A 57,671-nucleotide genomic window follows, 5' to 3' on the forward strand; every position below is an offset into this window, starting at 1 on the left:
ATGCCGAACTCAGAAGTGAAACGCCGTAGCGCCGATGGTAGTGTGGGGTCTCCCCATGCGAGAGTAGGGAACTGCCAGGCATCAAATAAAGCCAAAAGCCCCGTACGAAAGTGCGGGGCTTTTGGCTTTATTGCTATCAGGTGGTGATTACAATCACCTTTTACTGCGCTTCACTTCACAAAAGGCACCGCAACTCCAGGTAATATTCAAATTCATCTCCCCAACTCGCCGATTCGTTGCTTAACTCAATATTTCCTATCGATAAAAAATAGCCATAACCTCGTTTTTAACAGGAACTATTGGGGATATTAATACAATGGATACTCTGGGATCTCAGTCTGGGAATCACGATCAGCAGGATAAGAAGAAACGTATTTTCGCTATTGTGGGGGCTTCTTCGGGAAATCTGGTCGAATGGTTCGATTTTTATGTCTATTCCTTTTGTTCGCTCTACTTCGCTTCTTCATTTTTCCCGAGCGGAAACAGCACAACTCAGTTATTACAAACTGCAGGTGTGTTTGCCGCCGGATTCTTTATGCGTCCGATTGGTGGATGGTTATTTGGCTACATTGCCGATAAACATGGGCGTAAAAACTCTATGATGATCTCAGTCTGTATGATGTGCTGTGGTTCGCTGGTGATTGCCTGTTTGCCAACTTACGCAACTATAGGCGGCTGGGCCCCGATATTATTGCTGGTCGCCCGCCTGTTCCAGGGGCTTTCCGTTGGTGGTGAATATGGAACCAGCGCCACTTATATGAGTGAAGTGGCGATTAAAGGCCGTCGCGGTTTTTATGCTTCATTCCAATATGTGACCCTTATCGGAGGGCAATTACTGGCACTTCTGGTACTGGTTATATTGCAACAGATATTCTCAAATGATGAGCTGAAATCCTGGGCATGGCGCATCCCCTTTGCATTGGGCGCGATACTTGCTGTTGTGGCGCTGTTTCTGCGTCGTTCATTGAATGAAACATCAGATAAACAAACCCGTGAGCATAAAGATGCCGGTACACTCTCGGGGTTATGGAAGCATAAAAAAGCATTCCTCATGGTATTAGGATTTACTGCGGCAGGTTCCCTGACTTTCTATACCTTCACGACTTATATGCAAAAATACCTGGTGAATACGGCCGGTATGGAAACCAAAACAGCGAGCGCCTTAATGACTATCGCTCTTTTTGTCTTCATGTGCCTGCAACCTATTATTGGCGGGCTGTCAGATAAAATAGGTCGGCGCAGTTCTATGCTGATATTTAGCGGTCTGGCGACTGTTTTAACCCTACCGATTTTGTATATTCTACAAACCGTTACCAGTCCTTATATTGCCTTCGGGCTTATTGTTTTGGCACTGCTGATTGTCAGTTTTTACACATCCATCAGCGGATTATTAAAAGCAGAAATGTTTCCACCTGAAGTCAGGGCATTAGGTGTGGGATTATCTTATGCGGTTGCTAATGCTGTGTTTGGCGGTTCGGCAGAATATGTCGCGCTGACCTTTAAATCATGGAATATTGAAGAAGTGTTTTTCTGGTATGTCTGCGTAATGTGTTTCGTTGCATTTATTGTGTCGATGAAATTACATCGTAAGGGAAAGGAAATACAGCTGTAGTCCGCGCTGAGAGGGTGCACGGATGCACTTTAATAATGAGTCAGATGATAAGCGCTGTAACCAGTGGCTGCGCCTGCAATATCCCAGCTAAAATCTTTCCAGCTCCAGCCGCTGCCACCCGCGCGGCTGTCATAAACTTCTTTGGTCGCGCCAAGTCCGACGGAAAACAGTAATCCAAATGAGCGGCTGCGTGCTTCATTCCATCCCTGATGATCACCGTATGCTGCCCCCGCTGCTGCTAATACAGCGGAACCTACAAAGTGCTCTGCCTTATCTTTGCCAGTCCAGGCGTCATTTGCGTAATGCGTACATCCGCTACATGCGGATATCAGAATAATGACGGGAAGCCTGAGGGCCCACGATAATTTTTGTATCATAAAGTGGATTTCCTGATATAAAAAAGCCCGATCAGAATGATCAGGCTTTTAGTATAGGCAATTACAGAATCCGGCTGATTAATCTGTCGATACGTATCCTGCGCAGACGGCGGATAAGTTTACGGACTTTCACCGGATAATTAGGAATACTTTCCAGTTCCATATAATGCGAAACAACCTGCGTGTGCTGGCGTATTTCTTCCAGCTCTTTGTGTCGCGCGGATGCCAGCTCCTTATGCGGATCATGGATCAGAATGGCATTTTCCAAATCCAGACGCCATGCGCGTGGATTCAGGTTATTGCCCGTGATCAACTGCCAGCGATCATCAACCCACATTCCCTTAAGATGGTAACTGTTATCGCCATCTTTCCACAGGCGAACAATCAGCTGCCCGCTGTCAACGAAACGTTGTAAGCGGCTCAGGAAGCGACGCAGGTTAATTTCATACAAATAGGGTAAGGCACCGATGATTTTGAATGGCTGATCCTGCGGGATATAAAAATCGTTGGCGGTTTTATCACCCACGATAATTTCCACCTGCTTACCCCGGCGCAGCAGATGAATGATATTTCTCGCCAGCATCGCAGGCATATTGAAATAAGGCGTACACAGCGTCAGCTTATGTTCCGCACTGGACATCAGATGATGGATGGTCCGGTTTAGTTCATTTTGTTTGCCCAGACCCACGATAGGCGTCACTGCCAGTTCATCATTTCCTGCACTGTCTTTGAAATGATAACCGCTGGCGCGCAGGTTCTGACGGAACTGACGCGTTTCGTTTTTGATCTCAATGCTTTTAGGACGATCTTCACGATCAAGACGCTGTACGGCAGCCGCAGTCAGGATCGATTTCTTCATAAAGTCGATCATGGTATTGGCCAGCGGAGCGTTAGTCAGCAACTGGTAGCGATCGTAGCGGTATTTTTCATGGCGATGCAGGTAAACATCATTGAGGCTTGCACCGCTGTAGATCACCTGATCGTCAATAATAAAGCCCTTCAGATGCAAAACACCTAACGCTTCACGGGTATTAACCGGAACGCCATACACCGGCACGGAAAGCTCAGGATGCTCTTTTGCCATGCGACAATACCAGTCAGCATTAGTGTTTGAGGCTGCCGCGCCAATGCGGCCACGCTGAGCGCGGTGCCAGTCAACCAGCACACAAATCTCCAGGTCAGGACGTCGCTGCTTGGCGGCATACAACGCCGAAAGCACATCACGACCGCCGTCATCATTCTCTAAATAGAGCGCGACCAGATAAATCCGTTGGGTGGCGTTGGCAATCGCTTCGAGCAGCGTCTTACGGAAATCTGCAGGGCAGTAGAGCGTTTTTACAGCATCAACCGTTTGGGGGAGTTTGGGCAGTTGAGCAAGGTGTTGTTGATGTTTATTACGTTTCAATTTTGACAACATCACAGTGCGCTTCTTCTCTCTTTATGTAATGGCTTTAGCGGCACAAGCAGACAGTGGTGACCGCACAATCGGTCGATAATACCATTAGTCCTGTCTCATGTGCGCATCTTTTGCCTGTTCGCGGCGCAGGCTCACGGTTTTCTGCTGCGAAATCCGGGCCTTTTCCAGTGTCAGTGAGAGGTTCACAATGCCGTCCTGGATCTGAATATCAACGTCGAATCCGAGTTTCCTGGCCAGCGTGATCATGCCGCGGTTATTGGGCATCGTAATGCCTGTGAGGCGTTGCAGGCCGTGCTCTGCCGCGTAATGAATCATCTTATCAAGCAACCGTCTTCCGAGCCCCAGTCCTTTCAGATCCGACCGTACCAGCACCGAGAATTCTGCATCAATATTATCAGGATCAGACACCGCCCGGGTAACGCCAATAATTTCGTTTTCATTATCCACACTATGAATGGCGACGAATGCCATTTCACGGTCATAGTCGATCTGTGTCATGTTCGCTAAATCTTCATGTGTGAACTCATTAATCTCACTGAAGTAGCGGTAGTACAGGTCTTCTTTAGTGACCTTCAGGATAAACGCTTTTAGCAGCGGCTCATCTTCCGGAAGGATGGGGCGGAACAGCGCCGGTGAACCATCTTTAAGTATAACGTGCTCTTCCAGTTCACGCGGATAAGGGCGAATCGCCAGTCGCGATCGGGTGTCTGCTCCCTGTACACAAAGCTGCATGGACACATCAAGCAGGCTGAGTTCACTGCCGGAAATCAGCAGAGGATGAATATCCAGCCTTTCGATCTCCGGGCAGTCGATGATCAGGTTCGACACGTTCACCAGTAACTGGCTCAGCGCCGGAATATCAAAAGGATGCAGGGCATTACGGCCACGAATTTTGCCACTTTTGAGTGCCTGAACCACCTGATAACGCGCCAGCGTCATGTTCAGCGGAGGGAGAGAAATCGCCGCCTGTCTTTCCGGTCGCCAGTCAGTACCGCCTTCTGCCAACATGATCAGCGGGCCGAATACCGGATCCTGTTCGACAACCACGCGCAGTTCCTGTGAGCCCGGCCGGTTGGCCATGGTTTGCACCAACAGCCCCAGGATCTTTGCCTGCGGAAACGCCTGTCTGGCACGGTCAAAAATAGCATTGGCAGCCTGTGCAACTTCGCTGGCGGTACGCAGATACAACATTACGCCCTGTACTTCAGAATTATGCGGGATATCCGGGGAGCGCAATTTCAGCGCCACCGGATAACCCACCTGGCTGGCGATGTTCACCGCTTCTGCGCTGTCGCTGGCAATCCATGTCGGCAGCACATTCATGCCGTATGCCTGCAAAATGGCGCGTACCTCATGCGTATCCAGCTGTGTCGTACCTTCCGCCAGCGTGCGGGCGATCACCTGATGCGCCTGACCGGTGTTCTGCCCAAGGTCGGCCGGAAGTGCCGGCGTTTCTTTGAGTTGCTTCTGGTTCCTGCGGTATTCCACCATATGCATAAACGCCGTCACTGTCCCTTCCGGGGTCCGGTAAGTCGGGATCCCTGCTTCTGTGAACAGCTTACGGGCTTCCTGCGAGGAAAACTCACCGCACCAGTTGGTCAGCAGTGTGATGTATTTACCCCGGGCATGCGTATGCACAGCGTCGATGACGTGGCTGGCGGTCACCGTGCCATGTGCGGCAGCGCTGGGTGCGTGGATCACCAGTATTGCATCGTAATCGGTGCTGCCGAGCAGAGCGGTCATCACCGCCTGATACAACTGCGGTGTGGCGTCATCGTGCAAATCCAGCGGATTCGAAACAGTGATATTCTCAGGCAAAATGGCACGCACTGTTCGACAGGTTTCCTCACTCAGTTGCGCCAGTTTACCATTGCGTGAAAGCAACTGATCCAACGCCATCGCAGCGGGCGCGGCACCGTTACTGACGATCAGCAACCGCTCGCCACGTAACGGCCGCATATGGCTCAGCGTTTCAACAGCGGAAAATAGCTCATGGGTATCCTGCACACGCAGTAAACCGGCGCGCTGAATCGCCGCGTCGTAAGCGGCATCAAGGCTTAGCGGGCTATTAAGTAATTGCTGCGCCTGTCCGCTGCGGCCACTTTTGATCACCAGAATCGGTTTATTACGTGAGGCGCTGCGTGAGGCGGAAAGAAAACGTCGTGCATCACTGATGTGTTCGAGATACAGCAGAATGGCGCTGGTTTTATTGTCACGGGCGAGGAAATCAAGCAGATCATCGACATCGATATCCAGGCTGTCGCCCAGCGATACGAAATAGGAAAAGCCCACGGCACGCTGTTGCGCCCAGTCCAGAATGGTATTGGCAACTGCCGCCGACTGCGAAATAAATGCCAGTTTGCCGGGAATAATGGGCACGGGCGAAAAACTGGCATTTAGCTTTTGCCACGGCGCGAGAATACCAAGGCTGTTGGGGCCGAGCAGACGCATCGAAAAGCGCTGGGCGCAGGTTTTAAGTTCAGCGAATTGTTGTGGCTGTGAGGAAAGCACAATGACGGTTTTACAGCCACGTTCGCCGAGTTGTTCAAGTAACGTAAGATTGCGGTCTGCGTGTGTGCAAAGAATGGCGAGATCCGGTGACATCGGCAAGCTGGCGACGTCCTGCCAGGTCAGCACACCACACACCGCGCGATAAGCCGGAGTGACCGGTAAGACCGGGCCGTTGAATCCGCTGTCGAGCAGATTGCGCATCATCAGATATCCGGCCCGTCCCGCTTTATTGCTGGCGCCGATGACCGCAATAGATTCAGGTCGTAGTAGTGCTTCCAGTCCGCGCTGACTCATGAGTACTCCGAACAATTATCCTTAACTGATTCTAGAGGCTTTCTTCGTTCTTTGCTGTGAGCTGATGCACCGGATGATGGGGTTTTCCGGCCAGATACTGGGTGCGGAAATGGGTAAAGTGGCGCGAGAGGCCCGCTGAGGCATTGAGATCCCCGGCTTTTTCCAACAATGCGGCGGCGACCTCTACGGTGCAATGCAATTCCGGACGTGAGGCTTCACGCAGGATATAGCCAGAGCTGGCACTCACATCGAGAGAGAAAACGGGAAGATTATCCAGATAAGGACTTTTGCGGAACATCTTACGCGCTTCGTTCCAGGTACCGTCGAGCATAATGAACAAAGGCGGTTTGCTGCCTGCCGGAACGTCGGTAAACACCTGACGTGGCGGTGCGGCGAAAGAGGCCGGAAAAACCACATAAGCCTGCCGCTGCGGATCGGCAATGGCTTCCAGCAGAGCCGGATCAGTTTGCGTGCGTGACCACAAAAACGCCTGCGTATCGGGCAGTACATCCGCGATTAAGCGACCCGTATTGCTCGGTTTCATCGGCTCCGTGTCAAACATCACCAGACAAAAACGGCTGGCAGCCTGATGAATTTCGCGCGTAGCACAGATGCAGTTGCGTTTGGGCAACAGACAGTGCTGACAGCGTATCGCCCGTGAACCGCGTGCAAGAAAAGGGCGGGTGGAGCGGGCTAGACGCTGCTCACGCAGGCGAAGGACGGCGTTGTCTGACATAGGCATTCCGGTTTTTGAAAAACGGTTATTCTAATCCCCCGATGCTGGCAGGCAAGGGACATCTGTTATAAACAGAAAAAGGCCCGCACAGTGACGGGCCTTCAAGGGCTTTATAACCGCTTATGCGTTACAATGATTCATTAAGCCAGTTATTGAACGGCGCTTTAGGCATCGCCCCGCTCAACATATCGACCATTTTGCCTTCATTAAACACCATAATGGTCGGAATACTGCGGATGCGGAATCGCGCGCTCAGTTCAGGTTCTGCCTCGGTATTCACTTTGATGAAGCGGATTTTACCGGCGCGCTCCTGCGCCACATCTTCAAAAATCGGCGCAAAATTAACACAAGGGCCACACCATGGTGCCCAGAAATCGACGACAACCGGCAGATCATCCTGCAGGTATTTGTCCAGCGTGGCGGCAGTCGCGTGTATGACATCGCCTTCAAAAAGTGCATGGCCGCATCGGCCACATTTTGCGCCGTCGTCGATACGATCCTCAGGCAGGCGGTTGGTGGCCTGACAAGATGAACAAACCGTATTCATAAAATAGCCTCTACATTGCTTAACGTGAGAATGGTATCAACCACAACCCCGGTTTTATCCTTAAAAGCGGTAAACAACACGGCTGATATGTTACTTGTATGTTGTAAGTATGAGGTTGCTACGTCATGTAAACAACGTGGTTTATTCAATGATTACGATAGTTTTTAGCTTTTGGTCCAAAGCCTGTGGCTAAGCTCACAGACATCAGGTAATCTTCGCGCCCTGCGCGTAGGTGGAGAGAAAAATGAACGATTCATTCAGTGGCAAGAACGGCAAAGTCAAAGTGATGTACGTCCGTAGTGACGACGACGGCGATAACCGCAATAACGATAAACGTCCTTCCAACAATAAAGGACGTCCGGGCGATAAACCTCGCCAGGGTTCCCGTCCAGACGATGCCCGCCGCAATGAGCGTCGCAGCAGCGATTCCCGTGGTGATTCCCGCGGCCCGGCACCGCGCCGTGGTGGGGACGATCGCCCGCGTCGTCCGGCCCGTGACGACGACGGCCCGTACTCTTCGCCGTGGAAAACGGTCTCACGTCCACCGGCAGATGATGCCGTACCGGATCACGGCGGTATCAGCGGTAAAAGTTTTATCGATCCTGAGCAGCTGCGTCGTCAGCGTCAGGAAGAGACCCGCGTGTATGGCGAAAACGCCTGTCAGGCCCTGTTTGCCAGCCGTCCGGACGCGATTGTGCGGGCGTGGTTTGTGCAATCCGTCACTCCGCGTTTTCGTGAAGCGCTGCGCTGGATGGCAGCTAACCGCAAAGCCTATCATGTGGTTGAAGATGACGAACTGGCGAAAGCCTCCGGCACCGAACACCACGGCGGCGTATGTTTCCTGATTAAAAAACGTCAGGGTCTGGATGCGGAAACTTATCTGCAAACTGCGCCGGCAAAAGACTGTGTACTGGCGCTGGAAAACGTCGGCAACCCGCACAACCTCGGCGGTATCATGCGTTCTTGTGCGCATTTTGGTATCAACGGGATGATGGTTCAGGATCCGGCACAACTGGAATCCGGTGCGGCAGTGCGTACGGCAGAAGGCGGCGCGGAACACGTTAAAGCCATTAACGCGGATAACTTCCTTGATGTTCTGGAAACCTTCCGTAAAGCGGGATACACCATCGTCACCACCTCCAGCCATAAAGGTACGGCGTTGGGCAAAGCACAATTACCGGCCAAAATGGTGCTGGTATTGGGTGAAGAAAGTGATGGTTTGTCTGACAGTGCATGGCAGCAGGGCGACCTGAGTGTCTCTATCGGTGGTACGGGTAAAGTGGAAAGCCTCAACGTTTCCGTCGCATCCGGTATTTTACTGGCAGAATGGTGGCGCCAGAACCAGGCGTAATAACCTGGTTTTAGCCATAAAAAAACGGACGCTTAAGGCGTCCGTTTTATTTTCTGATACTCAGGGTTTATCTGAATCAGTGCGCGCCACCCGCGCCCCCGCCACTGGTGAACGGCGGACGGGCGAACCAGATTAAAATCAGCAACACCAGGAATGCGCCACCGGATAACCAGAAAATCTCATTGGCAGAGATGATTAATCCCTGATTCGTGATCTCCCGTGCTATCCATCCTGAAGCTTGCTGTTGGCTCATGCCGAGGCCTTCGAGCTGCTGGTAGGTCTGCGTCGCTGTCGGATTAAACGGTGTGATATTTTCCGTTAACTGCGCGTGATGCAGCGATTCACGGTTCGACCACAAGGTGGTGGTGATTGAAGTACCAATCGACCCCGCCAGCGTACGGATAAAGTTTGACAGACTCGATGCCGCCGCCATACGTTCCGGCGGTAATCCCGACAGAATAATGGTGGTCAGCGGCATAAAGAAGCAACCCACCGCGAAGCCCTGAATAAACTGCGGCCAGGCGGATGCGCCAAAATCCATCCCCGGTTCGAACGTATAGGCGCGCCAGAAGAAGCAATAGGCATACATGATAAAGCTGAAAGTCACCAGCTTTCGCATGTCCAGACGGTGCGCAAAACGCCCGATGATCGGCGACATCAGTACTGGCAAAATACCGACCGGCGCGGACGCCAGACCGGCCCAGGTGGCGGTATATCCGTAGACCTCCTGCAATAGCTGCGGCAGCAATACAATGGCACCGAAGTAGAGCATATAAGCCAGACTGATACACAACACACCGATGGTGAAGTTTCGTGATTTAAACAGGGACAAATCAACGATCGGATGGTCATCGGTCAGCTCCCAGACGACAAGGAAGCACAGCGCGACCACGGCCACGACCGCCAGCACGATAATTTCCGTCGAGTTAAACCAGTCGAGTTCTTTACCCCGGTCGAGCATCACCTGTAAAGCCCCGATACCCAGCACCAGCAGTACTAACCCCACACTGTCGATCGGACGGATCTGCGTGGCGGTCTCGCGCCCCTTCAGCGTTCTGAGCGTCAGGAACACCACGGCCAGACCGATCGGCACGTTGATGAAGAAGATCCAGCCCCAGTGGTAGTTGTCACTGATATACCCGCCGAGGATCGGCCCGCAAATCGGGGCGACAATCACCGTCATCGACCAGAGCGCGAGTGCGGTACTTCGCTTGGCCGGCGGATAGTTATTCAGTAACAGACTCTGTGAAAGCGGGATCAGCGGACCTGCTACCACGCCCTGTACCACACGGAAGAAAATCAGCATTTCCAGGCTGTTGGACATCCCGCACAACCAGGAGGCGAGGGCAAACAGCACGGTGGACCACAGGAACAGTTTGACCTCACCGATGCGTTTTGCCAGCCAGCCGGTGATCGGGATCGAGATGGCATTTGCCACCCCGAACGAGGTGATAACCCAGGTACCCTGTGAGTTCGAGGCACCCAGATTCCCGGCAATGGTCGGGATCGCCACGTTGGCGATGGTAGAGTCCAGCACCTGCATAAAGGTGGCCATAGACAAAGCCACCGTCATCCAGGCCAGCGGGGCGCCTACCAGCGGTTTATTTGCCACAGAGGCCTCCGGATGTTTTAGCCTGCATTAGCATGAATAACGTCAGCAATGATGGCATTAACCGGTGTCAGATCCAGCGTCAGCGCTGAAGTCTGGTACAGCGGTTCACTACGCACTTTATTGGCCAGCACCAGGCCATCACGGTTCTGAGTATCAACCGTCACCAGCGTGGATAACCCGATACGCAGCGGGTGTTCAGCCACTTCCTGATCGTTGAGTTCGATACGTACCGGCAGACGCTGAACCACTTTGATCCAGTTGCCGGTGGCATTCTGCGCCGGTAACAGCGAGAACGCACCGCCGGTGCCCATGTCCATGCCGACCACTTTACCGTGATATTTCACGTCATCGCCGTACATATCGCTGACCACGGTGGCCACCTGACCAATACGCATGTTCGCCAGCTGGGTTTCTTTAAAGTTGGCATCGACCCAGATGTGATGCGCGGGCACCACAGCCATCAGGGACGTTGTCGGGCTGATCTGCTGGCCGATTTGAACAGCACGGCGCGAGACGAAACCGTCAACAGGGCTGCGCACTTTAGTACGTTGCAGGGCAAGCCATGCGTCACGGACCTGAGCGGCGGCCTGCAGAACTTGTGGCTGCTTATCGACCGGGGTATCCAGAATCATCGCCTGATTGGCGTTGTATTGCTGAACAGCGACATCGTATTGCGCTTTTGCGGTATCGACGGCATCACGTGCGTGTTGCAGTTCTTCACGGCCAATCGCATCGACATTTCCCAGCACAATGCGGCGCTTAAGATCTGTCTGCGCCTGTTGCAGTTGCGTCTGACGCAGCGCGATATTGGCCTGGTATTGCTTACCGTTGATGATCAGCTGATGCGTCTGCCGCACGCTGTTCGCCAGCGCCGTTTTAGCGCGTTCGAACGCCTGCTCAGCATCGGTAGGATCGATGGTCACCAGCACGTCACCTTTTTTTACAAAGTCGGTGCTGTCGAAATTGACGTCGGTTACGCTGCCCGACACCTGCGCCATAATCTGCACCTGGTTACCGGCCACATAAGCATCGTCGGTAGACTGGAAATGACGCAATACCAGCAGCCAGTAAAACAGGTAGGCGATGGCAATAATAATGAAAATCCCGGTTAACAAGAGCATCGCGACTTTGCGCGTTTTCTTCTTATTTTTCGGAGCTTGCGGCGTTGCCTGAGTATCGGCATTTGCGCTCATGGTCTTCTCCACACTGAGTCTTTTATTATGATTTTGGATCCGCTGCCGGGGCCTGATAACCTCCCCCAAGCGCACGGACGAGACTGATTTTTGCCTGCATCAACTGACTGCTGGCGGTAAGTTGTGCCTGCTGTTGTTGCAGGAGTGCTGACTGGCTGGTTAACAGCTCATCCCGTCCGATGACGCCAGCGTTGTACCTTGCATCTGAAACGCGATACACCTCTTCCAGCGATTTAGCGGCAGAAGAAGCCTGCTGCAATTGTTCAACGCTGCTTTTCGAGACAGTAATGGCATCCGCAGTTTGCTGGATGGCGTTCAGGATGGTCTGGTTATACGACTCAACGGACTGGTCATATAACGCGGACTCTTCGCCCAATTTGGAGCGCAACGCACCGGCGTGGAAAATCGGCAGCGAAATCGCCGGTGTGATATTCCAGGCTTTGCTGGCTGCTTCAAAAAGATTCGGGCTGGTGCCGCCGAAGTTGGTGGTCGTCAGACCCCCGAAGGCACTGATAGAAAGGCTTGGATAAAACTCTTTTTTCGCGGCACTGACGCTCTGGGAATAGGACTCCACCAGATCACGCTGTGCGGCGATGTCAGGGCGTTTGCCGAGTAAATCCAGGGTCAGTTCACCTTTGGGTGCCAGCGTGTCGGGTGATGGCAACGCAACGGCATGCAAACCGTCCATCGCGTCCGGACCACGTCCGGCCAGCGCAGAAAGCTGATGTCTCAGCTGTTCAGTTTGCGATTTCAGATTGATGATCTGCTGTTTGGCGCTGTCGGCCTGAGCCTGAGTTTGTTGCGGAATTTCAACGCCGTAGACGCCTGCCTGATATTGCGCTTTGCGCAAATCGGCAAGGTGCTGATTATTATCCACTTCGTGTTGCAGAATATCCTGCAAGGCAAGGTTTGCCTGCAACTGATAATAAGCTGACGCCACCGAACTGGTCAGCGTCAGGGCGGCTTCAGCCTGTTCTGCACGGGCAGAATCCACCTGTGCTTTCGCGGCATTCACCTGATTGCGGTATTTACCCCACCAGTCAAACTCATAGCTCAGATTCAGCCCGAGGCTGTTGCTGCTGTCGTAAATTGGCGCTTCGGGATAGCTGGTCAGAAACGGCGGGATCGTGTTTTTTGCGACACGTTCACGACGCGTTGAACCGTTCAAATCCAGATAAGGGCCATTGGCGGCATCGGCTTCGCCCATCACACTTTGCGCTTCGCGCACCCGTGCGGCTGCCTGACGTAATGATGGCGAGTTCTGCAACGTCGTGGTCATCAGATTATCGAGTTGCGGATCATTAAGACTGCGCCACCACTGGGGACCGATGGTCAGGGAACTGACTTTTGCCTGCTGCAGATGAAGCTGTTGCGTATCGAGCAGCGACGACTGAGGAGCAATATTATTACCGGAAGCGCAGCCGGCCAAAATAAAAACGGCAAACAGCGGCGTAAGCCTCCAGCGAACTTGGAGTGACATGTGTAGTTTACCTGAACAGAAATCTAGAATTGTTGTAGTGCTGTCGCATCCATCTGATCAAGGCGAGTTAACAGTTTGCGCGTCAGGGTTTCTAACTGCTTCTGTTCATCTGCGTCTAATGTCGACCAGAGAAAATGCAGGCTCTTATGTTGAGGCGGCAGTAACTTTTGAATAAAGGCTTCACCGTCAGCTGTCAGGTGCAAATGCAGACACCGGCGGTCGTTATCGCTTTCACGGCGTTCGATCCATCCGCGCTTTTCCAGCTCATCCGCAATCCGGGTGGCGTTGGTGCGTGATGAACCCAGCGCAGAGCTGAGCTCCGAAGGCTGAATACTGTGACTTTCCTGTGCATCAAGGGTGAGCAACGCCATAAACAGCGTTTCATTAATGCCTTGCGCTTTCAGCATCTTATTACGGTTTTCAAGCAATTTACTTTGCATGTGCATACACAGGCGGGTCAGCAAAATTTCCTGATAGGGGAAATCTTTTTGCTTTTTAGCCCGGAAATTTAACATGTTTTCAATTGGCGTGAACGAACTGTCCATATGAGAAGCCTCATTAGTTACGAATGACATAGTAACGACGGTAATTAATAATATCAATGTTATGAATCACCAATTCTTTAGCAATTAGTGTTATTCATAACTCCGGTGAATTATTCGATATTGACTGTAACAGGCGGACTTCGCCCGTTGATTATCCCCCTGATAAAAATGGTCTTCAGCCTGCCATCAGCATCAGCTTGAACACCAGACCGTACGCCACGGCGCCGGTCAGGGTGGCAATAACAATGCTTTTGGTACGCCAGAAAATCAGTGCCAGCAGAGCAAAACCGGCCAGTGACGGCAGCAGCTTTTGCTGATCGCGCAGAATTTCTGGGGTGCCTGAAACCACCAGCAGCGCACAAATTGATGCGATACCAATGCTGTCGAGTACGCGGGATAACGGGCCACTTTTCAGTGCTGACTTCTGCCGCGAACCCAGGCGCAGAGGCAGATACCGGAACAGGTAATTGACGGTGCCGACGAGCAGACAAACCAAAATGACATCAGTGCTCATCTGAGGTGATCTCCGTGGCAGAAGGGGGAACGGGGCGTTGCAGCAAGGCGGCGAGGCACCCCGCACCCAGGCCGCAGGCGATGGCGGCGGGAATCGACCAGAACAGCAACCCGCCCAGCGCACCGGTCAGTGAGGCGACAAACACTCCACTCTGCTGGCGCTTAAAGGCCGCGAGCAGGAAACTCAGGAACAGCGCCGGTAACATAAATCCGAGTGCGGCTTCGATGGCGGGGAAATCTTCCAGCGGACCATTACCAAACAGCGCACCCACTGCGGTGCCAAAAACCCATGAAAGCCATGATGACAGCGCAATGCCGCACATCCAGTTTTCGCTCCAGCTACGTTTATTGCGGATCAGTTTGGCCGTTGCGGCAGCAAAGACTTCGTCCGTCAGGCCGAATGCCCAAAGCGCGGTTTTTTTGCCAGAGAGTTTTCCCACAATACGATTGCGCAGTGAAGGACCATACAGCACATGCCGCACATCCATCGCCATCACTGTCAGGGCGGAAACCCATAACGACATGCCTGCACTGAGCAACGCGGTGATCACAAACTGGCTGGCGCCAGCGTAGATAAGAATGGAAAACAGCAGACTTTCAGAAGGGGTGAAACCCAGTTTGACGGCGCTGAGACCGAATGCAAAAGCGATGGGCAGATAACCCATCACGATAGGGAGGCTATCGGTAATACCTTGTGCGAAAGTGGAAACACGAACGGGGTCGGGTGCTTCGAGATCTGGATTGGTTTGCATGGGTGTTTAAAACATTGTGAAACCGGATGGTTGCCGGCAAATAATTCATGGCGTAAACATTACCAGACTGTAAGTATTGTTGACACCCTTTGGTTCAAATAAATTTCTTTAATGACTATTCGCAAGCTAATCAGGAGGAGTGATGGTTCCCTCCTGATGTAGTTTCGTACGTTATCAGGCCAGGGTGTATTGATGTCCTTTCCACCAGACCAGTAAATTCAGCACGCACATGACAGTACCCGCTGCTGAGACCCCGTACCAACCCGCCGCCTGATAAGCCGAAGCAGACACCAGTGACCCCACCGCACCCCCGATAAAGTATGTCGTCATGTAACCCGCTGTCAGGCGGTTACGCGCTTCCGGCATCGTTTTATAGATAACGCTTTGATTGGTGATGTGGACGCCCTGAACCGAAAGGTCCAAAACGATGATACCGATAATCAGTGAGATCACCGAATATTGCCCATATGCAATCGCTGCCCAGGATAGCAACAGCAGGATCAGACCCGCCGTGGTGGTCAGATGGGCTTTGCCTTTATCCGCCAGATTCCCTGCGCGGGTGGCTGCCAGCGCACCCGCCGCACCCACCAGACCAAACAGGCCGATAACCCCTTCGGAATAGTGATACGCCGGGCCCGCGAGCAGGAATGCCATCGAGGTCCAGAGAATGCTGAAGTTGGCGAAACAGAACATGCCTATCAGCGCACGGGTGCGTAAAACTGGCGTACGGATGAAGAGTGTGAAAATAGATTTCAGTAACTGCGGGTAATTGAGATCGGTTTTCTGCTGGTGCTTTGGCAATTTACGCCACAACACCAGCGCCATCACGACCATCAACGCACTGGCGACCCAGTACACCGTCCGCCAGCCTCCCAGTGATGCCAGCGCACCCGCGACGGTACGTGCCAGCAGGATCCCCAGTAACAGGCCAGACATAATCAGTCCGACGACTTTACCGCGACGCTCCGGTTCTGCCAGCGTGGCAGCCAGCGGCACCAGAATTTGTGCCACTACCGAGAACAATCCGGTGAGCGCCGTCCCGATCAGCATGATGGTCAGCGTGGGCGCCATCGCAGTAATCAGAAGACCTGCGGCAGAAAGTAACGTCATCAGCACAATCAGACTGCGGCGTTCAAACATATCGCCGAGCGGCACGATAAACATCAGGCCACAGGCGTAACCGAGCTGCGCCACCGTGACGATAAATCCGGCCTGATTCACCGACAGGCTGAACGCCCGGGCGATGGTTTCCAGCAGCGGTTGTGGATAATAGTTACTGGCGACGGCAAGCCCGGTGGCCACTGCCATTAGAATAATCAGCGCCGGGCTGAGTGGAGAATGTGCGGTAGTTTTTTTCATAATATGAATAAACGTATCTTATTGAAGGAGCAGAGGAAAGCGAAAGGTAATTATCGTTTTGGTTGAAATATTAAACCAATGAATAGTTTTCATGGCAACTATTTGGTTTTGTAATGGACATTTTCTTCACAAAAAACGGGCGGAGATTTCTCCCCGCCCGCTGGACTGACTGAATCTGATGTAGCGTTATTTCGCTGCAGCAGCCGCTTCTTTTACCCAGCCGTCGAACTGTTCCTGGTGGGCTTTGATCCAGCCGTCGGTTTGTGCGTCGATATCGGCTTCTGAATTTTTACCGGCATGCATGGCAGCATTCTGCGCATTGATGTCTTTCAGCGGCAGTTTCATGATGGCAAACAGTTTCGCCGCCGCCGGGTTTTTCTCAGCCCAGGCTTTGTTCGCCACGATGTGCATGGTGCTCACCGGGAAACCATAGTTCTTACCGTTTGGCAGTGTGGTATCGGCATTTTTATCACCCGGTACGACAGAGAACGGTACCTGCATCCACAACACGTCTTTGCCAGGAACCAGCACATTGCTGACCCAGTATGGCGTCCAGGTGTAATAGAAGATCGGTTTACCTTCTTTGTAACGCGTGATGGTGTCGGCGATCATTGCAGAATAGTTACCCTGATTGTGGGTCACGGTATCTTCCAGGCCGTAGGCTTTCAGCTGTTCATTCAGTGCCGCTTCACAACCCCAGCCCGGTGTACAACCGGTCAGATCGGCTTTACCGTCGCCGTTGGTATCAAACAACTTAGCCAGTTTCGGGTCTTTCAACTGCTCAATATTGGTGATGTGATATTTCTCAGCAGTTTTCTTATCGATTAACCAGCCCTGCGCCGCGCCGGTCACATAAGTCCCTTCGCGGTAAAATACCTTATCGCCCCCGGCGGCTTTGTACATTTCATCGTGCAGCGGTGACCAGTTGACGGCGGTGAATGTCGCATCTCCGGCCGCAATGGTGGTGTAGCCGACGTTATAATCGACTTCGCGGATTGGCTGTACATCGTAGCCCAGTTTTTCCAGCGCTTTATTCACCAGCTCAGTCTGAAATGTCTCTTCGCTGATGGTGCTCTGAATTGGCGTCACGGTGACACCTTTACCCGGCAGTTCGGCAGCGAATGGGGTTGCTGTTGCAAATGTGGTGAGGGCGGCAACGGCCCAGAGTCCTGTCTTTTTCATCATTACCTCAGTTTTTATCATGTGTTATTTTGCTGCGGCGGCAGCTTCTTTGATCCAGCCATCGAAGGTCGCCTGATGCGCTTTGATCCAGCCATCAACGTGCTGCCGGATATCATCTGAAGACGATTCCCCTTCATGCATCCGCAGGTTCTGTGCATTAACGTCGGCCAGCGGCAATTTCATGATGGCGAACAGTTTCGCTGCTGCCGGGTTTTTCTCAGCCCAGGCTTTGTTCGCCACGATGTGTTCGTTGTTGACCGGGAAGCCGTAGTTCTTACCGTTCGGCAGCGTGGTATCGAGATCTTTCTGCGAACCCGGATTTGCCGAGAACGGCACGGTCAGCCAGACCACGTCTTTGCCCGGTTTCATCTCGTTGCTGACCCAGTAAGGCGTCCAGGTGAAGTACAGAACCGGCTTACCGGATTTAAACCGGGTAAGGGTGTCGGCAATAATGGCCGAATAGTTGCCCTCGTTTTGCGTCACGGTATTGCTCAGTCCGTAAGCTTTGATTTGGGTATTGATTACCTGGCCGCAGACCCAGCCCGGATTACAGCCCGCCATATCAGCTTTGCCGTCACCGTCTTCGTCAAACAGTCTGGCGATTTTCGGGTCTTTCAACTGCGACAAATCGTGGATGTGGTACTTGTCGGCGGTTTTTTTGTCGATCAGATAGCCTTGTGCTGCGCCGCTGATATAAGTGCCCTGACGGTAGAACTTCTGGTCGCCACCGGCTGCGTTATACATGTCTTTTTGCAGCGGCTCCCAGTTCACCGCCATGTAGGTGGAATCGCCGCTGGCGATGGCGGTATACGCGACGTTGTAATCCACTTCGCCGGTTTGCTGAACGTCGTAGCCCAGTTTTTCCAGCGCGCGGTTAACCAGTTCGGTCTGGAAAGTTTCTTCTGCAATGGTGCTTTGCAACGGTTTGACGACCACGCCTTTACCCGGTAAATCGGCAGCGAACGTTGTTGAGGATGTGACGAGTGTGCTCAGGGCTAGTGCCCAAATAGGCGTTGTGCGCATGGTGAACCCTTATTTCTTTTCCTCTTTATCATTCAGGTTGCCTCTGCGTTGGCTGCCCGAATGTTTTTGAGGATTGTTTATGAATACCTAAGAGTGGACTGCGTTGTTTTAGCTGTTGAGTGTTCCCGGCAGCGGACCGCCGGGAAAAATGCAGGATGTGAATCAGGCTTTCCTGGTGAAAGGCTTCATCACCAGACCGACAGGGCCACGGGTGAACCAGCGGTGACCGCCTTTGCTGCGGCTGTCGCGACCCATCGACTGGGTAAGACGGTCGAGAATAATGGCGAGAATAACGATACCCGCGCCACCCACTGATGCCAGACCCATATCCAGACGTCCGATACCACGCAGTACCATCTGGCCAAGCCCGCCTACGGCGATCATGGAGGCGATAACCACCATCGACAGCGCCAGCATCAGCGTCTGGTTAATCCCGGCCATAATGGTCGGCATAGCCAGCGGTAGCTGAACTTTAAACAGCATCTGCCGCGGGCTTGAACCAAAGGATTTGGCTGCTTCAATCAGATCTTCCGGAACCTGATTAATACCCAGAATGGTCAGACGCACCACCGGTGGCAGGGCGAAGATGATTGTCACCACGACGCCTGGCACGTTCCCGATACCAAACAGCATAACGATCGGCACCAGATACACGAACGCCGGTGTGGTCTGCATGGCATCAAGCAACGGCCGTATAATTTTGGCCGCCTTCTGACTGCGTGCCAGCCAGATGCCGAGGGGTAACCCTATCAAAATACAGAAAAACAGTGACGTCAGAACCAGCGCCAGTGTCACCATGGCCTGTGACCAGGCACCGATTGCGCCAATAAGCACCAGCGAAACCAGCGTGGCGGCACCCATGCCGAAACCGGCCATTTGCCAGGCAAGCAAGGCGAAGACCAGGATCGCAATCGGCGCGGGGAGGGATTCCAGACCGTGCTGGAAACCACTCAGGACGAAATCGACCGGAACACGGATCCCCTGGAATACCGGACGGAAGTTACCTACCAGCCAGTCGATTCCCTCAGTGACCCAGCGGTCGAGCGGGATCAGCGTACTGTGGAACGGATCGAGAACATTAAAATGCTGATGATGTTCCGGCGCGATGCTGAGCCAGTCGTTGGTCTGGGCCGCGGCGTGGTGAGTCGCATCCGGGGTGCTGGTCGCGGCATCGCTGCCGCCGCCCCACGGATCACTGCTGCCCGTATCGGCCGGTGCGGCAGAGGTTGCGGCGTCAGCGTGCGGTGCGACACCGCCACTGGCGTTATCAGCACTCCACGGATCCACGGAAGGATCAAGAGCCTGTGCCTGAGCGGCCTGAGCGTGTTGTGTAATGGTGTTATTTAGGATTGAAGTGCTCATTCGTTACCCCCTTCTTTGTCCAGAGCCTGAAGTAGCATGGCTTTGGAAATAATGCCGATATAGTTATTGTCCTCATTGATAACCGGCACGGCGCAAGGCGCAGCGGCAACGTGAGAGATCAGTTCACTGAGCGGCATATCCGCCTGTACGGCTGCCGGCGATTCCAGCAGGGCACTTTCCAGCGACTGATTGGCTTTCAACGCAGTTTTCAGGGATTCAATCGACACCACGCCGATAAATTTCTGACCACGTTCAAGCACATAACCATATTCGCGGTCTTCATCTTCGAGCAGCTTGAGCGCGGCACGCGGACCAAAACCGGGGGTTTTACGAATAAGCGCGCCACGACGGCGGGCAATGTCTTTGGCGCTGAAGACCTGACTGATATCGACACCACGGAAGAACGTGCGAACGTAGTCATTGGCCGGATTATTAAGAATGTCTTCCGGCGTGCCGACCTGCACCACTTCGCCGCCCTGCATAATAGCGATACGGTCACCGATACGCATGGCTTCGTCCAGATCATGAGAAATGAACACGATGGTGCGCTGATGCTGAGCCTGAAGCTTCACCAGCTCATCCTGCATTTCAGTACGAATTAACGGATCGAGTGCGGAGAAGGCTTCATCCATCAGCAAAATGTCAGGGTTGTTGGCCATCGCCCGGGCTAAACCGACACGCTGACGCATCCCGCCTGACAATTCATCCGGATAAGAATTGGCATAGTTTTCCAGCCCGACCTGACGCAATGCGTCAATCGCTTTGGCGTTGCGCTCTTCCACCGGCACGCCGGCCAGTTCCATACCAAACGCGGTGTTATTCAACACGGTCAGGTGTGGCATCAGCGCAAAGGACTGAAACACCATACTGATTTTACTGCGACGTACCTGGCGTAATTTTGCTTCTGAGATTTTGGCGATATCTTCGCCGTCGATCAGGACTTCGCCGCGGGTGGGCTCTATCAGACGATTGAGAAGGCGTACCATGGTGGATTTACCTGAACCGGATAACCCCATGATGACGAAAATCTCGCCTTCTTCAATGGCCAGACTGGCATTCTTAACGCCAAGTGAAAGACCGGTTTTCTCAAAAATTTCTTCTTTACCCTTACCTGCGTCAATCATCTTGAAAGCGCGATCCGGATTTTCACCAAATACCTTATAAAGATTCTTTACTTCGATTTTAATTGCCATGCAATGTGCATTCCTTGGATATAAATAGCCGTATCGGCTCGATGTCTAGTTTTTGTGTTGGACCGTATAGGATTTTGCCTGTAACGAAATAGTGAACGCGTTATACCCTAACACATCGAAATTCTGAGACAAGTCTCAATGTTTCCGGGGAATAATCATGATTGATTTCCAGGTTTTGTATTTGTTGGTATTTGAGGGGCTAATTTCGCCCGGTGAACGTTGACAATTAATGACAAATTTCCGGGTGAAAATATTTGAGGTTATTCCCCTAATTAAAGGACAGGGTAATCCGTTAAGAATATAGTTAATTACTTGATTTTAATAAAATTAATAACTTTTTTCTTTGTGGGGTTTTAGCGGGTTTGAATTTTGTAATTTAAATGAAATTAATGCGTGATGGCCGGTGCATATTGGCAGGTGTAAATAGAGATTTCAGATTTGCGTGAAAGCCGGAAATTTACCGGTTGTCTGAAACATGAATATGCACTGAAATAATAGCCTGAACAGGTGGGGTAAGCCGGAAATTGGCCGGTGAGAACACCGGCAGGAGGGGGTAATTCGCTCAGGGAAACCGACACAATTGGACATCATGACGCAGATTTCCCGCCATCGGCTATTTTGCGATACAGGCGCCTCGGGTGACCGATATTTCCGTACTGCATCTCCACGGCGATAAAGCCAATTTCCACGCAATATTCCAGATAACGGCGGCCTGTCGTTTTGCTGATCCCGACTTCTTCTACCACCTGCTCGACTGACCAGCTGACATCAGGTTTGGTGGTGAACGCACGCTGAACCAGTTCCAGCGTATTCGGCTCAATGCCTTTGGCTGAAGGCGCTGAAGGTGTGTCGGTAGCGGGCAGATTAAACAGTTTATCCAGCGCCCGCTGATCAACAACTTTGACATTACGCAGGGTTTGCACCAGTTGCATGAAGCGTTCAAGTGAACTGCGCAGGCGATGAAATGACACCGGCTTGATAATGTAATCGAACGCGCCACTGCGCATTGCCTGGCTGCAGGTTTGCATGTCGCTGGCGGCGGTGATGAAAATGACCGAACATTCGACACTTTTCAGCAACGGGCTGTCGATCAGATCCACGCCCTGACCATCGGGCAAATAATTGTCCAGCAAGATCAACCGCGGCTGATGCAGCCGCAGCAGAGAACGCGCCTGTTCCAGTGTGGCCGCAATGCCCACCACGCGCAGATTAAAATTTTGCTCGATAAAATCACGATGCAGACCGGCCAGATGCGGCTCATCTTCCACAATCACGACATCAAGTGCGCTGCTGTTATTCATGGTTCTGTCCTGTTAACGCTTCAGCCGGGTACGGGATAAAGACTGAAAATATCGTACCTTGCGGCGTGTTGTCTGATATTTCGATGCTACCACCCGCCTGACGGACATAACCGGCAACCAGATACAGGCCGATGCCATGTTCTGCACCCGTGGCGTCCTGTCCGCTGGAAGGCTTACTGGTGACGCCTTGTTCAAACAGGTGCGGTTTGAGCGCATCTTCCACACCGTTGCCCTGATCGGCGACTTCAATCAGCAGTTCCTGGTTTCTGTCGGAAATATACAATTCAACCGGTGCAGGCGGCGACAGCGCTTTCAGCGTGGCGTCCACGGCGTTATCGAGCAAGTTACCGACTACGGACATCAGCTCGGTTTCGCTAATGCCTGCCGGAATGCGGGTGAGCTGACAAGCCGGGTCGAAACTCAGCCCGACGCCTTTTTCACGCGCGCTGACGTATTTCCCCAGCAGCAGGCCGCACAGCGCGGGTGAGGTAAAGCGCGCTGAGACGAAATCCAGCACCGCCTGTGCGCCTTCCGATTGCGCCTGTATATAGTGCATGGCGTCATCGTAACGCTGCATTTGCAACAAACCTGCCAGCGTGGCGGTCCAGTTGAGCTGTTCATGGCGCATGATGCGCAGATTATCAGCATAGCGTTTCACCTGACTCAACTGGCTGCTCAGCGTATTAATGTCATTTTTATCGCGGAAACTGAATACCCAGCCACTCTCTGCACCGGGTTCCAGTTCGATTGGCACGCGGTTGACGATCACCTGGCGCTGATTAAGTACCGTAATCTGATCATGTTGACTGTTATTTCCACTGATGCCGCTTTGCGTGAAGAATGCGGGAGGCGTCTGAAGCACCTCCGCCAGGGGTTTACCCAGCAGTTCGTTTTCGGGCCGGCGGATATCGAGCAATTCACGCGCAGCCCGGTTAATGGAAATCAGCTGCTTTTCAGCGTTAACCGCAAATACGCCTTCATACATGGCTTCCAGTAAAGCTTTTTGCTGGCGAACCAGCAGGGCGATATCTTTGGGTTCCAGCCAGAACATCTGTCTTTTAACGTTACGGGTAAACATCCAGGAAAAGATAAACAACAATAATAAAAGCAGCAAACCGTATAAACCGGCCTGCGCCAGACGGCGGCCATTAATATTGTCGATATATGAGGTGAGATAACCGACCGAAACAATCCCGATCACCTGGTTATTCGCATCCAGAATCGGGGCTTTGCTGCGTAATGAAACGCCAATGCCGCCCTGACGCACAGAAATAATGGTTTTACCGGCCAGTACACCGGCGTTATCACCGCCGATCATCGGCAGGTCTACGCGATCCGGCGATTCGGAATGATAAAGATGCAGCTCGCGGGTGTCGCCGATGACGATATAACTGGCGTCACTTTTATCGCGTAATGGCTGGATAAGCTGCGCGATGCCGGAAATATCCCGCGCCTTAACTTTCTGCGCCAGCCCTGGCATCAGCGCAATCTCGCTGGCCTGAACCCGGGCACGCTGACCGAGATCATGATGCAACTGGCGGTCGATAATATGAAATAAAATCGCCCCCAGCAGTGCCAGCAACACGCAGGAAAATACCACCAGAGATAAAAAGAGTTTTACCTGAAAAGGTAATCTGAATTTCATACGACCTGCTGCAAGGCGAACTTAAAACATACATTGAATAAGCCTATCACGGCAAAATGTGAGCCGTAATCGCAGAGAAGCAGAGTTGTGAACAGGAGATTAAAATGGCGATGATTTCACACAGTAATGACAGGGTTAAAGGTGGGTTTTACTACTAATCTTATAATCCTTATAAAGCAAGGTGCATTAACACCATAAACACCATAACAACCTTTATCCCTGCGATTTTAATTTGAACAACCTCACATCCGGCTGACCGGTCGTTTTCATATGCTCAGACCATCAATAAGAAAAGACTCCCGAAGAAAGAGGCAATGTCATGAGCACAACCGACGATTCCTACATCGCTGTCAAAGAAACGAAAACCTCCGGCCTTTCAGCCAGACAAAAATGGTGGCACATTCTTGATAACTACAAAATAGGCATCATCCCGCTGCCATTTTTTCTGCTGGCGGGCGTACTGATCCTGCTTGACTGCCTGAACGGCAAGTTGCCGAGCGACATCGTGGTGATGGTCGCCACGCTGGCCTTCTTCGGCTTTGCCTGCGGTGAGTTCGGTAAACGCTTACCTGTGGTAGGGAAACTGGGGGCCGCGGCGATTTGTGCCACGTTTATTCCTTCGGCGATGGTGCATTATGGTCTGCTGCCGGATGTTGTTGTTGACTCCACGGTCAAATTTTATAAATCCACCAATATTCTCTACCTCTATATTTGCTGCATTATTGTCGGCAGCATCATGAGCATGAATCGTCAGGTGTTGATTCAGGGCTTTATGCGTATTTTTGTGCCGATGCTGTGCGGCGAAGTTGTCGGGATGATCGCCGGTATGGCGATGGGCACGGTTTTAGGTTTACCGCCGGTGCAAACCTTCTTTTTCCTGATCCTGCCAATCATGGCCGGTGGTGTAGGAGAAGGCGCAATCCCGCTGTCGATGGGTTACGCGACCATCCTGCATATGGAGCAAGGTGTGGCGCTTGGGCGCATTCTGCCGATTGTTATGCTTGGCGGTCTGACGGCCATTGTGCTGGCGGGTGTGCTGAATCAGCTGGGGAAACGTTATCCACATCTGACGGGTGAAGGCCAGCTGATGCCGTCGGGCAACGGCAAGATGGGCAGCGGTACTGAGGAATTTAACGGTAACCCGGGCGTCAATGCGCTGGCCTGTGGCGCACTGCTGGCGATCCTGTTGTACATGGTCGGAATGCTGGGCCAGAAATGGATTGGCCTGCCGGCGCCCGTGGGCATGCTGTTTGCGGCGGTGCTGGTGAAACTGGCTAACGGCGTTTCGCCGACTATTCAGCACGGTTCAATGACGGTGTATAAATTCTTCCGTACGGCGGTAACTTATCCGGTGTTATTCGCGGTGGGGGTGGCCATTACGCCTTGGCAGGAGCTGATCAACGCTTTCACTATTCAGAACCTGCTGGTGATTGTGACCACCGTAATGGCGCTGGTCGGCACCGGCTTTTATGTGGGTAAGAAAATCGGCATGCATCCTATCGATGTGGCGATCGTCTCCTGCTGTCAGAGCGGGCAGGGCGGCACCGGTGACGTGGCAATTCTGACATCCGGTAACCGCATGACGCTGATGCCCTTCGCGCAAATTGCTACCCGCATAGGCGGCGCAATTAACGTATCCGTCGGATTATTCGTGCTGGCGAAATTCTTCGCATAACATCTTCCCCCCTTCAGCCGAAGGGGGACACAGAGAACGCCCCTGCGTCAGTTTTTAGACACATTGCGGGGGTATTTTTCCGATGAAATAATCCTCCGCATGTCCCGTATTAACGCGCTTATTCAGCCTTAATGCTTCTTATTCCCTTTTAATTGAGTGCCGATGCCTTCTCCTTTCCTATACAAAAGGGATTTTCCTACCCGGGGAAGAATAAGCACTTCCAAAATGCTGATCGATATAAGAAGATTTTATTAATCTTATGAATTTTCAGGATTAAGCTTTCGATTAACGAATGCTTTAGAATTCATTAATTAGAATTGTTCGATTAATTATGGATAATAATTTTTCATTTCTTATTTAATATAGCAATTCAAATTAGGATTTTTATGAATTCAGTCATTAATCGTCGTTTCAGCAAAGCGCTTGCTTTAGCCATTCTTGCAGGAAGCTTGCTTTCCGGGTGTGATTCACAAACTGGTGGGGAAAAGGAAGTGAAATTCGTAAACATTCAACAAGTGGTCGATGAATCTGGTCTTGCTACCCAACAAAAAACCCATCTCGAAGCGGTTTACAAGAGCCTTCAGGGCACGGCTAAACAAGCGGAAGAACTTTATAAAACCATGACACCGGAAAAAGCAGCCCAGGTTCGTCAGGCTGATGCTAAAGCTCTGGATGCCCAATGGCAGGTACAGCTGCAAGCGGCGCGTCAGGTTGTTGCAGATCAGGTTAAAAAGTCGGCTGAACAATACCGTGTTGCCCATAAGATCGATGTTATCTTCCCTGTCCAAACGACGGTAAGTTATTCGAAAGATCTGGATATCAGTAAAGAGTTAGCGGCTCAGTTGAAAAATGAAAAAGTGACTTTTGCCGAAATGCCTAAACTGATGCCGAAAGTGGCACCGCAGCCGACGGTTAAAACACCGGAAGCCAAAAAATAATCTCATTGTTATTCGTTAACCAGTATTCATTTAAAACCCCCCGGCATCTGAATTAACACTTTAATTTTAGTGTTAATTCAGAATGCTGATCTTTATAACACTACTTATCTGACGAAGCCTGCCAAAGATTCAGCTCACCATCCGCCACATGCTTATCGATCGTCGCCAGTTCTTGAGCGGTGAAGCGCAGATTGTTCAGCGCTTGCACATTTTCATCCAGTTGCTCCGGGCGGCTGGCACCAATCAGCACCGACGTTACCCGATCATCTTTCAGCAGCCAGCTCAGCGCCATTTGTGCCATGGTCTGTCCGCGCTGTTGCGCCATGTCATTGAGCAACCGCAGACTGTTCAGGTTCTCTTCTGACAGCATATTGGCATTCAGACCGCGTACTTTATTGCCTTCCACCTGCATGCGTGAACCGTCCGGAATACCCTGAAGATATTTACCGGTCAGCAGCCCCTGCGCCAGCGGGGTAAACGCGATACAGCCTGTGCCATTTTGCTCCAGCGTATTCAGTAACCCGCTCTTGTCTACCCAGCGGTTTAGCAGATTGTAGGACGGCTGATGGATAAGCAGCGGCACTTTCAGCTCGCGTAACAGTTCCGCCATTTTCTGCGTACGTTCCGGCGAATATGAAGAAATCCCGACGTACAGCGCCTTACCGCTTTGCACCGCATAAGCCAGCGCCGCGGCAGTTTCTTCCATCGGTGTTGCTTCATCCACACGGTGCGAATAGAAGATATCAACGTAATCCAGCCCCATACGTTGCAGGCTCTGATCCAGACTGGCGAGCAGATATTTGCGCGAGCCGCCGGAACCGTACGGCCCCTGCCACATGTCGTAACCTGCTTTGGTGGAGATGATCAGTTCATCGCGATATGGCGCGAAATCCTGTTTCAGCAAGCGGCCAAAATTTTCTTCCGCCGAGCCCGGTGGCGGGCCGTAGTTATTCGCCAGATCAAAATGGGTAATGCCTAAATCGAAGGCTTTTTGCAGCAAGGCCCGCTGGGATTCCAGCGGGCTGACATGGCCAAAGCTGTGCCACAGGCCAAGAGAAAGAGCGGGGAGTTTTAAACCGCTCTGGCCGCAGCGACGGAATTGCATGGTTTCATAGCGGGAAGGGGAAGCCGTATAAGGCGTCATGATGTTTCCTTTTTCTGATCGCGTAGGGTTTTGAAACACTGTTTCTATACTAGCGTGGGGAAAAATAACGGCAACATCAGAAAGAGGGTTTTAGCTCCCTCCCCTGCGAAGGGGAGGTGTTTAGACCGGGGTGGGGTATAAATGGCCACTGAGTCGCTGACCCACACCCCATCCCGACCTTCCCCTCGTGAGAGGGGAAGGAGCACAAGCAAACCTTGCTCATCTCGAGGAGAATCAGAAATCCCAGTCCTCGTCTTCGGTGTTGACGGCTTTGCCGATCACATACGACGATCCGGAGCCTGAGAAGAAGTCATGGTTTTCGTCGGCGTTTGGCGATAAGGCGGAGAGGATCGCCGGATTGACGTCGGCCATGCTGGCAGGGAACAGGGCTTCGTAGCCGAGATTCATCAGCGCTTTGTTGGCGTTGTAGTGCAGAAATTTCTTCACGTCTTCGCTCCAGCCTACGCTGTCATAAAGTTCTTCGGTGTAGCGGATCTCGTTGTCATACAAATCCTGAATCAGATCGAAAGTCTGCTCCTTAATCTGACGTTGCCGTTCTGCGCTTTCCAGCGCCAGGGCTTTCTGGAACTTATAACCGATGTAGTAACCGTGAACCGCTTCATCACGAATGATAAGACGGATCAGATCGGCGGTATTGGTCAGCTTGGCGCGGCTTGACCAGTACATTGGCAGATAGAAACCGGAATAGAACAGAAAGGATTCAAGGAACACGCTGGCAACTTTCTTCATCAGCGGATCTTCACCGTCGTAATACGACAAAATGATTGCAGCCTTGTTTTGCAGCGCGACGTTTTCCTCACTCCAGCGGTAGGCTTCATCCACGTCAACGGTGGCGCACAGCGTCGAAAAAATCGAACTGTAAGAACGCGCATGCACTGCTTCCATAAAGCAGATATTCGAGTAAACCGCTTCTTCGTGTGGCGTCACCGCATCCTTCATCAGCGTGGGTGCGCCAGCCACGTTCTGGACCGTATCCAGCAGCGTCAGGCCAGTAAATACGCGGATCGTCAGCTGTTTCTCTTGTGCGCTGAGCGTCGCCCAGGAGGGAATATCATTCGACAACGGCACCTTTTCCGGCAACCAGAAGTTCGACGTCAGGCGGTTCCATACTTCCAGATCTTTATCATCCTGGATTTTGTTCCAGTTGATGGCTTTGCTGACCGGTTGTGGCACTAACAATTGTTTTACTGCGCTCATTTTTAAATCCTTTCAATCGGTTACAGCGTGCAGGAAACACAGCCCTGAACTTCGGTGCCTTCCAGCGCCATCTGGCGCAGACGGATGTAATAAATGGTTTTGATGCCTTTACGCCAGGCATAAATCTGCGCTTTGTTGATGTCGCGTGTGGTGGCGGTATCGCGGAAGAACAGTGTCAGCGACAGCCCCTGATCGACGTGCTGCGTGGCCTCGGCGTAGGTATCAATAATTTTTTCCGGACCGATTTCGTACGCATCCTGGTAATAATCCAGATTGTCATTGGTCATAAACGCCGCCGGATAATACACACGGCCAATTTTGCCCTCTTTGCGGATTTCCACGCGGGACACAATCGGGTGAATACTTGATGTCGAATTATTGATGTAAGAAATAGAACCGGTTGGCGGCACCGCCTGTAAATTCTGGTTATACAGGCCATGCTGCATGACGGAGGTTTTCAGCGCCGCCCAGTCAGCGGTCGTCGGAATGGCAATTCCGGCGTCTGCAAACAGTTCGCGCACGCGCGCTGTTTTCGGCTGCCATTTCTCAGCCTGCGCCTCATCGACATATTTGTCGAAATAGCTGCCGCTGGCGTAAGTGGAATCGCTGAAGCCTTTAAACGACTGCCGGCGTTCGATGGCGATCTGGTTTGATGCGCGGATTGCGTGGAACGCCACGGCGCAAAAATAGATGTTGGTGAAATCCAGACCTTCTGCCGAGCCGTAGTAAATACGCTCACGGCACAAATAACCGTGCAAATTCATCTGGCCGAGGCCGATGGCATGCGAATCCTGATTCCCCTGATCGATAGACGGTACCGAGCGGATATGGCTCATGTCAGACACCGCCGTCAGCGCACGAACCGCCATTTCTACGGTATTGCCGAAATCCGGCGAATCCATCGCCGAGGCGATGTTCAGCGAACCGAGGTTACAGGAAATGTCTTTACCAATCTCCTGATACGACAGATCTTCGCCGTAGATTGTCGGCGAATTTACCTGCAAAATTTCCGAACAGAGGTTGCTCATGTTGATGCGGCCTTTGATCGGATTGGCGCGGTTAACCGTGTCTTCAAACATCATGTACGGATAACCCGATTCGAACTGAATTTCTGCCAGCACCTGGAAGAATTCACGCGCATTGATTTTGCTTTTATGAATGCGCTTGTCATTCACCATCTCGCGGTACTTCTCGCTGATACTGATTTCTGACATCGGCACGCCATACACTTTCTCGACGTGATAGGGCGAAAACAGATACATATCTTCGTTATTCTTCGCCAGTTCGAAGGTGATATCAGGAATAACCACACCCAGCGACAGCGTTTTAATACGAATTTTTTCGTCAGCGTTTTCACGTTTGGTATCAAGGAAACGCAGAATATCCGGGTGATGAGCGTTGAGATAGACCGCGCCCGCGCCCTGGCGCGCACCGAGCTGATTGGCATAAGAGAAAGCATCTTCCAGCATTTTCATAATCGGGATCACGCCGGAAGACTGGTTTTCGATGCGCTTAATCGGCGCGCCGACTTCGCGGATATTGGTCAGCATAAACGCCACGCCGCCACCGCGTTTGGAAAGTTGCAATGCCGAGTTGACCGAGCGTCCGATGGATTCCATGTTGTCTTCAATGCGCAACAGGAAGCAGGAAACCAGCTCGCCGCGCTGTTTTTTGCCGCAGTTGAGGAACGTCGGCGTGGCAGGCTGGAAGCGGCCGGAAATGATCTCATCGACAAAATGGCTGGCGAGCTGAATGTCGCCACGTGCCAGCGTCAGTGCCACCATGCACACGCGATCTTCATAACGTTCAAGGTAGCGTTTGCCGTCGAAAGTTTTCAGTGTGTAACTGGTGTAATACTTGAAGGCACCCAGAAAGGTTTGGAAGCGGAATTTTTTGGCATAAGCCTGTTTGAAAAGGCGTTTAATGTCGTCAAATTCATACTGGCCGAGCACGTCGGCTTCGTAATAGCCTTCTTCCACCAGATAACGTAGTTTCTCCGCCAGGTTATGGAAGAAAACCGTATTCTGATTGACGTGTTGCAGGAAGTATTGACGCGCGGCCAGGCGGTCTTTATCAAACTGGATCTGGCCGTTAGCGTCGAACAGATTCAGCATCGCGTTAAGCGCGTGATAGTCCGGGCTGCGGGTGCCGGGGTCGGTAATTGCTAGTTCTGTCGCTGCCAAAATTCTGTTACTCCCTGTCTGACCTTTGCAACGTCTTCCGGCGTTCCCAGTAACTCAAAACGGTACAGGTAAGGGACCTGACACTTCTGGGAAATAATATCGCCGGCAATGCAATACGCTGCGCCGAAGTTGGTGTTTCCGGCGGCGATCACGCCGCGGATGAGTGAACGATTATGTTCATCGTTCAGAAAACGGATCACTTGTGTCGGCACCGCGCCTTTGGCCGAACCGCCGCCGTAGCTTGGGACCACCAAAATATACGGCAAGTCCATCCGCAATTTTTCAGGCTGACGATCTATCGGGATGCGGATCGCCGGTAATCCCGTTCTGCCCACGAAGCGATGGGTGTTTTCTGAACTGCTGGAAAAATAGACCAACGGATTCATCCGCCGGGCCTCAGAACGCGTTCTGGAGCTGACGCAGGGCGGAAATTTTATCCGGACGGAAACCGGACCAGTGGTCGTCACCGGCCACAATCACCGGTACCTGCTGATAGCCCATGGCACGCACCTGGCCGAGCGCCTGCTCATCCTGAGTCAAATCCACTACCTGATAAGCGATGCCCTGTTTATCTAATGCACGGTAAGTCGCGTTGCACTGGACACAGTCTGGTTTACTGTAAATAATAATGCTCATGATTCGTATTTCCATTTAGTGAAAAATCAGAGACAATTTTTGCCTTCCCGCTGTGCGGCTGCTTCAGCCGGGGGAAAGGCGTGATAGTCGGTGCCATCGTGGCGTCCCGATGCTTTGAATACTAGATGTGGTGATTTAAATTTTCAACCACACAATATGTAGATTTTACAATTTTGCCTGTTGCAAAAATGGCAAAGCCCGCAGGGAGCGGGCTGGAGAGAGAAAACTTTTTTCAGTTCAAAAAAACAACAGAATAATTACTGACGCATACCGACGGCGAGGCGGTTAAAGGCATTCATCAGGCTGATGGCGAAGGTCAGTTCCGAGATTTCCACGTCGCTGAACTGCGCTTTCAGCGGTTCAAAGGCGCTATCCGGTGCGCCGGTGGCGGCAATCAGAGTAAGTGATTCTGCCCAGGCGAGTGCCGCGCGTTCACGTTCCGAATATGCATGGCTGACCTGCCAGCCCGCCAGCTGATCCAGTGTGGTTTGTTCGACATCCATTTTGCGCAACGCTTTGGAATGCATATCCAGGCAATACGCGCAGCCATTAATTTGTGACACACGCAGAAAAGCCAGCTCGATAATCACATTATCCAGCGGACCGTTTTCCAGTGCGCCGAGCGCCGCTTTCATTGATTCCATCACGGAAGAAGACAGGGAATAGTAAGGCAGGCGAAGTGCATTCATGATGATTTCCTCTGGGATTTCTGGACTAAACAGCGACGCAAAGCGCGTCTCAACAGGCGCTACTTTACGCGGTACATGGTCTATACTACAGGGCCATAAAATGTCTCTTTAAGCAGGTCATGATGAGCCGCTTCAGTCTTGCCTTCCCTCTCGATCCCCGACACAAACAACCTCTTTACCGGCAGATTTATCAGCGGGTGAAGCAGGCGATCATGGCAGGGCAACTCAGGCACGGCAGCCGTGTGCCATCTGTCCGTGCGCTGGCCAGCGAGCTCGGCGTGGCGCGGGCCACGGTTGAAAATGCCTATAGCCTGCTGATGGCGGAAGGCTTTCTGCAAAGCCGCGGTCAGGCTGGCACGGTGGTCAGCGCGCCGGAGAGCTTATCCGCACCTGCGCCAAAGGTGATCAGGAAAGACGCTGCACGTAAACCCATCAATCCGATGCTGCCTTCAGTTTCTTCCCTTCCTTTCCAGCTCGGGCTGCCGGCGCTGGATGCGTTCCCCCGTGCGATCTGGTCGCGCATTGTCTCGCGGCAAATCCGTCATACCAGCATGAATGATTTAGGCCATCCGCCGCTGACCGGTACGGACGTTTTACGCCACGCCGTCGCCCGTTATCTGCAACTCTCCCGTGGATTTACCTGCCGTCCGGAACAGATATTTATCTGCGGTGGCTATGCGCCGTTGCTGGACTTGATTACCGGCAGCCTGCTGCAACCGGGTGACGGCGTCTGGCTGGAAGATCCCGGTTATCCGGTAACGCAGGCATTTTTCCGCGCGGCAGGTGCCACCCCGATGGCGGTGAATGTCGATGACGAAGGCATGAACGTGCCGCAGGCGGTAAAACATTTCCCCCATGCCCGTTTTGCCGTGGTGACGCCTGCGCATCAAAGCCCGACCGGCGTGACCATGAGCTTATCGCGACGTCTGGCGCTGCTGGACTGGGCGGCGAATCAGCAGGCATGGGTTATTGAAGATGATTACGACAGTGAGTTCCGCTATCACGGCCAGCCGCTGCCTTCGTTGAAAAGCCTGGATACGCAGGGAAGGGTGATTTACGCCGGTACATTCAGCAAAGTGATGTTTCCGGCGCTGCGCTGCGGCTATATGGTGGTGCCGGAGAGTCTGGTGGAAAAAATCGAGGCGTATTGTCCGCTGCGTATTTGCGGCACGCCGCCTTTGGTGCAAAGCAGCATTGCGGATTTTATCGAGCAGGGGCATTTCTACCGGCACCTGAAGCGGATGCGCCAGCTTTATGCTGAGCGGCGCGGCTATCTGGAACAGGCACTGACGGCGGCGTTTCCGGCGCAGATATTGCGCGTCAGTCAGCAGACCGGCGGGATCCAACTTTGCACCACACTCAATGCCGCTCTGGACGATGCGCTGATCGCGAAAAATGCCCGCGAACAGGGGCTGGCAGTGCAGGCGCTGTCTGACTGGCAGGTTGAGCGCCGCGTGAGGGGGGAGGCTTTACGTCCGAATGGCCTGCTGATGGGGTTTGTGAATATCAGTTCTCAGCAACAGGCGGACGGACTGGTACAACGGCTGGCTGTCGTGTTTGAAAACAGCCGTTAATCAGTGCGGCATCCGTCTGGCGACCAGTGTGAATTTATAATCATCCGTGCGGAAGGTATTGCGGCTGAATTCAAACACCGTGCCATCCGCCAGAAAACCCTTCGAGATCTTCTGTAAAATCGGCTGATCTGCGGCCACGCCCAGCAGCGACACCATCTCTTTGGTCGGCATCAGCGGGATAACTTCCTGCTCGCTGCGGTCAATTACCAGATGTTTGGTCTGCTCCATCCAGGCATATTTCGAACCCTGCATCACCTCGTAAGTCAGGTCAGGGAACAAGTCCAGCGGCATCCAGGTTTCTTCCAGCGTCACAGGTTTGCTGGCGATATAGCGCAGGCGCTTGATGTAATACACCCGCGCCTGTTCAGCCAGTGCCAGCGCTTCGGCGATACCGATCGGCGGTTTCACGATGGAGAACGCCAGAACCTCACTGTGCGAGGGTCTGTCCAGAGGCTGTAACTTCTCATCAAAGCTGGTCAGCTGATAAATAGCGTAATTGACCTTCGCTTCCTTCACGTAAGTCCCGCTGCCCTGCACGCTTTCCAGCACATCCTGTTCGACCAGCAGCTTGATCGCCTGCCGTACCGTCACACGACTGACGCCAAACTGCTCGCGCAGACGCAATTCTGTCGGCAGCGCATCGCCTGTTTTGATTTCTCCGCGCTGGATCTGATCGCGGATCTGCGAAGCGATCTGGCGGTAAAGCGGCTGATTACTCACGTTTCAGGTTCCTGTCGGGCACGTTCGGACGAGTGTAACAGTTCACAGACCCTGCAAAAACAATACAACCCCACGAAAGATCTTCTATCTGGATCACAGTCATCTCTTGCGGGTCTGATGTTTAATACAAATACAATACAAAAATAATACAAATATCGTTTTTCATCGATTCAGACAGGACAACTTATGGATCTTACATTACTGACGTCTCCCGAACTGATACACCTCAATAGCCATTTTTCCAGCCGTGAACGGGCGATCGCTTTTCTTGTTCAGCAACTCGATCAGCAGGGGATCCTTGATAACGCACAGGATTTTTTGCAGGCGGTGACGGAACGTGAAAACGAAGGCCCGACCGCGCTGGGCGAAGGACTGGCGGTACCGCACGGCAAATCGGCCAGTGTACGGCGCGCGGCGTTTGCGCTGGCAACGCTGGAAAATCCGCTGCCGTGGCAGGGCGTGGATGGTGAGGAGCCGGTAAACATGATCTTCCTGCTGGCGATCCCCGAAGCGGAGGCGGGTTCGACTCACATGGAACTGCTGACGGCACTGACCACGCGGCTGGTTGATGATCAAACCCGTGCAGCGCTGCTGGTGGCGCGACACGTGCAGGAGGTGCTGGCGTTACTGGGCGAAGAGTCTGTGCCGGAAACTCAGAAACTGAGGGCTTTGCCTGACGATGCGCCGCGGGTAGTGTGCATCACTGCCTGTCCGGCGGGGATCGCGCACACTTATATGGCGGCGGAATATCTGGAAAAAGCGGCGAAAAAATTAGGTATCCACATTGATGTGGAAAAGCAGGGCGCTAACGGCATTGAGAATGCGATCACTGCCGCGCAATGTGATCGTGCCGTTGCCTGCGTTTTTGCCGCTGAAGTGGCAATCAAAGACAGCCAGCGTTTTGACGGGATCCCCTGCGTTCAGGTGCCGGTGGCGGAACCGATCCGCCACGCCGAAGCGGTGCTGCAACAGGCGCTGGCGATACGGCGGCAGCCCGGTGAAATCGTGGCTTCAGCGCCGGTTAAGCCGCAGAAAACTAGCATAAAAGCAGATTTAAAACAGGCTTTGCTGAGCGGAATTTCCTTTGCCGTGCCGCTGATTGTCGCCGGTGGCTCGTTGCTGGCGGTGACTGTGCTGATCGCGCAACTGTTTGGCTGGCAGGAACTGTACGCGCAGAAAGAGTCATGGTTGTGGATGTACCGTCAGCTCGGCGGCGGCATGTTGGGCATTCTGATGGTACCGGTGCTGTCGGCCTACACCGCTTATTCGCTGGCAGACAAACCGGCGCTGACGCCGGGCTTTGCCGCCGGACTGTGCGCCAACATGATCGGCGCAGGGTTTCTCGGTGGTGTGGCGGGGGGCCTGATTGCCGGTTATGTCATGCGCTGGATGAAAAAACACGTCCGCCTGCGCGCCAGCTTCAACGGCTTCCTGATGTTTTACCTCTATCCGGTGCTCGGCACGCTGGTCACCGGCAGCGTCATGTTATTTGTGATCGGCGAACCGGTGGCGTGGCTCAATACCAGTCTGACCGCATGGCTGAACGGATTATCCGGCAGTAACGCGATGGTACTCGGCGCGCTGATTGCCTTTATGTGTTCCTTTGATCTGGGCGGGCCGATCAACAAAGCGGCTTATGCGTTTTGTCTGGGCGCGATGGCAAACGGTGTTTACGGCCCTTACGCTATTTTCGGTGCGACCAAAATGGTCTCGGCATTTACCGTGACCGCGTCAACTCTGCTGGCACCCCAACTGTTTAAATCTTTTGAAATCGAAACCGGAAAGTCCACCTGGCTGCTCGGCCTGGCGGGGATCACCGAGGGCGCGATCCCGATGGCGATTGAAGATCCGCTACGCGTCATCGGCTCCTTCCTGGCGGGATCGGTCGTGACTGGCGCGATCGTCGGGGCTTCGGGGATCGGCCTTTCCACGCCAGGTGCGGGCATTTTCTCCATGTTCCTGCTGCATGATGGCGGATGGGGTGGCTGGCTGTCGGCAGCTATCTGGTTGGGTGCCGCGCTGGCGGGCACGGTGATTTCCACGGTGGTTTTGCTGAGCTGGCGGGGTTACGCGGTACGACAGGGACATTTCACCGGCGACATCCCTTCTTCTTAATTTCGGGTTAATTCACATTGTGCCCTGCAGGGCTTGAAAGGAATGATTTTATGACTGTTTCCCGCGTTCATCTGACCCCGCATATGCACTGGGATCGCGAATGGTATTTCACGACGGAAGCCTCGCGGATCCTGCTGGTCAATAACATGGCGGAGATCCTCGATCGTCTGGAAAATGACGCTGACTATCCGTTTTACGTCATGGACGGACAAACGGCGATCCTCGAAGATTATTTTGCGGTTTGCCCGGAAAACCGTCCCCGTGTGAAGGCGCTGGCCAGGGCCGGAAAGCTGATTATCGGGCCGTGGTATACGCAGACCGACACGATGGTGGTCAGTGGTGAGTCCATCCTGCGCAACCTGCTGTACGGCATGCGTGATTGCCGCGAGTTTGGTGAGCCCATGAAAATCGGCTATCTGCCGGATTCCTTCAGTATGTCCTCCCAGCTTCCGCATATCTTTAACGGGTTTGGCCTGCAACATGCCATGTTCTGGCGCGGCTGCTCGGAACGCCACGGCACGGATAAAACCGAGTTCCGCTGGCAGAGTAACGACGGCAGCGAAGTCACCGTGCAGGTGCTGCCGCTGGGTTATGCCATCGGCAAATATTTACCCGAGAATGAAGAGGCGCTGCGCGAACGGCTGGATAAGTATCTGCCGGTGCTGGAAGCGGCTTCGCTGACCGGCGATATTCTGCTGCCTAACGGTCATGATCAGATGCCGCTGCAGCAAAATATCTTTACCATCATGGAGATGCTGCGGCGTATTTACCCGCAGCGCAGTTTCCAGCTCAGCCGTTTTGAAGAAATTTTTGAACGCATCGATGCCATCAAACCACAACTGGCGTTGTTGCGGGGGGAATTTAACGATGGCAAATACATGCGCGTTCACCGCACCATTTCCTCTACCCGTATGGACATCAAACAAGCCAACGCAGCGATTGAAAACAAAATCGTCAATGTGCTCGAACCCTTGTGTTCCATAGCCTGGCGCTTAGGTTTTGATTACCATCATGGCCTGATCGAAAAAATGTGGAAGGAAATTATGAAGAACCACGCGCATGACAGCATCGGCTGTTGTTGCAGCGACAAGGTTCATCAGGAAATTATGTCGCGCTTTATTCTCGCTGACGACATGGCCGAAAACCTCATTCAGTTCACGATGCGTAAAATCATCGATAACCTGCAACCTGACGGTCACATCGCTGACCGGCTGGCGCTGTTCAACTTCTCACTGCATCCGCGGCAGGAAACGGTCAATACCACCGTGCGGATAAGGGCGTCCTCTTTCAGCCTGACTGACGGGCAGGGCAGTACGGTGCCTTATTTCATCCGCGAAGCGCGGGAAATCGATCCGGGGCTGGTGGACAGGCAGATTGTGCATTACGGCAATTACGAACCCTTTATGGAATACGACATCCAGCTTTGCGCCACGCTGCCCGCGATGGGCTACGTCACCCTGAACGTTACGCCGCATCAGCCGGGCATTTTGCAGCCCGCGCCGCAGGGCGAAGAGGTGCTGGAAAACGATTATTACCGCGTGACGGTTAACCCGAACGGTACGCTGGATATTCTTGATAAACAGACTTCCCACCGTTATCAGCAGGTACTGGAACTGGAAAACGGCTCTGACGATGGCGATGAATATGACTATTCTCCGGCGCGTGACGAATGGGTGCTAACCTCGGGCAGCCTGACGGCTGAGGTGAGTTATCAGCATCAGCCGTGGCAAAGCACGGCGACCATTTCGCTGACGATGCCGCTGCCGGGGACGCTGGCAGATCGCGCCACGCGAACTTTGAGCCGTGAAATGCCTGTAACAATCAACGTGACGCTGGCGAAAAACAGCCGCCGGATTGAGATCGAACTGGCGCTGGAAAACCGCGCGGAAGATCACCGGTTGCGGGTACTGATCCCGACGCCGTTTGCCAGCCAGACAGTGGTGGCCGACAATCAGTTTGGTTGTATTACCCGCCCGGTAAATGATGCGGCGATGGATAACTGGGAAGCAGAAAACTGGAAAGAAGCGCCGGTACCGGTATGGCAGCTAATGAATTTCGCGGCATTACAGGACGGCAATCATGGGCTGGCGCTGTTTACCGAAGGGTTGCGTGAGTTTGAGGTGGTCGGCGAATCCTATAATATCTTCGCCCTGACGCTATTTCGCGCCGTCGGTGTTTTGGGTAAGGAAAATCTGTTGCTGCGTCCTGGACGTCCTTCCGGCATTAAAATGCCGACGCCGGATTCGCAGATGGCGGGCAAACAGGTTTACCGTTTCGCCCTGTTCGGTTTCAGCGGCGATCCTATTCAGGCAAATGTTATGCAACATGCGCGGGATTATCTGACGCCGGTGCGCACCTACAACAAAATGCCGTATGACGCGATGAAGCTGAATCTGACGAAAAACAAGACCCCGTCGCGTTTCAGCCTGATGCACAAATGCATTTCAGGTACGGTGTTAAGCGCCCTGAAAAAAGCCGAAGATGAAGAGGCGTTGATTGTGCGGGTTTATAACCCCTCGGAAACGCAAAGCACGCAGGATAATTTGCAGATTAATGTCACTGTGGCCGAATGGCAGGAAGTCCGCATGGATGAAACGCAGGCCTCTTCTCAACATAAAAAAGGTGATCTGGGGACGTTTAAACCCTGCCAGTCAAAGAGTTTTCGCATTCATTTTTAACGTTAACGGGTTGCAAAAATAGAAAACGGAGCCCGAAGGCTCCGTCGTCTTTTTAGCAACTGCGCGGCAATGAGGGAGCCACGCGGATGTTTCAGCTTTTAAGCTATATTCCCGACACAGGAGTGAAACATCACAAATTGCCTCTTTACGTTAGCGGCGTCCCAGCAGAACACCGATAACAATACCAATTGCGGCACCTGCACCGACGCCGTACCACGGATTATCTTTCACATAATCATTGGCCGTAGCCGCCGCATCACGCGCCTGCTGACTCAATTTTTCGCTGTTGAAACGAGCACGGGTTTCACGCAGAACACCCTGTGCCTTACTGCGGATTTTATCCAATTCATCCCTGGATTTATCACCTGCAGACTGAAGCACTTCATCCAGCGTGTCTGCCAGCAGGGTTACGTCCTGATCGATATTTTTTTCAATTTTATCTTTTTTCTTAAACATTCCGTCTCTCCTTGTGTGACTGCTGAATTAAGCATAGACCATAATGTTGTACCGGCTGGTTCTTTAAGGACAAAGGTCTGTGATGACGAAGCTTTTTAGTCCATGACACTGTGTCATAAAGACAGGCGGGGTGCGGGCTGGCGTGATGCAGTTCAGATTCTTCTGCAAAACGAAATTCGCGTTACAGGCCATAACATTTTTAGCCCGTTTTGAAGGCGAAACCCGTTTATACTGTTTAATCTATTCTTTGTGATCTCATTTTTCGGGTCCGCCCATGTCTTTAAGTACGCTTCGTTCTAACGCGCTGCTCAACAAACGCATTTTGTCGTTCATGCTGTTCACTTTCGTTGTTTATCTGACCATTGGTTTACCTCTCGCGGTATTGCCGGGATTTGTGCATAACACGCTGGGATACAACTCTGTGCTGGCAGGGCTGGTGATCAGCGTTCAGTATTTCTCGACACTCATCAGTCGTCCGCATGCCGGACGATACGCCGATCTCCTTGGCCCGAAGCGGGTGGTCATTTTTGGCCTGATTTGCTGCGGAGTCAGCGGCATTTTTTACGCAATGGCGTTTTGGTTTTCGGCGTTTCCGCTGGTGAGTCTGCTGATGCTTTGTGTCGGCCGTGTCTTCCTGGGCGTCGGTGAAAGCTTTGGCAGCACCGGGACTACGCTGTGGGGAATTGGTGCAGTGGGTGCGAAACATACCGCGCGAGTGATCTCCTGGAATGGTGTGGCAACATACGGTGCGATGGCCGTCGGTGCACCTCTCGGCGTACTGCTCAACCATGCTTACGGGTTGATGGGTGTGGCGGTACTGATTATTGTCGCAGCTGCGTTTGCCGCCATACTGGCCTGCATGAAAGCGGCGATTTCTGTTACCGCCGGTAAGCGGATTGCCTTCAAAGCGGTTGTCGGGCGCATCTGGCTTTATGGCCTCGGGCTGGGATTCGGCACTATCGGTTTCGGCGTTATCGCCACCTTTATTACCCTTTACTATGCCGATAAAGGCTGGAGCGGGGCGGCATTTACGCTCACATTATTCAGCCTCGGATTTGTCGGTGCGCGCCTTATTTTCGGCAATATGATTAACCGGTTCGGCGGTTTGCGGGTCTCACTGGTGTCTTTTGTATTGGAAGTCGCGGGATTACTGATGATCTGGTGGGGACAGGATCCGTTGTCGGTGCAACTGGGTGCCTTTCTTACCGGTTCCGGCTTCTCGCTCATTTTCCCTGCGCTGGGCGTTGAAGCGGTAAAACAAGTGCCGCCGCAAAATCAGGGCACGGCACTTGGGCTGTATTCCGCTTTTCTGGATTTGGGGCTCGGCATTACCGGGCCGGTGGCCGGGTTAATTATTTCGCATTTTGGCACGCCGTCTATTTATCTTGCAGCGGCATTTATGGTGGTAATTGCCTGGCTGCTGACCCTCAGACTGTGGGTAAACACTTCGCGGCAAACGCCTGTGTAATACCCCTTTACTTTTCAGGGTTAAGGCGTTTGGATAAATCCTAAATTCGCCGAAATTTGGGATAAACGCATTGTCTGGCAGAGTTATTGCGGTAAGGTCGCCTTGCGGTTAAAGAAGCGAGGAGCAACCATGTATTTACGGCCAGATGAAGTGGCACGTGTTTTAGAAACCTCAGGGTTTGAACGTGATTTTATTGATGATAAAGCCTACGGTTACCGCCGGGGTGAGCATTATGTGTATGTAAACCGGGAAGCGCGGTTTGGCCGGACTGCCCTGGTAATACACCCGGCGTTGAAAGAGCGCAGTGAGCGTTTTGCTGAACCGACAGCATCGTTTCGCAGCAGTGAAGCCTACAAGAATTTCCCGCTGGATGTTTCCAGTGACAATGAGACCTACTACGGCATCTGCCACGGTTTCAGTTCACGCCAGATCCTGGCCAGCTATCTGGATAACGTATTCAGATAATCTTCATACACAGGCGGGTGATGCAAAAAAGCCACTGAACTCAGTGGCTTTTTTACGTTTTAAACCAGATGGATCTGATTATAGGTTTCATTGTAGTCGCGGCGAAATTGCGCCAGCTCGAAGGGTTCGATATCCAGTTCGGCAAAATAGAACAACGCCAGTTCTGCGTGTTCACTGCTTAACTGTGGCGGCAGATGTGCGCGCACTAAAATGTTCCGCCAGCGGACGATATTTTCTTCTGAAGCGTCTTTAATAAATGTCTGATAAATAAAAACGACATACGCGGCTTTGCGGATTTCTTCAGCATAGCCGCCGCTGATTCAGCGGATAAACATCTCGCTTTGACGTTTGCCCATTTCCAGCAGCATGGAATCGATATAAACCGGCTTTATTTTCAACAGACTGGCGAGAGAATCATTCGCTTTTCGGGTATCTGCTGTCATAAACCAATAACCCACAATAAAAACCACAACTACTGCAGCAAGCATAATCCATATCATTCTGGACTCTGGCCTCCGGCCTTTTCTGGCGTGATGTGAAAGGTGCATGCAACACCCGATGCTGCGAGTTTATCTGCTAATGGGGGGAAATACGTGAAGGAGTGACAAAGAATTTGCGCTCTGTGGAGATGATGATCTTCACAAAACCACGGTACGGTCATTTAACGTTCATTATACCCGTGTAAATAACATAAACTTTTAAGGGAGTAAGTGATGGCCAGAAATATTGAGATTAAAGCCCGGATCGATGATTTTTCCGCACTGTATGAAAAAATTGCGCTGCTATCTGATGGATTGCCGGATCTCATTGATCAGGATGATACCTTTTTCGTGTGTCCGCACGGCCGCCTGAAATTACGCACATTAGCGCCCGATCGCGGTGAGTTGATTTTCTATCAGCGCCCTGACAAGGTTGGCCCTAAAACCAGTTTCTACACGCTTTCACCCACGCAGGATCCTGACAGTTTGCGCGAAACCCTGACACTGGCCTATGGCGCTGCCGGGCGGGTCATCAAACAGCGCACCCTTTTTATGATCGGACAAACCCGACTGCATCTCGACAGGGTAAAAGGACTGGGCGATTATCTGGAATTCGAAGTCGTACTTGCTGATGACGAAACACCGGAGCAGGGCATTGTCATTGCTGAGGACTTACTGGAACGGCTGGGGATTAACCGGCAGGAACTGGTGGATCAGGCGTATGTTGATTTGCTGAATGCGCAAGGCCGACGCCCTCACGATTAAATTTACCATTGCCGCCCTATATCTTTAAGGCGGCAATATGCTGAAGTGACTTCATGCTGAAAGCTACTTCGTTTCTTCCAGGGAATAAGGCAACGGCTGAATGCTCAACTGACTGGTGGCGTCATCGCGCACCCGCAGACTGGCATCGGCTTCCAGATCATTATTCAGTACGGCCTGAACCCAAAGCGTACCGTCGCTGAGCTGAACCGCCGCCAGTACGGTGCCTGTCCGGCGCCAGTTTTCACCCAATTGTAATTCGAGGTCGTCAGCCGGTGCTGGCACTTTACTCGCTTTACCTGCCAGCCAGTACAATGCACGTTTGTTCGCACCGCGGTATTTCGCACGAGCCACCATTTCCTGACCGGCGTAGCAGCCTTTAGTAAAACTGATGCCGTCAAGCGCCTGAATGTTAGTGGCCTGCGGGATAAACTGTACGGCGTTGAGGGTATCAATCACCGGGAAACCGGCCTCGATATCCAGCGCCAGCCATTGCTGGCTGTCGTTGCGTTGTGCCTGCTCACCCAGTTCTTCCGCCACCTGACGGGCTTTTTCCGGGCTGGTGACAATCAGATAACGTTCGGCTGGCAGAGAGAAATGCAGCAGGGTAGTTTCATCTTGTTGCACGACTTGCTGTTCAGCCGTTGGCAAGGTTGAAAAAAGCCCGGTCAGTGCAGCACTGGCCTGAAAACCTGCCACACCGAGCAACACCACATCATCATCGGCAGTGAAAGTCACTTTAGAAAATACGGCGTACTTTTTGATTTCCGTTAACTGGGTGTCGCGCACATTGCGGCGTTCAATAAACGCCATACCATCGCCACGCTTGAACAGACGCAAATCACTCCACATTTTCCCTTTCGCATCACAGTGCGCACAGAGAATATGCTGATCGGCGGCCAGCGCATCGACATCCGCGGTAACCTGACCTTGCAGGTATTTCACGGTGTCTGCACCGGTCATGGTCACCAGTGCCCAGTCTTCCAGTGAAATCAGCGTGAGCGGAAGATGGGAGGATGCTGAAGGTTTTTGCGGTGGAAAGGGAAATTCGTTAGCCATTTTCTGATCCCGGTCTATGAAATGTGACTGATGCCTCATGGTAAAAGAGCCCACCCGCTTTGAAAACAGTTATTGGTGCCTTTTCCAGGATACCTTCCAGAGAATGTAAGATAAGCGACAGGTTTGCATCAGGTTTTCCAGCACATCACATAGATTGACAAAACAGGGCACTGAAAAATTACGCCCCTGCGCAACGGGCTGTTAGAATCGCTTTCTATATAAAAGAATTCTCATTGTGTATCCTAAAAAAGAGTCTTGTTATGGAAAGCAAAAACCCACTGGATATTAATAATCGTTCCCGCGTTCACTGGGCTTGCCGCCGCGGTATGCGCGAGCTGGATATCTCCATCATGCCGTTCTTCGAGTATGAATATGATTCGCTGAGCGATACTGATAAAGAAGTGTTTGTCCGCCTGCTGACCTGTGACGATCCGGATTTGTTCAACTGGCTGATGAATCACGGTGAACCGAAAGACACCGAATTACAGCGTATGGTTGCCCTTATTCAGACTCGAAACAAAGCCCGTGGCCCTGTGGCGATGTGATCTCCGGGTGTCCTGGCGCAGTCAGCTCATTTCACTGGGATGTTACGGTGGCGTGATGCTGCTTATTTTGCTGGCACCCTGGCCTGCAGGTTACTGGCCGGTATGGATGACGTTGCTTTTGCTGGTGTTGTTTGAATGCATCCGTAGCCAGCGGCGCATTACAGCACGCACGGGCGAAATGATCCTGCTTGAAGATAATCGTCTTTTGTGGCGCGGCCATGAATGGCAGATTAAACAGCCGGTATGGATGATAAGCCATGGTGTGCTGCTCTCGTTGCGTCGCGAAAAGCGTAAAGGCGGGCTGGCACAGGCGATGCGCAGTTCAAGGCAGCGGTTATGGCTGGCATCGGACAGCATGAGTCTGGAAGAATGGCGGCGGTTGCGACAGATATTGCTCAGCGGTGCACCGCGCAGCCCGGCAAAACCGGGCTGAAAGGACCATGTTCATGGAAAGCTGACGCCGGGATTTTATGCGGCGTTAAAGCAGCGCATCCATTTCCAGCAGGATCTGTTCGCACCATTGTTGCAGACGTTCTTCGGTGAGATCGAACTGGTTCACATCATCCAGAGCCAGACCGACGAAATGTTTACCGTCCGCACTCAGCGGTTTCGGGCTGGTAAACTCAAAGCCTTCTGTCGGCCAGAAACCAATGAAATGCACGCCAAGGGGAACCAGCTGATGATAAAGCATGCCGAGCGCGTCAAGGAACCATTCGCCGTAGCCGAGCTGATCGCCCATGCCATACATGGCTACGATTTTGCCGCGTAATTTAAGCGTCGGGAGTTGATTCCAGACCGCTTCCCAGTCTTCCTGGATTTCACCAAAATCCCATGTCGGGATGCCCAGGATCAGGATGTTGTAGTCTTCCATCCTGTCGGGATCAACATCTTTTATGTTATGCAAATCAACCAGTTCTTCACCTAAAATGTCGCGGATTTTTTCCGCTGCCATTTCGGTGTAACAGGTACTGGAACCGTAGAAAAGTCCGATCTTCATACTTGCTGCCATAACGTTATCAGAATACGAATGACAGGCAGTGTAGCAGATCCGGGCACAGGAAAGGCATAATGGCCGTCATGAGTAAGAGGAGTCGGGATGCCAAAACAAGATAATGCGAGCCAGCGGGATGTGACACCTGAGCAGATGGCCCGGGCGGTCAACGAAGCCGATCAGAGTCTGACGGAGCAGTTTCTGGACATGCTCTGGATTGAACGCAATCTTGCTGAAAATACACTGTCATCCTATCGTCAGGATCTGAAATCTCTGCTGGGCTGGCTGCATCATAATAATACGGATCTGCTGCATGTCAGCCCCGAAGATCTGCAGTTGTTTCTGTCTGAGAGGATCGAAGGGGGATATAAAGCCACCAGCTCAGCGCGGTTGCTCAGCGCGATGCGTCGCCTCTTTCAGTACATGAACCGCGAATCCGTGCGTCAGGATGATCCGACCGCGTTGCTGTCTTCGCCAAAATTACCGCAACGCCTGCCGAAAGACCTCAGCGAAGCGCAGGTTGACGCCTTACTGTCTTCACCGAGTGTCGATGTGCCTCTTGAACTGCGCGACAAAGCTATGCTGGAACTGCTTTATGCCACCGGTTTGCGAGTTTCCGAACTGGTCGGGCTGACGCTCAGTGATCTGAGCCTGAGGCAGGGAGTGGTAAGGGTTATCGGTAAAGGCAATAAAGAACGGCTGGTGCCGATGGGCGAAGAAGCCGTGTACTGGATTGAAAACTATTTCGAGCATGGCAGGCCGTGGCTGCTGAACGGGCAATCGCTGGATATCGTGTTCCCCAGCAACCGGGCGCAGCAAATGACACGCCAGACATTCTGGCATCGCATCAAACACTATGCGATCCTTGCGGGCATTGATGCAGAGCGGCTGTCTCCCCACGTTCTGCGCCACGCTTTCGCCACCCACTTATTGAATCACGGCGCAGATCTGCGCGTGGTGCAAATGTTGTTAGGTCACAGCGACTTATCGACCACACAAATCTATACCCATGTAGCGACTGAACGACTCAAACAGCTACATCAACAACATCATCCCCGTGCGTAACAGGCCGGAGAAAAAGGACGACATGATGAAAAAAGGTTTAATGCTGCTGACGCTTATGGCTGCGTGTATGAGTTCCGCCGTCCATGCTGACGAAGCAGCCATCAAAGCCACGCTGGGCAAACTGGGCATGAGCCATGCCGAAATCCAGCCTTCGCCGGTAACCGGCCTGAGCGCGGTCTCTTCCGACAGCGGCACCCTTTACATTACCGACGACGGAAAACACGTTTTGCAGGGGCCGCTGTATGACGTCAGCGGCAGTCATCCGGTTAACGTCACCAACAAAGCGCTGGTGAAGAAGATGGATGCATTACAAAACGAGATGATCATTTACAAAGCCAAAAACGAAAAGCATGTGATCACGGTATTTACCGACATCACCTGTGGCTATTGTCACAAGCTGCATCAGCAGATGCAGGACTATAACGATCTTGGTATAACCGTGCGTTATCTGGCCTTCCCGCGTCAGGGATTGAATTCTAAAACCGAGAAAGACATGCAGTCGGTCTGGTGTACAGGCAACCGCAAAACCAGTTTTGATGCGGCAATGCGTGGCGATGATGTTACGCCGGCAACCTGTCAATCCAGTGATATTGCGAAACACTTTGAGCTGGGCGTCCAGTTCGGAGTGACAGGCACTCCGGCCATTGTGCTGGAAGACGGTACTTTGATCCCTGGCTATCAGCCGCCAAAAGAAATGGCTGCCATGCTCGACCAGCAGGATCCTTCACATAAAACCGGTGGTTGATTTTTCGTGACCTTGCAGACCCAACTTCGCCGTCGGGAGGCGGCGGCTGGCGTGGATCTTCCCGCCGAACTCTCCCCGCTTTTACGCCGCCTGTATCTCGCCCGCGGTGTGACACAAAGCCAGGAGCTTGAGCGCAGCGTACGTGGCATGCTGCCTTATCAGCAACTTGATGGTATTGATACCGCCGTTGCCTTACTGCAAAAAGCACTGGCTGAACGTCTGCGCATAATTATCGTTGGCGACTTTGATGCTGATGGCGCAACCAGTACTGCGCTCACATTGCTCTCGTTGCGCAGTATGGGCTGTGGGAACCTGGATTATCTGGTGCCGAACCGTTTTGAAGATGGCTATGGTCTCAGCCCGGAAGTGGTCGAACAGGCGGCGTCACGCGGTGCAGAGTTGATCCTCACCGTTGATAACGGCATTTCTTCCCACGCGGGTGTGGCGCTTGCCCATGAAAAAGGCATCCAGGTGCTGGTCACCGATCACCACTTGCCGGGCGAAACATTGCCGGATGCCGAAGCGATCATTAACCCGAATCTGGTCGGCTGCGAGTTTCCGTCCAAATCGCTGGCGGGTGTTGGCGTGGCATTTTATCTGATGCTGGCGTTGCGCAGTGCATTACGCGAGAGCGGCTGGTTTGAACAAAACGGCCTGGCGATCCCGAATCTGGCGGAACATCTGGATCTGGTGGCGCTTGGCACCGTGGCTGACGTCGTGCCGCTCGATGCCAACAACCGCATCATGGTGTATCAGGGGCTGAACCGTATTCGTGCCGGAAAATGCCGGGCGGGGATCCGTGCTCTGCTGGAAGTGGCCGGGCGCGAAGCCCGTACGCTGTGCGCCAGTGATTTAGGTTTTGCGCTCGGGCCACGGCTGAATGCCGCCGGACGTCTTGATGATATGTCGGTTGGTGTGGCGCTTTTACTCAGCGAAGACATCGGGCAGGCGCGTGCGCTGGCCAGTGATCTGGATGCGCTGAACCAGACCCGCCGTGAGATAGAGCAGGGCATGCAGGTCGAAGCACTGGCGCTGTGTGACAAACTGGAACGCAGCACCGACGCGCTGCCGTTCGGGCTGGCGATGTATCACCCCGAATGGCATCAGGGTGTGGTTGGCATTCTGGCATCACGCCTGAAAGAGCGCTTTAACCGTCCGGTGATAGCCTTTGCACCAGCGGGTGAAGGCATTCTCAAAGGCTCCGGCCGTTCTATCGCCGGTTTGCATATGCGTGATGCGCTGGAGCGTCTCGATACACTCAATCCCGGACTGATGATGAAATTTGGCGGCCATGCGATGGCGGCTGGCTTATCGCTTGAAGAGAGCAAGTTCGATGAATTTCGCGATAAATTCGCTGAACTGGTGGGCGAATGGCTGGATCCCGCTCATCTTGAAGGTGTGATCTGGTCGGATGGGGAACTGACTGCCCGCGAGCTGACCCTTGATACAGCTGAAATGCTGCGCGATGGCGGCCCGTGGGGACAGGCGTTCCCGGAACCAACCTTTGACGGCAGGTTCCGCATCCTGCAACAGAAACTGCTGAAGGAGCGTCATCTCAAGCTGATGATTGAACCTGTCGGCGGTGGTCCGCTTCTTGACGGCATTGCCTTTAATATCGATCCGACTTTCTGGCCGGACAGCAGTATCCGTGAAGTGCAGTTGGCCTACCGGCTGGATATCAATGAATTCCGTGGAAATCGCAACGTTCAGTTGATTATCGAACATTTATGGCCGAAATAAGCGATTTACGCCGGCAATAAACCCTGCAAAAAAACGGCTCCTTGCTATAAAAAGACCGCTAATTCCGTTAGAATCTGCGGTTCGAATGGCATTGGGCCAACTCCGAATCTAACGTAAGACGCGAAAATCATGTTTGAAATTAATCCGGTTAAAAACCGCATTCAGGACCTGTCCGATCGGACAGTGGTTCTTCGGGGGTATCTTTGACTATGATGCCAAGAAAGAACGCCTCGAAGAAGTAAACGCCGAGCTGGAACAGCCGGACGTATGGAACGAGCCAGAACGTGCGCAGGCGCTGGGCAAAGAACGTTCCTCTCTGGAAGCTATCGTTGAAACCATCGATGAGTTGTTGCAGGGCGCAGAAGATGTCACCGGCCTGCTGGAACTGGCTGTAGAAGCCGACGATGAAGACACCTTCAATGAGACGGTTGCTGAACTCGATGTACTGACCGCCAAACTGGAACAGCTTGAATTCCGCCGCATGTTCTCCGGTGAATACGACAGTGCGAGCTGCTACCTCGATATCCAGGCCGGTTCCGGTGGTACGGAAGCACAGGACTGGGCGAGCATGTTGCTGCGCATGTATTTGCGTTGGGCAGAAGCCAAAGGTTTCAAAACTGAAGTTATCGAAGAATCGGATGGTGAAGTGGCAGGGCTTAAATCTGCGACCATCAAGATCATCGGCGATTATGCGTTTGGCTGGCTGCGTACCGAAACCGGCGTCCATCGCCTGGTGCGTAAGAGCCCGTTTGATTCCGGCGGTCGTCGCCATACCTCGTTCAGTTCCGCGTTTGTGTATCCGGAAGTGGATGACGATATCGAAATCGAAATTAACCCTGCCGACCTGCGTATCGACGTATACCGCGCGTCAGGTGCGGGTGGTCAGCACGTCAACAAAACGGAATCTGCGGTACGTATTACCCACCTTCCGACCAACATTGTGACCCAATGTCAGAACGACCGCTCCCAGCATAAAAACAAAGATCAGGCCATGAAGCAGATGCGTGCGAAGCTTTATGAGTATGAGATGCAAAAGAAAAATGCGGACAAACAGCAGCTGGAAGACAACAAGTCTGACATCGGCTGGGGCAGCCAGATTCGTTCTTACGTGCTGGACGATTCCCGTATCAAAGATTTACGCACGGGTGTTGAAACGCGAAATACGCAGGCCGTACTGGATGGCGACCTGGATAAATTCATTGAGGCAAGTTTGAAAGCCGGGTTATGAGGAACCAAAATGTCTGAGCAACAACCAGCAGCGCAAAGTGCAGAAAATGTACCAGATCTTAACAACGAGCTGAAATCTCGTCGTGAGAAGCTGGCTTTACTGCGCGAATCCGGTATCGCTTTCCCTAACGATTTCCGTCGTGACAGCATCTCTGATGAATTGCATGCGAAATATGGCGAAAAGACCAACGAAGAACTGGAAGCATTAAACATCGAAGTCACCGTGGGTGGCCGTATGATGACCCGCCGTATCATGGGCAAGGCGTCTTTTGTCACCCTGCAGGATGTCGGCGGCCGTATCCAGCTTTACGTGGCTCGTGATGATCTCGCTGAAGGCATCTATAACGAGCAATTCAAAAAATGGGATCTGGGCGATATTCTGGGTGCGACCGGTAAGCTGTTCAAAACCAAGACCGGCGAGCTGTCGGTCCATTGTTCTGAACTGCGTCTGCTGACCAAAGCGTTGCGTCCGTTGCCGGATAAATTCCACGGCTTGCAGGATCAGGAAGCGCGTTACCGTCAGCGTTATCTCGACCTGATCGCTAACGAAGATTCCCGTAAAACCTTCAAGATCCGTTCTCAGATCATGTCGGGCATCCGCAGCTTCATGGTGGAAAACGGCTTCATGGAAGTCGAAACCCCGATGATGCAGGTGATCCCTGGCGGCGCGGCGGCGCGTCCGTTCATCACTCACCATAATGCGCTTGATATCGACATGTACCTGCGTATCGCGCCGGAACTGTATCTGAAACGTCTGGTTGTCGGTGGCTTCGATCGTGTCTTCGAAATCAACCGTAACTTCCGTAACGAAGGTGTTTCTCCGCGTCATAACCCAGAGTTCACCATGATGGAACTCTACATGGCGTACGCGGATTACAAAGACCTGATCGTTCTGACCGAATCCCTGTTCCGCACCCTGACTGAGTCCGTTCTGGGCAGCAGCGTTGTGCAGTACGGCGAGCAGACTTTCGATTTCGGCAAGCCGTTCGCCAAACTGACCATGCGTGAAGCGATCTGCAAATACCGTCCGGAAACTGACGTTGCGGATCTCGACGATCTGGCAAAAGCGACCGCTATTGCAGAATCACTCGGTATCAAAATCGAGAAGAGCTGGGGCCTGGGCCGTATCGTGACCGAGATCTTCGAAGAAACTGCCGAAGCACAGCTGATCCAGCCAACGTTCATTACGGAATATCCGGCAGAAGTTTCTCCGCTGGCGCGCCGTAATGATGTGAACCCTGAAATCACTGACCGTTTCGAATTCTTCATCGGTGGGCGTGAAATCGGTAACGGCTTCTCCGAGCTGAACGATGCAGAAGACCAGGCACAGCGCTTTGCTGATCAGGTTTCTGCGAAAGATGCAGGCGATGACGAAGCGATGTTCTATGACGAAGACTACGTGACAGCGCTGGAACACGGCCTGCCACCGACTGCCGGTCTGGGCATTGGTATTGACCGTATGGTGATGCTGTTCACTAACAGCCACACCATCCGCGACGTTATCCTGTTCCCGGCGATGCGTCCGCAGACTCAGAAATAAGTTTTCTTCAGAAACTACAAAAGGGCGCTCCGGCGCCTTTTTTCATGCTGCAGATCACGACAAATGCTAACTGCTTAAAACTCCAGCGCTTATCCGCAATCACGTCTTGCTCCGCCGTCGTAACCGGTTATAATGCCAGTCGCACACCTAGGCGGGTGTAGTTCAATGGTAGAACGAGAGCTTCCCAAGCTCTATACGAGGGTTCGATTCCCTTCACCCGCTCCAAAAGCTTCTTCCTCAAATCTGTTTAATACCCCAAAAATTGTCTACCCAATCCCGATTATTCGTATTTCCTGTACGTCATTTCTGCATGTCTAAATTTTGAACTCAAAAGTTTAAAAACGATGCAAATCAGCTGCATACCCTGCTAAGGGGAGGGTTGGGGTGGGGGATTAAGAGCAGATCGGAATGCGGAAGCTTTTACTATTTTATGGTTTGCTAAACCCCCACCCAGCCTCCCCCTTCGCAGGGGGAGGAGCAAACCTGCGGTCTTTGCAACTCCTTGCAAACCATTAAATTTATCTGGAATCATCACCTCAGTTTCGTTCTTAGCCACTTGGTTTAGTCACGCGCTTTACGCTATAGTTGCGTCGCTGCGGCAAAATCCGCAGCCGGGCGTGAGAACCCGTCTACTCTACTAGTGACAGCATAAATTTTGCTTCACCGCTTTTGCCTACCCGTTATACATACTTTTGATGGTATTTATGACGTTCTATGGTGGCTCAGGCGGGGCTGACTTCGGTCAGGCCGGTAGCTAGTGGAGCCGGTATTCTCACCCCCGTCTGGGCTACCACCCAAGAGCGTGAGAACTCCAGTGGTAGCTTTACACCTCATCCACTGGAAATTGAAAAATGAAAACTTCACATAACCCTACCTTTTTACCTTTCCCACATTCCCCTGTGATCCTGGCATCAGGAGCACAAGCCCATGAATAATCACGACTGGCATCAGGCAGATATTATTGCGGCGTTGCGTAAGAAGGGCACGACATTGGCGGCGGTATCACGGGCTGCGGGGTTAAGTTCTTCGACGCTATCGAATGCGCTTTCGCGTCCGTGGCCGAAAGGGGAAATACTGATTGGTCAGGCGATTGGCGTGCATCCTGCGGTGATCTGGCCGAGTCGTTATTACGACCCGAAAACACATCAGTTAATTGAACGCCGTACACGAAATCATTAGGTGCAAATTATTGAGCGGGCAGGGCATCAGTAATGATGATCATCCTGCCCGCTCGTTTAAACCAACAGCAATTACTTATTCTTCACCTGCAATCCGCGCGGCAGGTTGTTGTTATCCACCTGCGGTAAACCGGTAGAAGCAGAAGAGGTCAGTAAGCCTGTCTCAACGTAGTTTTGCAGCTTCTCGCGGGTATCGGTGATATCCAGGTTACGCATGGTCAGCTGACCAATACGATCATCTGGTGAGAACACTGAGTCGCCTTTTTCCATGGTCAGGCGCTCTGGTTTGTAAGTCAGGTTCTCAGAAACGGTATTCATGATGGTGTAGTCGTTGCCGCGACGCAGTTCAAGCGTCACTTCACCGGTGATTTCGCTGGCGACCCAACGCTGTGCGGAGTCACGCAACATCAGCGCCTGTGGATCGAACCAGCGGCCCTGATACAGCAAACGACCCAGCACGCGGCCATTCGCATGATATTGCTCGATGGTGTCTTCGTTATGAATACCGGTCAGCAGACGCTCGTAAGCGATGTGCAGCAGTGCCATCCCCGGGGCTTCGTAGATACCACGACTTTTGGCTTCGATGATACGGTTTTCAATCTGATCGCTCATCCCTAAACCATGGCGGCCACCGATGCGGTTGGCTTCCATCATCAGCTCAACGCTGTCATCAAAGGTTATGCCATTGAGCGCAACAGGATAACCACGCTCGAAACGAACAGTCACCTCTTCAGCTTTCACGACTACATTCTCGTCCCAGAATTTTACGCCCATGATCGGGTTAACGATTTTGACGCCGGAATCGAGGAATTCCAGATCCTTGGCTTCGTGCGTTGCGCCCAGCATATTGGAGTCAGTAGAGTAGGCTTTCTCGGTCGACATTTTGTAATCGAAACCGGACTGAATCATGAATTCAGACATCTCATGACGGCCACCGAGTTCATCAATAAAGTCGGTATCCAGCCACGGTTTATAAATTTTCAGTTCAGCATTGGTCAGCAGGCCGTAACGATAGAAGCGCTCAATGTCGTTACCTTTATACGTGCTGCCGTCACCCCAGATATTGACGCCATCTTCTTTCATCGCAGCCACCAGCATGGTACCGGTAACGGCACGGCCCAGCGGTGTGGTGTTGAAGTAGGTGACACCTGCGGTGGTGTTGTGGAATGCACCACATTGAATGGCGGCAATCCCTTCTGCAACCAGCTGCTTACGGCAGTCAATCAGACGGGCTTTCTCTGCACCGTATTCCAGCGCTTTACGCGGGATAGCATCGTAATCGTCTTCATCAGGCTGACCCAGATTAGCTGTGTAGGCATAAGGGATGGCCCCTTTTTTCTGCATCCACAGCAGGGCTGCACTGGTGTCCAAACCGCCGGAGAATGCAATCCCCACACGCTGATTAATCGGAAGGTGCTTGAGAATAGTTGTCATCGTTAGATCCTGTATGAATGGGGTCTGTCTGCTTAAGGTTTCAATGCCTATATTGATATCGCAAAACCGGCGTTGGGTAAAAGGGATTTTGCATATTTATGTAAATTTTATCGCATAACTATCTAGTTGTCATGCCCTCAAAGCGGCATTTGATTCAAAATTATTCACTGTACGCGCAAGCCCTCGACACTCTGCAGGGGCAAAATCAGTATCGTTTTCAGGCTGTTTTCAATGCAACCGATAATCTCTTCACGCGGGCCGAGGCGCCAGTCATCGCCTGCATAAAACTCTTCCAGGATCTTATCCATACTTTCGATACTCTCAAATGCACGGATCAGGTAATAGCAGTCCGGATTATGCAACGAATTACCGAATGACACGACATCGATTGCGCAGCGGCGATGCAGGGGAACGCTGATTTCACTCATGATGCGATGAAACGCGGCTCCCATACCCGGTTGTAAGGTGTATTGCAGAATCTCTACGGTTCTTGTATCAGCACTCATTATCTCATCCCTGTTGAAAACTTGAGGTTTCAGCATACGCGAAAATGATGGGTTTTTTGTCGCATCGTCCTTAAATTCCCTCCAGCGGCAGTACATCCAGCGGTTTGATTTCCCTGAGCACAAACGAAGTTTGCATCTCCTTGATGCCGGGTAAGCGGCGTACCACTTCCATCGCGAAACTGGAAAAACTGTCGAGATCTTTCGCCACCACCTGCAACAGAAAATCTGCGTCTCCGGCAATGGCATAACAGGCTATTACCGAAGGTAGTGCGCCAACCTGTAACTCGAAACGTTGTGCATCTTCCTCGCTGTGACTGTCGATTTTCACCCGGATAAAGGCCAGCAACCCCAGCCCGATTTTTTTCCGGTCGATATTCGCCTGATAGCCGGTGATCACGCCGCTGTCTTCCAGCTGTTTCATGCGCCGCCAGCAGGGTGATGCCGCCATGCCCACTTTTTCGGCCAGCTCCTGATTGGTCATTCTGCCCGAACCCTGAAGCTGTTTAAGAATGCGAAGGTCTGCCGGTGAAATTTCAGATATGGACATAATCTGCCTTTTAAATGTGATTTTTAGAAAGAGATAACCAAATTAGGGCATTTTACCGCGCAAAAAGAAAGCACCTTTCCGCAGCTTAACGCTATCATTTTTGTCATCAATAATGATGAAAAGGGCGGACAAAATGGCAAATAACCTGCGGGTGGCAATTATCCTCAATCCTGAACTCCCGCCGGGATTACTGGCAAATACAGCAGGTGTGATTGGTATCGGATTAGCAGCAAAATTCCCGATGCTGGCAGGCACTTCTCTGAGCGATGTGAAGGGCGTCACGACCGATACTATCTCTAAAACTCCGTTGCCCATTTTGCAGGCCACGCCCGATCACATTAAGGCGCTGATGTTTAAAGCACTGGATGCCGGAGGCGAGCACGGCGTGGTGCCGTTCCCGGCATTTGCCCGCACTATGCATCAGTTCGAACAGTACGAAACCGCTTTTCCGCTGCGGGATTTATACGATGAAGTTATAGATGGCGTCGGGCTGGTGGGGCCGGAAAAATGGATTAAATCGCTGACCGGTAATCTGAAGTTATTGCGCTAACGTGTTGAAGCAACGGGTATAAAAAAGACCGAATACAGGGTTCGTATTCGGTCTGAGCGTTTTGCTAATCCGTATTCAGTTCGTCGCTTTCAGCTGCGGATAGCGTTTGAAAATTGTCAGACACCAGACGAATGCGACGCAGCCGATCAGGCCACCGGCGTAGCCGACGTTGCTCATTTCCAGATGCAGACTCACCTGATTACCGATAAGTGCACCGGCACCGATACCGATATTATAAATACCGGAAAGCAATGCCATTGAGACGTCAGTCGCGTCGGTCGCCAGCGTCAGGACGCGCACCTGCATCGCCAGGCCGATAATCATCATCGCCAGCCCCCAGATCACGCAAAGCACTGAAATCGCGACCGGATTCATGACTGCCACAAATAACAGTAGCATGCTAAGCGTGACCAGTAAGATCGGGCCGCTGAGCATGGCAGCCGGGAAGCGGTTGCCGAGCAAACTGAACGCAATGCTGCCGAGAATGCCGGCGCCGCCGAAAATAAGCAGCAGGAAAGTCGTGAAGTTTTCACCCATGTGGGCCACGCTCTGGATAAACGGTTCGATATAACTGTACGCCGTATAGTGAGCGGTCACTATCAATGCGGTAAGCAGATACATACCGACCAGTGCCGGGCGGCGGAATAACATCGGCACACTTTTCAGAGAACCGGTATGTTCACTTGGCAACGGTGGCAGCAGTTTAATCAGACAAATCAGCGTCAGCAGCGCAACGATGCCGATGCTCATAAAGGTGGTGCGCCAGCCAAGATACTGCCCGATCAGGCGGCCCAGCGGTAAACCAAGTACCATCGCCAGCGCGGTGCCGGTCGCTAACATACTGAGTGCCTGCGTCTTTTTACCGGCCGGTGCCACCCTGATCGCCAGCGAGGCAGTGATCGACCAGAAAATGGCATGGGCGAGGGCGATACCAACGCGTGAGGCCACCAGACTCCAGAAACTCCAGGAAATGACAGATAACACATGGCTGGCGATAAACAGGCAAAAGATAATGATCAGCAGGCGCTTTCGTTCAACATTGCGGGTTAACAGCATCAGTGGCAGCGACATCAGCGCGACAACCCACGCATAAATGGTCAGCATCAGGCCGACCTGTGCTGTCTGCATATTGAAACTGGCGGCGATGTCGGAGAGTAACCCAACGGGCACAAATTCGGTGGTATTGAAGATGAATGCGGCAATAGCCATCATCACAACGCGAAGCCATGCTGTCCTGCGCGAAACGGTATCTGATTGCATTGAAATTTATGACTTATAAGAAGATGTTGGAATCAGGCATCTGTCTGGCAGACACCTGTTGAACACATAGTGTGTTTTA

At 52.4% G+C, this 57,671-nt stretch carries 52 protein-coding genes, 1 tRNA gene and 1 pseudogene; 21 read left to right on the plus strand and 33 right to left on the minus strand.

The window, feature by feature from the left end; all coding sequences use genetic code 11:
* Positions 1 to 316: 316 nt before the first annotated feature.
* On the plus strand, positions 317 to 1,612 hold the full coding sequence (locus EVX52_RS20465) for an MFS family transporter (RefSeq protein ID WP_129992017.1): 1,296 nt from the start codon (positions 317 to 319) through the stop codon (positions 1,610 to 1,612).
* Between the two features lie 29 nt (positions 1,613 to 1,641).
* Here EVX52_RS20465 and EVX52_RS20470 read toward each other — a convergent pair whose 3' ends face one another.
* The 5 genes from EVX52_RS20470 to trxC all read right to left on the minus strand — a co-directional run bounded on the left by EVX52_RS20470 (position 1,642) and on the right by trxC (position 7,494).
* On the minus strand, positions 1,642 to 1,989 hold the full coding sequence (locus tag EVX52_RS20470; protein WP_129954865.1) for a YfiM family lipoprotein: 348 nt from the start codon (positions 1,987 to 1,989) through the stop codon (positions 1,642 to 1,644).
* A gap of 61 nt (positions 1,990 to 2,050) precedes the next feature.
* Positions 2,051 to 3,403 carry a CDP-diacylglycerol--serine O-phosphatidyltransferase gene (gene pssA / locus EVX52_RS20475; RefSeq protein ID WP_370278362.1) on the minus strand — a complete coding sequence of 451 codons (1,353 nt, stop codon included), beginning with the start codon at positions 3,401 to 3,403 and terminating at the stop codon, positions 2,051 to 2,053.
* 87 nt (positions 3,404 to 3,490) lie between these two features.
* Positions 3,491 to 6,211: a bifunctional acetate--CoA ligase family protein/GNAT family N-acetyltransferase gene (locus tag EVX52_RS20480; RefSeq protein ID WP_129992018.1), complete on the minus strand. Its 2,721-nt coding sequence runs from the start codon at positions 6,209 to 6,211 to the stop codon at positions 3,491 to 3,493.
* Between the two features lie 31 nt (positions 6,212 to 6,242).
* Complete coding sequence (locus EVX52_RS20485) at positions 6,243 to 6,947, minus strand: tRNA-uridine aminocarboxypropyltransferase (protein ID WP_129954868.1); 705 nt, start codon at positions 6,945 to 6,947, stop codon at positions 6,243 to 6,245.
* A 127-nt stretch (positions 6,948 to 7,074) separates the two neighbouring features.
* Positions 7,075 to 7,494 (minus strand): thioredoxin TrxC, encoded by a 420-nt coding sequence (gene trxC / locus EVX52_RS20490; RefSeq protein WP_013574074.1) that lies wholly within the window; start codon positions 7,492 to 7,494, stop codon positions 7,075 to 7,077.
* 244 nt (positions 7,495 to 7,738) lie between these two features.
* Between trxC and EVX52_RS20495 the strand changes: the two genes are divergently transcribed.
* Entirely contained in the window at positions 7,739 to 8,845 is a 1,107-nt protein-coding gene (locus EVX52_RS20495) for a tRNA/rRNA methyltransferase (RefSeq protein WP_129954869.1), read from the plus strand.
* A gap of 76 nt (positions 8,846 to 8,921) precedes the next feature.
* On the opposite strand, the gene emrB is transcribed toward EVX52_RS20495, so the two are convergent.
* The 13 genes from emrB to EVX52_RS20560 form a co-directional block, all read right to left on the minus strand.
* Positions 8,922 to 10,457 (minus strand): multidrug efflux MFS transporter permease subunit EmrB, encoded by a 1,536-nt coding sequence (gene emrB / locus EVX52_RS20500; protein WP_129954870.1) that lies wholly within the window; start codon positions 10,455 to 10,457, stop codon positions 8,922 to 8,924.
* Positions 10,458 to 10,474: 17 nt separating this feature from the next.
* Complete coding sequence (emrA, locus tag EVX52_RS20505; protein ID WP_129954871.1) at positions 10,475 to 11,650, minus strand: multidrug efflux MFS transporter periplasmic adaptor subunit EmrA; 1,176 nt, start codon at positions 11,648 to 11,650, stop codon at positions 10,475 to 10,477.
* Between the two features lie 25 nt (positions 11,651 to 11,675).
* A complete protein-coding gene (locus tag EVX52_RS20510) occupies positions 11,676 to 13,130 on the minus strand; it encodes an efflux transporter outer membrane subunit (RefSeq protein WP_129954872.1) in 1,455 nt (484 codons plus the stop codon).
* A 23-nt stretch (positions 13,131 to 13,153) separates the two neighbouring features.
* Entirely contained in the window at positions 13,154 to 13,675 is a 522-nt protein-coding gene (mprA, locus tag EVX52_RS20515; RefSeq protein WP_101079342.1) for a transcriptional repressor MprA, read from the minus strand.
* Positions 13,676 to 13,850: 175 nt separating this feature from the next.
* On the minus strand, positions 13,851 to 14,189 hold the full coding sequence (ygaH, locus tag EVX52_RS20520; protein WP_129954873.1) for an L-valine transporter subunit YgaH: 339 nt from the start codon (positions 14,187 to 14,189) through the stop codon (positions 13,851 to 13,853).
* Positions 14,179 to 14,940: an AzlC family ABC transporter permease gene (locus tag EVX52_RS20525; protein WP_129954874.1), complete on the minus strand. Its 762-nt coding sequence runs from the start codon at positions 14,938 to 14,940 to the stop codon at positions 14,179 to 14,181. Before EVX52_RS20525 ends, ygaH begins: the two co-directional genes overlap by 11 nt.
* Before the next feature lie 174 nt (positions 14,941 to 15,114).
* Positions 15,115 to 16,299 (minus strand): MFS transporter, encoded by a 1,185-nt coding sequence (locus tag EVX52_RS20530; RefSeq protein WP_129954875.1) that lies wholly within the window; start codon positions 16,297 to 16,299, stop codon positions 15,115 to 15,117.
* A gap of 186 nt (positions 16,300 to 16,485) precedes the next feature.
* Positions 16,486 to 17,481 (minus strand): glycine betaine/L-proline ABC transporter substrate-binding protein ProX, encoded by a 996-nt coding sequence (proX, locus tag EVX52_RS20535; RefSeq protein WP_129955003.1) that lies wholly within the window; start codon positions 17,479 to 17,481, stop codon positions 16,486 to 16,488.
* Positions 17,482 to 17,505: 24 nt separating this feature from the next.
* Positions 17,506 to 18,504, minus strand: a complete 999-nt coding sequence (proX, locus tag EVX52_RS20540) for a glycine betaine/L-proline ABC transporter substrate-binding protein ProX (RefSeq protein WP_129992019.1) — start codon at positions 18,502 to 18,504, stop codon at positions 17,506 to 17,508.
* A gap of 162 nt (positions 18,505 to 18,666) precedes the next feature.
* On the minus strand, positions 18,667 to 19,866 hold the full coding sequence (proW, locus tag EVX52_RS20545) for a glycine betaine/L-proline ABC transporter permease ProW (protein WP_129992020.1): 1,200 nt from the start codon (positions 19,864 to 19,866) through the stop codon (positions 18,667 to 18,669).
* Positions 19,863 to 21,059: a glycine betaine/L-proline ABC transporter ATP-binding protein ProV gene (gene proV / locus EVX52_RS20550; protein WP_129954878.1), complete on the minus strand. Its 1,197-nt coding sequence runs from the start codon at positions 21,057 to 21,059 to the stop codon at positions 19,863 to 19,865. The genes proW and proV overlap by 4 nt, the downstream gene beginning before the upstream one ends.
* A gap of 587 nt (positions 21,060 to 21,646) precedes the next feature.
* Positions 21,647 to 22,360: a response regulator gene (locus EVX52_RS20555; RefSeq protein ID WP_129954879.1), complete on the minus strand. Its 714-nt coding sequence runs from the start codon at positions 22,358 to 22,360 to the stop codon at positions 21,647 to 21,649.
* Complete coding sequence (locus tag EVX52_RS20560) at positions 22,353 to 24,005, minus strand: sensor histidine kinase (RefSeq protein WP_129954880.1); 1,653 nt, start codon at positions 24,003 to 24,005, stop codon at positions 22,353 to 22,355. The genes EVX52_RS20555 and EVX52_RS20560 overlap by 8 nt, the downstream gene beginning before the upstream one ends.
* 319 nt (positions 24,006 to 24,324) lie before the next feature.
* Between EVX52_RS20560 and EVX52_RS20565 the strand changes: the two genes are divergently transcribed.
* Positions 24,325 to 25,680 carry a 2-hydroxycarboxylate transporter family protein gene (locus tag EVX52_RS20565; protein WP_129954881.1) on the plus strand — a complete coding sequence of 452 codons (1,356 nt, stop codon included), beginning with the start codon at positions 24,325 to 24,327 and terminating at the stop codon, positions 25,678 to 25,680.
* Between the two features lie 386 nt (positions 25,681 to 26,066).
* The gene (locus EVX52_RS20570) at positions 26,067 to 26,618 is read left to right on the plus strand and encodes a hypothetical protein (RefSeq protein ID WP_129954882.1); all 552 of its coding nucleotides are present in this window, start codon (positions 26,067 to 26,069) and stop codon (positions 26,616 to 26,618) included.
* A gap of 100 nt (positions 26,619 to 26,718) precedes the next feature.
* Here the strand turns inward: EVX52_RS20570 and mgrA are convergent, their stop codons facing one another.
* The 6 genes from mgrA to EVX52_RS20600 all read right to left on the minus strand — a co-directional run bounded on the left by mgrA (position 26,719) and on the right by EVX52_RS20600 (position 32,488).
* Positions 26,719 to 27,762 (minus strand): L-glyceraldehyde 3-phosphate reductase, encoded by a 1,044-nt coding sequence (gene mgrA / locus EVX52_RS20575; RefSeq protein WP_129954883.1) that lies wholly within the window; start codon positions 27,760 to 27,762, stop codon positions 26,719 to 26,721.
* 234 nt (positions 27,763 to 27,996) lie between these two features.
* Positions 27,997 to 28,980: a class 1b ribonucleoside-diphosphate reductase subunit beta gene (nrdF, locus tag EVX52_RS20580; RefSeq protein WP_129954884.1), complete on the minus strand. Its 984-nt coding sequence runs from the start codon at positions 28,978 to 28,980 to the stop codon at positions 27,997 to 27,999.
* Between the two features lie 20 nt (positions 28,981 to 29,000).
* Positions 29,001 to 31,163, minus strand: a complete 2,163-nt coding sequence (gene nrdE / locus EVX52_RS20585; protein WP_129954885.1) for a class 1b ribonucleoside-diphosphate reductase subunit alpha — start codon at positions 31,161 to 31,163, stop codon at positions 29,001 to 29,003.
* The gene (gene nrdI, locus EVX52_RS20590) at positions 31,145 to 31,549 is read right to left on the minus strand and encodes a class Ib ribonucleoside-diphosphate reductase assembly flavoprotein NrdI (protein ID WP_129954886.1); all 405 of its coding nucleotides are present in this window, start codon (positions 31,547 to 31,549) and stop codon (positions 31,145 to 31,147) included. The genes nrdE and nrdI overlap by 19 nt, the downstream gene beginning before the upstream one ends.
* A 10-nt stretch (positions 31,550 to 31,559) precedes the next feature.
* A complete protein-coding gene (nrdH, locus tag EVX52_RS20595; RefSeq protein WP_095923387.1) occupies positions 31,560 to 31,799 on the minus strand; it encodes a glutaredoxin-like protein NrdH in 240 nt (79 codons plus the stop codon).
* 257 nt (positions 31,800 to 32,056) lie between these two features.
* Positions 32,057 to 32,488, minus strand: a complete 432-nt coding sequence (locus EVX52_RS20600; RefSeq protein WP_129954887.1) for a carboxymuconolactone decarboxylase family protein — start codon at positions 32,486 to 32,488, stop codon at positions 32,057 to 32,059.
* 122 nt (positions 32,489 to 32,610) lie between these two features.
* Here EVX52_RS20600 and EVX52_RS20605 point away from each other — a divergent pair, with 122 nt between their 5' ends.
* Positions 32,611 to 34,062, plus strand: coding sequence for a PLP-dependent aminotransferase family protein (locus tag EVX52_RS20605; RefSeq protein ID WP_129992070.1), 1,452 nt, complete (start codon positions 32,611 to 32,613; stop codon positions 34,060 to 34,062).
* Here the strand turns inward: EVX52_RS20605 and EVX52_RS20610 are convergent, their stop codons facing one another.
* The gene (locus EVX52_RS20610) at positions 34,063 to 34,782 is read right to left on the minus strand and encodes a GntR family transcriptional regulator (protein WP_129954888.1); all 720 of its coding nucleotides are present in this window, start codon (positions 34,780 to 34,782) and stop codon (positions 34,063 to 34,065) included.
* 186 nt (positions 34,783 to 34,968) lie between these two features.
* Here EVX52_RS20610 and mngA point away from each other — a divergent pair, with 186 nt between their 5' ends.
* Positions 34,969 to 36,897 (plus strand): PTS 2-O-a-mannosyl-D-glycerate transporter subunit IIABC, encoded by a 1,929-nt coding sequence (mngA, locus tag EVX52_RS20615; RefSeq protein ID WP_129992021.1) that lies wholly within the window; start codon positions 34,969 to 34,971, stop codon positions 36,895 to 36,897.
* Positions 36,898 to 36,947: 50 nt separating this feature from the next.
* Entirely contained in the window at positions 36,948 to 39,575 is a 2,628-nt protein-coding gene (gene mngB / locus EVX52_RS20620) for a mannosylglycerate hydrolase (protein ID WP_129992022.1), read from the plus strand.
* Positions 39,576 to 39,725: 150 nt separating this feature from the next.
* On the opposite strand, the gene EVX52_RS20625 is transcribed toward mngB, so the two are convergent.
* Positions 39,726 to 40,031, minus strand: a complete 306-nt coding sequence (locus EVX52_RS20625; protein ID WP_129954891.1) for a YqjD family protein — start codon at positions 40,029 to 40,031, stop codon at positions 39,726 to 39,728.
* A gap of 274 nt (positions 40,032 to 40,305) precedes the next feature.
* On the opposite strand from EVX52_RS20625, the gene EVX52_RS20630 reads away from it, so the two are divergent.
* Together EVX52_RS20630 and EVX52_RS20635 are read left to right on the plus strand one after the other, a co-directional pair.
* Positions 40,306 to 41,499 (plus strand): MFS transporter, encoded by a 1,194-nt coding sequence (locus EVX52_RS20630; protein ID WP_129954892.1) that lies wholly within the window; start codon positions 40,306 to 40,308, stop codon positions 41,497 to 41,499.
* Between the two features lie 129 nt (positions 41,500 to 41,628).
* The gene (locus tag EVX52_RS20635) at positions 41,629 to 41,964 is read left to right on the plus strand and encodes a DUF2002 family protein (protein ID WP_013574102.1); all 336 of its coding nucleotides are present in this window, start codon (positions 41,629 to 41,631) and stop codon (positions 41,962 to 41,964) included.
* Between the two features lie 59 nt (positions 41,965 to 42,023).
* Here EVX52_RS20635 and EVX52_RS20640 read toward each other — a convergent pair.
* Positions 42,024 to 42,464, minus strand: a pseudogene (locus EVX52_RS20640) (DUF1198 domain-containing protein).
* Positions 42,465 to 42,677: 213 nt separating this feature from the next.
* Between EVX52_RS20640 and EVX52_RS20645 the strand changes: the two are divergent.
* Positions 42,678 to 43,208, plus strand: a complete 531-nt coding sequence (locus EVX52_RS20645; protein WP_129992023.1) for a class IV adenylate cyclase — start codon at positions 42,678 to 42,680, stop codon at positions 43,206 to 43,208.
* 63 nt (positions 43,209 to 43,271) lie between these two features.
* On the opposite strand, the gene ygfZ is transcribed toward EVX52_RS20645, so the two are convergent.
* Positions 43,272 to 44,264, minus strand: coding sequence for a tRNA-modifying protein YgfZ (ygfZ, locus tag EVX52_RS20650; protein ID WP_129992024.1), 993 nt, complete (start codon positions 44,262 to 44,264; stop codon positions 43,272 to 43,274).
* A gap of 278 nt (positions 44,265 to 44,542) precedes the next feature.
* On the opposite strand from ygfZ, the gene sdhE reads away from it, so the two are divergent.
* Positions 44,543 to 44,809 (plus strand): FAD assembly factor SdhE, encoded by a 267-nt coding sequence (sdhE, locus tag EVX52_RS20655; protein ID WP_129955005.1) that lies wholly within the window; start codon positions 44,543 to 44,545, stop codon positions 44,807 to 44,809.
* Positions 44,790 to 45,242: a protein YgfX gene (locus EVX52_RS20660; protein WP_129954896.1), complete on the plus strand. Its 453-nt coding sequence runs from the start codon at positions 44,790 to 44,792 to the stop codon at positions 45,240 to 45,242. Before sdhE ends, EVX52_RS20660 begins: the two co-directional genes overlap by 20 nt.
* 45 nt (positions 45,243 to 45,287) lie before the next feature.
* Here EVX52_RS20660 and fldB read toward each other — a convergent pair whose 3' ends face one another.
* The gene (fldB, locus tag EVX52_RS20665) at positions 45,288 to 45,806 is read right to left on the minus strand and encodes a flavodoxin FldB (RefSeq protein WP_013574110.1); all 519 of its coding nucleotides are present in this window, start codon (positions 45,804 to 45,806) and stop codon (positions 45,288 to 45,290) included.
* Positions 45,807 to 45,953: 147 nt separating this feature from the next.
* Here fldB and xerD point away from each other — a divergent pair, with 147 nt between their 5' ends.
* The 8 genes from xerD (at position 45,954) to EVX52_RS20705 (ending at position 53,296) form a co-directional block, all read left to right on the plus strand.
* Positions 45,954 to 46,865, plus strand: a complete 912-nt coding sequence (gene xerD / locus EVX52_RS20670; RefSeq protein WP_129992071.1) for a site-specific tyrosine recombinase XerD — start codon at positions 45,954 to 45,956, stop codon at positions 46,863 to 46,865.
* Positions 46,866 to 46,890: 25 nt separating this feature from the next.
* Positions 46,891 to 47,610, plus strand: a complete 720-nt coding sequence (gene dsbC / locus EVX52_RS20675; RefSeq protein ID WP_129954897.1) for a bifunctional protein-disulfide isomerase/oxidoreductase DsbC — start codon at positions 46,891 to 46,893, stop codon at positions 47,608 to 47,610.
* 6 nt (positions 47,611 to 47,616) lie between these two features.
* Positions 47,617 to 49,350, plus strand: a complete 1,734-nt coding sequence (gene recJ / locus EVX52_RS20680) for a single-stranded-DNA-specific exonuclease RecJ (RefSeq protein ID WP_129992025.1) — start codon at positions 47,617 to 47,619, stop codon at positions 49,348 to 49,350.
* Between the two features lie 129 nt (positions 49,351 to 49,479).
* Positions 49,480 to 50,578 (plus strand): peptide chain release factor 2 gene (prfB, locus tag EVX52_RS20685; RefSeq protein ID WP_129954899.1). Its coding sequence is split into 2 segments (ribosomal slippage): positions 49,480 to 49,554 and positions 49,556 to 50,578, totalling 1,098 coding nucleotides; the frame shifts between segments, so codons are not numbered across the junction.
* 9 nt (positions 50,579 to 50,587) lie between these two features.
* Positions 50,588 to 52,117 carry a lysine--tRNA ligase gene (gene lysS / locus EVX52_RS20690; protein WP_129992026.1) on the plus strand — a complete coding sequence of 510 codons (1,530 nt, stop codon included), beginning with the start codon at positions 50,588 to 50,590 and terminating at the stop codon, positions 52,115 to 52,117.
* Between the two features lie 151 nt (positions 52,118 to 52,268).
* Positions 52,269 to 52,342 (plus strand) — tRNA-Gly (locus tag EVX52_RS20695).
* A gap of 489 nt (positions 52,343 to 52,831) precedes the next feature.
* Entirely contained in the window at positions 52,832 to 52,972 is a 141-nt protein-coding gene (locus tag EVX52_RS20700; RefSeq protein ID WP_129954901.1) for an ash family protein, read from the plus strand.
* A 72-nt stretch (positions 52,973 to 53,044) separates the two neighbouring features.
* Positions 53,045 to 53,296 (plus strand): helix-turn-helix transcriptional regulator, encoded by a 252-nt coding sequence (locus EVX52_RS20705; protein WP_129954902.1) that lies wholly within the window; start codon positions 53,045 to 53,047, stop codon positions 53,294 to 53,296.
* A 71-nt stretch (positions 53,297 to 53,367) separates the two neighbouring features.
* Here the strand turns inward: EVX52_RS20705 and argG are convergent, their stop codons facing one another.
* The 3 genes from argG to EVX52_RS20720 form a co-directional block, all read right to left on the minus strand.
* Positions 53,368 to 54,729, minus strand: a complete 1,362-nt coding sequence (gene argG, locus EVX52_RS20710; RefSeq protein ID WP_129954903.1) for an argininosuccinate synthase — start codon at positions 54,727 to 54,729, stop codon at positions 53,368 to 53,370.
* 164 nt (positions 54,730 to 54,893) lie between these two features.
* Positions 54,894 to 55,235: an NIPSNAP family protein gene (locus tag EVX52_RS20715; RefSeq protein WP_129954904.1), complete on the minus strand. Its 342-nt coding sequence runs from the start codon at positions 55,233 to 55,235 to the stop codon at positions 54,894 to 54,896.
* A gap of 70 nt (positions 55,236 to 55,305) precedes the next feature.
* Positions 55,306 to 55,782 carry an Lrp/AsnC family transcriptional regulator gene (locus tag EVX52_RS20720; protein WP_129954905.1) on the minus strand — a complete coding sequence of 159 codons (477 nt, stop codon included), beginning with the start codon at positions 55,780 to 55,782 and terminating at the stop codon, positions 55,306 to 55,308.
* Between the two features lie 133 nt (positions 55,783 to 55,915).
* Between EVX52_RS20720 and EVX52_RS20725 the strand changes: the two genes are divergently transcribed.
* Positions 55,916 to 56,332, plus strand: coding sequence for a DUF2000 domain-containing protein (locus EVX52_RS20725; protein WP_129954906.1), 417 nt, complete (start codon positions 55,916 to 55,918; stop codon positions 56,330 to 56,332).
* 75 nt (positions 56,333 to 56,407) lie between these two features.
* On the opposite strand, the gene EVX52_RS20730 is transcribed toward EVX52_RS20725, so the two are convergent.
* Positions 56,408 to 57,592: a sugar transporter gene (locus tag EVX52_RS20730; protein WP_129992027.1), complete on the minus strand. Its 1,185-nt coding sequence runs from the start codon at positions 57,590 to 57,592 to the stop codon at positions 56,408 to 56,410.
* Between the last annotated feature and the right edge of the window lie 79 nt (positions 57,593 to 57,671).

The organism is Rahnella sp. CFA14(1/10), from assembly GCF_004195095.1.
Classification (GTDB): domain Bacteria; phylum Pseudomonadota; class Gammaproteobacteria; order Enterobacterales; family Enterobacteriaceae; genus Rahnella; species Rahnella perminowiae.

What these genes read in the sequence shown, in the direction of transcription:
- EVX52_RS20560 (WP_129954880.1), bottom strand. Translation starts at nt 24,005, where the DNA reads ATGAAATTCAGATTACCTTTTCAGGTAAAACTCTTTTTATCTCTGGTG.
- EVX52_RS20465 (WP_129992017.1), top strand. Translation starts at nt 317, where the DNA reads ATGGATACTCTGGGATCTCAGTCTGGGAATCACGATCAGCAGGATAAG.
- trxC (WP_013574074.1), bottom strand. Translation starts at nt 7,494, where the DNA reads ATGAATACGGTTTGTTCATCTTGTCAGGCCACCAACCGCCTGCCTGAG.
- EVX52_RS20625 (WP_129954891.1), bottom strand. Translation starts at nt 40,031, where the DNA reads ATGTTTAAGAAAAAAGATAAAATTGAAAAAAATATCGATCAGGACGTA.
- EVX52_RS20635 (WP_013574102.1), top strand. Translation starts at nt 41,629, where the DNA reads ATGTATTTACGGCCAGATGAAGTGGCACGTGTTTTAGAAACCTCAGGG.
- EVX52_RS20725 (WP_129954906.1), top strand. Translation starts at nt 55,916, where the DNA reads ATGGCAAATAACCTGCGGGTGGCAATTATCCTCAATCCTGAACTCCCG.
- EVX52_RS20470 (WP_129954865.1), bottom strand. Translation starts at nt 1,989, where the DNA reads ATGATACAAAAATTATCGTGGGCCCTCAGGCTTCCCGTCATTATTCTG.
- fldB (WP_013574110.1), bottom strand. Translation starts at nt 45,806, where the DNA reads ATGAAGATCGGACTTTTCTACGGTTCCAGTACCTGTTACACCGAAATG.
- EVX52_RS20565 (WP_129954881.1), top strand. Translation starts at nt 24,325, where the DNA reads ATGAGCACAACCGACGATTCCTACATCGCTGTCAAAGAAACGAAAACC.
- nrdF (WP_129954884.1), bottom strand. Translation starts at nt 28,980, where the DNA reads ATGAGCGCAGTAAAACAATTGTTAGTGCCACAACCGGTCAGCAAAGCC.
- emrA (WP_129954871.1), bottom strand. Translation starts at nt 11,650, where the DNA reads ATGAGCGCAAATGCCGATACTCAGGCAACGCCGCAAGCTCCGAAAAAT.
- mngB (WP_129992022.1), top strand. Translation starts at nt 36,948, where the DNA reads ATGACTGTTTCCCGCGTTCATCTGACCCCGCATATGCACTGGGATCGC.
- EVX52_RS20525 (WP_129954874.1), bottom strand. Translation starts at nt 14,940, where the DNA reads ATGCAAACCAATCCAGATCTCGAAGCACCCGACCCCGTTCGTGTTTCC.
- EVX52_RS20555 (WP_129954879.1), bottom strand. Translation starts at nt 22,360, where the DNA reads ATGAATAACAGCAGCGCACTTGATGTCGTGATTGTGGAAGATGAGCCG.
- lysS (WP_129992026.1), top strand. Translation starts at nt 50,588, where the DNA reads ATGTCTGAGCAACAACCAGCAGCGCAAAGTGCAGAAAATGTACCAGAT.
- proX (WP_129955003.1), bottom strand. Translation starts at nt 17,481, where the DNA reads ATGAAAAAGACAGGACTCTGGGCCGTTGCCGCCCTCACCACATTTGCA.
- mgrA (WP_129954883.1), bottom strand. Translation starts at nt 27,762, where the DNA reads ATGACGCCTTATACGGCTTCCCCTTCCCGCTATGAAACCATGCAATTC.
- EVX52_RS20645 (WP_129992023.1), top strand. Translation starts at nt 42,678, where the DNA reads ATGGCCAGAAATATTGAGATTAAAGCCCGGATCGATGATTTTTCCGCA.
- dsbC (WP_129954897.1), top strand. Translation starts at nt 46,891, where the DNA reads ATGAAAAAAGGTTTAATGCTGCTGACGCTTATGGCTGCGTGTATGAGT.
- argG (WP_129954903.1), bottom strand. Translation starts at nt 54,729, where the DNA reads ATGACAACTATTCTCAAGCACCTTCCGATTAATCAGCGTGTGGGGATT.
- EVX52_RS20605 (WP_129992070.1), top strand. Translation starts at nt 32,611, where the DNA reads ATGAGCCGCTTCAGTCTTGCCTTCCCTCTCGATCCCCGACACAAACAA.
- EVX52_RS20730 (WP_129992027.1), bottom strand. Translation starts at nt 57,592, where the DNA reads ATGCAATCAGATACCGTTTCGCGCAGGACAGCATGGCTTCGCGTTGTG.
- EVX52_RS20715 (WP_129954904.1), bottom strand. Translation starts at nt 55,235, where the DNA reads ATGAGTGCTGATACAAGAACCGTAGAGATTCTGCAATACACCTTACAA.
- ygaH (WP_129954873.1), bottom strand. Translation starts at nt 14,189, where the DNA reads ATGAGCACTGATGTCATTTTGGTTTGTCTGCTCGTCGGCACCGTCAAT.
- EVX52_RS20600 (WP_129954887.1), bottom strand. Translation starts at nt 32,488, where the DNA reads ATGAATGCACTTCGCCTGCCTTACTATTCCCTGTCTTCTTCCGTGATG.
- EVX52_RS20630 (WP_129954892.1), top strand. Translation starts at nt 40,306, where the DNA reads ATGTCTTTAAGTACGCTTCGTTCTAACGCGCTGCTCAACAAACGCATT.
- EVX52_RS20530 (WP_129954875.1), bottom strand. Translation starts at nt 16,299, where the DNA reads ATGAAAAAAACTACCGCACATTCTCCACTCAGCCCGGCGCTGATTATT.
- EVX52_RS20480 (WP_129992018.1), bottom strand. Translation starts at nt 6,211, where the DNA reads ATGAGTCAGCGCGGACTGGAAGCACTACTACGACCTGAATCTATTGCG.
- EVX52_RS20705 (WP_129954902.1), top strand. Translation starts at nt 53,045, where the DNA reads ATGAATAATCACGACTGGCATCAGGCAGATATTATTGCGGCGTTGCGT.
- nrdI (WP_129954886.1), bottom strand. Translation starts at nt 31,549, where the DNA reads ATGAATCCGTTGGTCTATTTTTCCAGCAGTTCAGAAAACACCCATCGC.
- nrdH (WP_095923387.1), bottom strand. Translation starts at nt 31,799, where the DNA reads ATGAGCATTATTATTTACAGTAAACCAGACTGTGTCCAGTGCAACGCG.
- proW (WP_129992020.1), bottom strand. Translation starts at nt 19,866, where the DNA reads ATGAGCACTTCAATCCTAAATAACACCATTACACAACACGCTCAGGCC.
- proX (WP_129992019.1), bottom strand. Translation starts at nt 18,504, where the DNA reads ATGCGCACAACGCCTATTTGGGCACTAGCCCTGAGCACACTCGTCACA.
- EVX52_RS20485 (WP_129954868.1), bottom strand. Translation starts at nt 6,947, where the DNA reads ATGTCAGACAACGCCGTCCTTCGCCTGCGTGAGCAGCGTCTAGCCCGC.
- ygfZ (WP_129992024.1), bottom strand. Translation starts at nt 44,264, where the DNA reads ATGGCTAACGAATTTCCCTTTCCACCGCAAAAACCTTCAGCATCCTCC.
- EVX52_RS20700 (WP_129954901.1), top strand. Translation starts at nt 52,832, where the DNA reads ATGGTGGCTCAGGCGGGGCTGACTTCGGTCAGGCCGGTAGCTAGTGGA.
- mngA (WP_129992021.1), top strand. Translation starts at nt 34,969, where the DNA reads ATGGATCTTACATTACTGACGTCTCCCGAACTGATACACCTCAATAGC.
- EVX52_RS20570 (WP_129954882.1), top strand. Translation starts at nt 26,067, where the DNA reads ATGAATTCAGTCATTAATCGTCGTTTCAGCAAAGCGCTTGCTTTAGCC.
- EVX52_RS20495 (WP_129954869.1), top strand. Translation starts at nt 7,739, where the DNA reads ATGAACGATTCATTCAGTGGCAAGAACGGCAAAGTCAAAGTGATGTAC.
- EVX52_RS20510 (WP_129954872.1), bottom strand. Translation starts at nt 13,130, where the DNA reads ATGTCACTCCAAGTTCGCTGGAGGCTTACGCCGCTGTTTGCCGTTTTT.
- mprA (WP_101079342.1), bottom strand. Translation starts at nt 13,675, where the DNA reads ATGGACAGTTCGTTCACGCCAATTGAAAACATGTTAAATTTCCGGGCT.
- EVX52_RS20720 (WP_129954905.1), bottom strand. Translation starts at nt 55,782, where the DNA reads ATGTCCATATCTGAAATTTCACCGGCAGACCTTCGCATTCTTAAACAG.
- xerD (WP_129992071.1), top strand. Translation starts at nt 45,954, where the DNA reads ATGGCCCGGGCGGTCAACGAAGCCGATCAGAGTCTGACGGAGCAGTTT.
- proV (WP_129954878.1), bottom strand. Translation starts at nt 21,059, where the DNA reads ATGGCAATTAAAATCGAAGTAAAGAATCTTTATAAGGTATTTGGTGAA.